Below are 56,057 nucleotides of genomic sequence, written 5' to 3' on the forward strand. Positions count from 1 at the left end.
TGCTGGAGCAGTTTGAAAGCGCCGAGCAGCATGTCCATCGCCAACTCACCGAGCTGAGCAATCTGGCCACTACCGACGAGCTGACCCAGCTGCTCAATCGCTACGCCTTTCGCCGCGATATGACCGAGTTGCTGCAGCGGGATCAGGATACCCAGACCGCGACGCTGGTGCTGGTGCGCGCCACCGAGCTTGGCAAGATCAACGCCCAGCGGGGTTTTCAATCGGGAGATGCCTACATCAAGGACATGGCTGCGCTCATCAAGCGGGTGGTCAGCCGGTTTCCCGGCAATCAGGTTTATCGCATCTCGGGGGCAGACTTCGCGGTGCTGGTGCAACCGGCTGCCAATATTCCCCCTCACCTGTTGGGGCAGGATCTGAAAGTCGCCTTCGATCACTATCAGGAGCAACACGAGCTGGAGAGCACCGGTTACTCCGGGCTGACCAAACTCAGCAGCGGCCAGAAAATCGAGGCCGTGCTGGCCCGGGCCGATCTGGCACTGGCCCGCGCCCAGACCGAAACCATCAATGGCTGGGCCATTCAGCAGGATGACAATGTCTCCGACATGCAGGGCCAGCAACACTGGCGCGACGTGTTGACCGAGGTGCTGGCGCAGGAGCGGCTCGGCTTTACCTATCAGCCGATCCAGCCGCTGCATCGCAGCATGCTGGCCTACAACGAGATCTATACCCGCTTTGCCGGCAGCGATGGCACAGCGCTGCCCACCGATACTCTCTTTGCCATGGCACAGCGGCTGGATCTGGTGATGCGACTGGAGCAACTGGTCATCACCCACATCATGCGCCAGTACCGGGCGTTTGGCTCCAACCAGAGTCGCTGGGGGATCAATCTCTCATCCAACCTGCTGCAAAACAGCGCTTTTCTGATCTGGCTGGATAGACAGCTGCTCAAGGATCCCAACACCAGTGCCAATCTGGTGTTTGAACTCGACGAGGAGCATCTGGAGCGCAACTTGACCGGCGCCAAGCGGGTGTTTGAACTGCTCAGGCGCAATGGCAGCCGCTCGGCCATCGCCAACTTCGGCAAGGGGATCGGCTCATTCACCCTGTTTCGCGAACTGAAACCTGACTACATCAAGCTCGACCCCGCGCTCATCACCGGACTGGAGCAGGATCAGACCAACCAGCAATTTGTGCGGATGATTGTCGATGTATCGCACCGGATGGGGTGCCAGGTGATTGCCGAGGGGGTTGAGCAGCTGGGCCAGAAGCAGCTGCTGCAGGGAATGTATGTCGATGGACTGCAAGGCTACCTGATTGCCCGGCCGCAACCTTTGCGACCGGATATCAGCCAGCTTGGTCTCTTTACTGAGGATGTTTCAACTTCAACAGAGTCAGAATGATCTCGTTGAGCTGGCGGTAACGCTCCAGCTCTTTCTGATCGTAACGGGTAGCCAGGGTGGTGGGGTTGTGGCGGTTCTTGAGGTAACGATTGATCTGCAGGCGATTGAACCCCGCCACCTGATAAACCTGTGCCAGCAGGGTATTCAACTCCTCATTATCCAGACCGGCTCTTGCCAGATAGTGGCTGTCGGCCGGGCTTTCGGTCTGGAAACTCCACTTGCCGATACGGCCACTCTCTTGCAGATAGGCAAGCCACTGCTCGACATAGAGCGGTTTGCAGCCAGCCAGCAGATTGAAGAAGCCGACCGAATCGCAGCGACAGCCGCTCAGCAGCATGACCGCCAGTGCATCATCGTCACACTGGAAAATGACCGGCCCGGATTGTGCCCAGTCCAGCGCCTGAATGCGGATGCTGGCCCGTCCTCCCGTCGCACCTGCGACATCGAATAGAAACATGGCGCCCCCCATGGCAAAAGGTTGATGATGGACCATCCCCCGGCGAGGTGCAAAGGCAAATTGGCATTTAACTCATCAATGCAGCCATTCGACCATAAAAAAAGACCGGTATTCTCACGAATACCGGTCTCTAGCTTGCTGCCCTGTACGCTCAGTGCATCAGTGGAGGCGCTTTCAGGCGTCCAGTTCAACCAGCGCTTTGGCCAGCTCAATCGGTTCGAGCTCCTGGCCTTCCAGATCGGCGTTCCAGTTCGGGCCGACCAGCACATCGTCTTCATCCAGATCGTTGATCCAGATATCGAGAAACTCTTCCAGATCGATCACTTCCGGCTCGTAATCGGCCCACTCGTCCACGCAGTGCAGACGGGCATCTTCTTCGGCAGACCAGAGCGGCATGACGTCGGCATCTTCAAACTCGGCAGAGCGGCAGACCACCCAGTCCTCACCATAGCGCAGGCCCCACACCTGACCCGACTCGCGGACTTGTTCGATAAAAAGTTGGAAATTGGCGTCAAGGTTCTCGGTAAGCATGCTCATGGGGCTCTCTCATTTTCTCAGGTGCGGCAGCATTGCCGGCCGGCAATGCGGTGGCCAAATGGTGTCGCAAAAGCGACATGGACTCAAGCATATTGGGGTTATTGATGGAAAAAAGGGGCCTGAAGGCCCCTTTTCACGTCAAAACGTCTGCCAATGGCGGTGTTTTGCAACAATTCGGGATCAACGCTCCCAGTAAACCTCTTCCAGACTGTCCTCTTTCTCCGGCAGACCGCGAGAGAGACGCGGGCTGCTCTGGGCCAGCACCTCATAACTCACCCGGTTGGCGTACTTGCACACCTGAGAGAGTGAAGAGTAGGTGAGGAACTCGGAGATGTGCTTGGCAGAGTTGGGCACATTCATCCGGTGATAGGAGTTGGCCACCATGTCGTGCAGCACGGCGGAAAGTGCACCATCCCCTGCCCCGTTGGTGTTCTTGATCTTCTCCGGCCCGCCCATGTAGGGAGAGATATGGGAGTAGATCCGCACCGGCTTGCGGCACTTGGCGCGTGCCATGGGGCGGCTGAACTCGTACATGTTGAACTCGGGAATAACCCCGGGCAGCAGCGGCAAGGTGGTCTCGCGCTTGAAGTCATCTTCGGTGTAGGCAGCCATATAGAGCCCCACCGGACCGGCGGTACAGAGCACCATGTCAGCCCAGTCGAGCGCCTTGTCGGCTGCGGCCAGCGGATCGGAGAAACCGGTCAGGGCCTCGCCCTCCTCCTCGTTCATGGCGAGCACGGTGACGTTTTCGCTGATGAAGTCACGCCACCACTGGGGGTCTGACTCGATGACGAAACGGGTACCCAGAGTCAGCACCACCGGCACACCGGCCTCGCGGGCATAACGCACAGCGGCCATGGCGGCATCTTTCATCGGGGTGCCATCTTCACCGCGCACCAGATAGGCTGTGATGACCAGAGCGGAGGACTCCTTGATGATCTCTTCAGGGATGTGCTCGACATCCAGATGATCCATCTTGCCGGCGTTGATGCCAAAGCTGCGCTCGCCCCCTTCGGTGATGAAGGTAAAGCAGCGACCGACCGGCCCATCTACCGGCTGCAGATAGTCAAGGTTGACGCGAGAGGAGGTATTGCAGAGGTAACGATAGGCGTAGCTGCCGATGCGGATATCCTGGCTCATGACGCCAAGCAGGATGGAGTGGGAATCAGCCAGCACCGAGTAGTTGTGCATGGTGTTGCCAATGGTGCCACCGGCAAATTCGCTCACTACCATGTTGTTGCTCTTGAGCTCGTCGTAGATCTGCTCGGCTACTTCATCGGAGATGAGCATGGAGTGGCCACGGCTCAGGCTATAACGCTCGAGAAACGCCAGATCGACATGGGCTTCGATGTCGACCAGCGTCTGGTCAATCCCGACCACATAGGCCTTGCCCCGCTCCGAAAGCACCGCACTCTGGGAGATGAGGGGATCACGACGATCCACAGGAAAGTAGTGTTTGGACTTGCGCTGACCGGGAAATTTCATGGCAATGTTCTTGTGCTCTGGGGGAAAGAGGGGCGGGATTTTAACACAATCTGCCGCACCGAAAAGTCGCTCTGTTTAAATAATGGAGTCAGTATAGACAAGGGTTGCGAGGAAAAACGTTTGCCCTTTAACCACAAAAAAACCACCCGAAAGTGGGTGGTTTTTGACTCTCGACTCAGAGGGATAATTCACCCGTTGATCAAGCCGTGAAAAAGGGTCAACCCGGAGAATAGCCCGAGGGATAGCCAGAACAGCAAGGTGCCAACGAAGCGGGGCACATTGGGTGCTCGCGGGATCTGGATGCCAATGGCATGCAGTACGCGACCTGCCAGCAGCATGATGCCGCCGGCATGCAGCAAGAGTGCGCTGGCACCGGCCATTTCACTCAGTGCCATCAGCAACAGAGTCAGCGGTACGTACTCGGCAAAATTGCCGTGGGCCCGGATCGCCGCCAGCAACTCAGGGGCCTCCCCCTGCCCTATCATCACCCCGAACTGGGCGCGGCGTCTGACCACCCAAGCGGAGAGCCCCAGAAACAGCAGCCCCAGCAAGCCTGCGTAGATCAGCGTGATATGTACCATGACTCGACTCCTTGTTTAACTGACTGTCGGTCACTCATGCCAATTCACGGCAAATGAGCGAAACCATCATCCTGATATGGGCCTGATCGCTATTGAGCGCCGGAATATAGCCAAACTCCTCGCCACCGGCAGCCAGGAAGATCTCCTTGTTCTGCACCTGGATCTCCTCCAGCGTTTCGAGGCAATCGGCGGCAAAGGCCGGGCAGATCACATCGAGCCGCTTGATGCCTCGGGCAGGCATGCCGCCCACCGTCTCATCTGTATAGGGCTTGAGCCACTCCTCCTTGCCAAAGCGCGACTGGAAACTGGCGGTCCACTGTCCCGCCTCCAGCCCGAGCGCATCGGCCAGCAGGGACGCGGTATGACGGCACTGATGACCGTAGGGATCGCCCTCCTGCTCGTAGCGCTCGGGGATACCGTGAAACGACATCAACAGATGTTCACCCCGGCCATGCTGCTCCCAGTGACGGCGCACGCTCATCGCCAGCGCCTGAATGTATTCGGGGTGGGCATGGTAATCGCGAATGAGCCGCACCACAGGCAGATTGCGCTCATGCTTCATCGCCCGACCCCAGGCATCGAACACGGATGCCGTGGTACTGACCGAATATTGCGGATAGAGCGGCAACAGGATCACCCGGTTGACCCCCTTGGCCTTGAGTGCCTGCCACCCCTCCTCCAGCGAAGGAGAACCATAGGTCATGGCAAGCTCGACCGGTACATCGACCCCTTCACGCTTGAGCTCCTGCTCCAGCGCAGCCCGCTGCTGTTTGCTGATCACCATCAGTGGCGAACCCTGCTCGGTCCACACCTGCTGATAGAGCTTGGCCACCTTGGGAGAGCGGGTTGGCAGAATGATGAAGTGGAGCAACGGGCACCAGAGGTAGCGTGGCAGATCGACGACCCGGGGATCGTGCAGAAACTGGCTGAGAAACGCTTTGACGGCGGCGGTAGTGGGGGCGGCTGGGGTACCCAGATTGACCAGCAAGATTCCGGTTTTCGTGGTCACATTGGCTTCCTGTCTATCTGTCATGATGCAAAAAAGGGCCCGCTGGGCCCTTTTTATCATTTGCCTGATGGCCCAGGGGACTGTGCCGGCAGTAACGCTTAGCCCAAAATGGTGGCAAGCTGCTTGCTGACCAGATCAACCGGCTGGGTGCCATCGATCTTGACGTAACGGGTATTGCCCGCTTCCGCCTCTTTGCCATAGAAGCCGATGAGCGGAGCAGTCTGCTGATGGTATACATCCAGACGCTTGCGCACTGTGGTCTCTTCGTCGTCGGCACGGATCACCAGATCTTCGCCAGTCACGTCATCTTTACCTTCCACTTTCGGCGGGTTGAACACCACGTGGTAGGTACGACCAGAGCCTGAGTGAACGCGACGGCCGCTCATGCGCTTGACGATCTCTTCGTCTGGCACATCGAACTCCAGCACGAAATCAACCTTGACGCCGGCATCCTTCATGGCTTGCGCCTGGGGAATAGTGCGCGGGAAACCGTCCAACAGGAAGCCTTTGGCACAATCCGGCTGAGCGATGCGCTCCTTGACCAGACCGATGATGATGTCGTCAGAGACCAGCTGACCTGCGTCCATCACGGCTTTGGCCTTCAGACCGAGCTCGGTGCCCGCTTTGATCGCCGCACGCAGCATGTCGCCGGTGGAGATCTGGGGAATACCGTGTTTTTCCATGATGAACTGAGCCTGGGTACCTTTGCCGGCGCCCGGAGCCCCCAACAGAACAATGCGCATACACGCTCCTATTGATTGGTTATTCAAATCTTGCGAAGGCAAAAAAGTACACGGTTTCGCCCATTTCTACAAGCTCGCGCCGCCTGAATGGCCACTTTATCGCCATAAAAAACGGCGGCTCGACGCCATACAAATTGACGGGCTTACGGGAAAAGTGAGTGAAAATTCAACAGGTGTGCTGACAACAAGCTGACGGCAGGGATAAAAAAATCCCGGCTCAAGGCCGGGAATTGCGCTCAAAAGTAACTACTTGTCGCTCGTAGTAGGAACAGGGCAATAGTAGTTTGCCCCCTGTGCGTCAACAACTGTCAGATGTGACAGGGAGGCCGCTATGAAACCGGAACTGGGGGTCTGGCGAGGAGATAAGCTCGGCTTCCAGCTTGCCAAAGTAGGCAACCCGCTCGCAGATGTCCTCCCCCGCATACTGCTCGGCCAGCGCGAGATAATCCTGATAGTGGCGCGCCTCGGAGCGCAGCAGGGAGACGTAGAAGCGCCCCAGCTCCTCATCCAGATGGGGAGCCAGCTTGGCAAAACGCTCGCAGGAGCGCGCCTCGATATAGGCACCGATGATCATCTTGTCGACAATGGTGGCAGGCTCATGGGTGCGCACATGCTGCATCAGTTGCCGGGCATAGCGAGAAGCGGTAACCGGGCCATATTCGATGCCGCGGGCCTGCATGATCTCCAGCACCTGCTCGAAGTGGTGCAACTCCTCCTGAATGAGCCGCACCATGGGAAACAGCAGCGGATTGCGCTCCAGCTCGGCAAAGACCGAGCGATCAGACTCGCCCATGGTGCGCTTGCCCAGGATCTCGGCCTTCTCCGGAATAGCGTCCAGCTCGCGATAAAACTCCAGTTTGGGCAGCAGATGACGCCTGCCCTTGGGCAGGCAGTAGCGGCGCACCAGACTGTGTGCGGTGAGTGCAGCCTTGGTTTCACAGTTGGCGTGATCAATAAGCAGGGTTGGCAAACGGGCCGGATCCCGCGCCATCTCCACCCACTCGTCAGGGGTTTCGCACTGCAAGAACTGGCGCACGGGGGCTAGCAGATCATCCATCTGAACTCTCGTTAAAGGCGTATGAGAAAAGTGACCCTATGCTAGCGGATCAGCCGTTGCATGCCCATATCTGGCAAAATAAGCGCTGTTTTTTCAAACAGATGCCATCTCTCCCCTTTCGCCATCTCCCAGCAAAAACAACAATGGGAGCCAGGGCTCCCATTGCGTTATGCAAACCAGTCCGAAGGAAAACGTTTAACTGCCTTCGTTAAAAATTTCCAGATTGCTGGTCCCTTCCTGCCACTCGCGCACAGCCTTGCTGTCATCGCTGCGCAGGGCATTGAGGTGATCAAGGTAGGATTGATCCACATCGGAGGTGACATAGTGGCCGTTGAATACCGAGGTCTCGAAGTGGCGCAGCTCGGGGTTGATCTCCCGCACCGCCGCTTCCAGATCTTCCAGATCCTGGAAGATGAGGCCATCAGCGCCAATAAGCTTGCACACCTCTTCCACTTCGCGACCGTGGGCGATCAGCTCGTTGGCGGTGGGCATGTCGATACCGTAGACGTTGGGGAAGCGAATTTCCGGCGCTGCCGAGGCAAAGTAAACCTTGGCGGCCCCCGCTTCACGGGCCATCTGGATAATCTGCTCCGAGGTGGTACCGCGCACGATGGAATCGTCCACCAGCAACACCTTCTTGCCCTTGAACTCGGAGCTGATGGCGTTGAGCTTGCGGCGAACCGACTTCTTGCGCTGGGTCTGGCCCGGCATGATGAAGGTGCGGCCGATATAGCGGTTTTTCACGAAGCCCTGACGGTACGGCAGGTCGAGGGTATGGGCGATCTCCAGCGCCACGTCGCAAGAGGTCTCGGGGATGGGGATGACCACGTCCACATCGAGATCTTCCCACTCGCGGGCAATCTTCTGACCCAGCTTGCGACCCATATTGAGACGGGCGGCGTAGACCGACACCTTGTCGATGCACGAATCGGGACGGGCAAAATAGACATATTCGAAGATGCAGGAGCTCATCTGCGGGTTATCCGCGCACTGCTCGGAGAAGAGCTGGCCCTGCTCGGTGATGTAGATGGCCTCGCCCGGCGCGATGTCACGCACCGTCTCGAAACCGATGGCATCGAGCGCCACGCTCTCGGAGGCGAGCATGTACTCCACCTGCCCCTGCTCATCCTGACGACGGCCGAGGACCAGCGGGCGAATGCCGTTGGGATCACGGAACCCGATGAGGCCGTGGCCAATGACCAGCGCCACCACGGCATAGGCACCGCGGATCTGCTGATGGGTCTTGCGCACCGCAGCGAAGATGTCCGCAGGCGCCAGCGCCATCTTGTCACAGCGGTCCAGCTCGTGAGCCAGCACGTTCAGCAGCACTTCGGAATCCGAAGTGGTGTTGATGTGACGGCGCGCGACACGGAACTGCTGCTCCTTGAGCTCCTTGGCGTTGGTCAGGTTGCCGTTGTGGGCAAGCACGATCCCGTAAGGAGAGTTGACATAAAAAGGTTGGGCTTCTGCGGCACTGGAGCTGCCTGCGGTGGGATATCTGACATGACCGATGCCGATGTTCCCTTGCAGGCGCTGCATGTGGCGCACTTCAAACACGTCCTTGACCAGGCCATTGGCCTTGCGTTGCCGGAAGTTCCCACTGTCAATGGTCACAATCCCGGCGGCATCCTGTCCCCTGTGCTGCAACACCGTCAAGGCGTCGTAGAGGGCCTGATTGACGGGAGTGGTGCCTACTATACCGACAATACCACACATGTATTTGCTACCTCGAAGTCGCTATACCTGTTTAAGAAAACTCGAAGAGTTCAGCATGAACCCGAAAAACCACTGGATCACCGGCTTGAACTCCGGCACCAGCTTGGATGCCGCCCACCAGTCACTCTGGGAGAGGCTGGTGAAGGTATCCATGAAAAAAAGCAGGGCACTGACGATCAGTACCCCGCGAATTGCGCCGAAGCAGACCCCGAGCACCCGATCGGTACCGGAGAGCCCCGTCTTGTCCACCAGCAGACCCACCACGTAGTTCACCACGCTGCCCAGGATCAGGGTTGCCACGAACAGGGCCGCTATGGCCAGACCGTTGCGCACCAGCGCATCGGAGAAAGAGGTAAAATAGGCGGCGAGATCAGGATAGAAATGGCTGGCAATAAAGAAGGCAACGAACCAGGTGACGAGAGACATGGCCTCTTTGACGAAGCCGCGCACCAGGCTGATGAGTGCAGAAAAACCGACGATGCCGATGATGGCGTAATCAATCCAGACCATAGAAAAAGATGTCCTGCGAAATTGCGGCGCAGTCTAACAAAAACGATTGCGCAATGCTTGATAAAATTGTGTTACATGTTCAAAGAGGCGCCGGAAACGCAGATTTATTCACGATAAAAACGGTTGAGCGGCGCCAGAATGCACAACGCCATGGCATGGCCATGGCGTTGTCGTCTGCAACGAGCGCTTACCCGATGTGGGTCAGGCCGCCCATGTAGGATTGCAGCGCAGCCGGGATGGCGATACGGCCATCTGCCTGCTGGTAGTTCTCGATCACGGCGACCAGAGTGCGGCCAACAGCCAGACCGGAGCCATTCAGGGTGTGAATAAGCTGCGGCTTGCCATCGACACGCACGCGAGCCTGCATGCGGCGCGCCTGGAAGTCGGTGCAGTTGGAGACAGAGGAGATCTCGCGGTAGGTGTTCTGGGCCGGCAGCCACACTTCCAGATCGTAGGTCTTGGCTGCGCAGAAGCCCATGTCACCGGTAGAGAGCGCCATCACGCGATACGGCAGCTCCAGCAGTTGCAGCACCTTCTCGGCGTGACCCACCATCTCTTCCAGCGCTTCCCAGGATTTCTCCGGGTGAACCAGCTGTACCATTTCGACCTTGTCGAACTGGTGCATACGGATGAGGCCACGGGTATCACGACCGTAAGAGCCCGCTTCGGAACGGAAGCACGGGCTGTGAGCGGTCATCTTGATCGGCAGTTCCTGCTCTTCAAAGATCTCGTCGCGCGCCATGTTGGTGAGCGGCACTTCGGAAGTCGGGATCAGGGAGAACTTGCGCACCTTGCCCTCTTCTTCCCCTTCACCGTCAATACCGGTATTGAACAGATCCTGGGAGAACTTCGGCAGCTGGCCGGTACCGTACAGGCTGTCCGGGTTGACCAGATAAGGCACATAGCACTCGGTGTAACCGTGCTGCAGGGTGTGCAGATCCAGCATGAACTGGGCCAGGGCGCGGTGCAGACGGGCAATCTGGCCCTTCATCACAACAAAACGGGAACCGGAGAGCTTGACGCCGTTTTTGAAATCTACGCCCTTGGCCGCTTCACCCAGATCGATGTGATCGCGTACCGGGAAGTCGAAGTGACGCGGGGTACCCCAGCGACGCACTTCCACGTTGTCGTTTTCGTCACGACCAACCGGGGTGGTTTCGCTCGGCAGGTTGGGGATGGCGTCGGCAATGGTTTTCAGCTCGGCCAGCAAAGCATCCAGCTCAACCTTGCTGGTCTCCAGCTCGTCGTTGATCTTGGTCACTTCAGCCTTGAGCGGAGCAACATCTTCACCGCGACGGGCAGCCTCACCGATGGACTTGGAGCGGGCGTTGCGCTCGGCCTGCAGCTCCTGAGTACGGGACTGCAGATCCTTGCGCTTCTCTTCCAGAGCATTGACAGCCGCTACGTCAAGAGCGTAGCCACGTGTCGCCAGACGAGCGGCAGCTTCGTCGATGTCGCTGCGCAGATATTTGGGATCCAGCATGGGTTACCTACTTTTTGTAAAAGGGATCTGGGCCTGAGTCATCATGACGGGCGGGAAAACAGATCCGGAAGTTAACATCGGTTGGCGCCCCCGTCGTTTTGAGAGTCAGGCCTTCGAAATCAAGAAGATGGTATCAGGCCGAAACCAACGGGGTCAGAAGGGCAGTGTAGCAGACCGCCCCCCTGCCCGAACAGGGACTATTTGGGTCGTTTTTGCCAACTTGTGGGGTCAAACACCCCAATTATTCCGGTGTCTGACCAATTTTCATTCTGCTGGCCAAAATGGGTGGCTATCGGCCCCGTTTTTGCGGGCTCTGTCGATCGAGCTCATGCAGATAATCGAGCTTCTGGCCGATCTGCTTTTCAAGGCCACGATCGGTCGGCTGATAGTACTGCTTGCCGGCAAGCTCGGGCGGGAAATACTCCTCGCCTGCGGCATAAGCGCCCGGTTCGTCGTGGGCGTAACGGTACTCGGCGCCATAGCCCAGATCGCTCATCAGCCGGGTCGGTGCGTTGCGCAGGTGCACCGGCACCTCGAAGTCAGGCAGGTTTTTGGCATCGTTGAGCGCAGCCTTCCAGGCGGTGTAGACCGCATTGCTCTTGGGCGCACAGGCAAGGTAGACGATCGCCTGGGCGATGGCCCGCTCCCCTTCCGCCGGTCCGATGCGGTGGAAACAATCCCAGGCAGATAGCGCCACCTGCATGGCACGAGGATCGGCATTGCCCACATCTTCCGAGGCGATAGCCAGCAAGCGGCGGGCAATATAGAGCGGATCGCAGCCGGCACTCACCATACGGGCATACCAGTAAAGCGCCGCATCCGGCGCAGAGCCGCGAATGGATTTGTGTACTGCCGAGATGAGGTCGTAGAAGTGATCCCCCCCCTTGTCGAAGCGGGCCACATGTTCCCCCGCCACGGCGGCGAGCAGTGCGCTGTCGATAAGCTTGTGGCCGCTGCCATCGAGCTCGGCCATGTCAGCCAGCAGCTCCAGATAGTTGAGGGATTTGCGCCCGTCACCATCTACCGCCTTGGCCAGTGCCTCTTTGACGCCAGGGGCAAAGGCAAGGGCCGGATCATTGAGACCGCGGGGATCCTGCATCGCCTGATCGATCATGGCGAGGATGTCCTCCTCCTCCAGTCGCTTGAGCAGATAGACCCGGGCCCGGGAGAGCAGCGCGTTGTTAAGTTCGAACGAAGGGTTCTCGGTGGTAGCACCGATGAAGGTGATGGTGCCATCTTCGATGTGGGGCAGAAACACATCCTGCTGGCTCTTGTTGAAGCGGTGCACCTCGTCCACGAAGAGGATGGTGCGCACTCCGCGCCAGCTGTTCTCTTTGGCCTTGTCGATGGCGGCGCGGATCTCCTTGATGCCGGAGGTGACCGCCGAGAGTCGCTCCACTTCCGCCTGACAGTAGTGAGCCATCAGCTCAGCCAGAGTGGTCTTGCCGGTACCGGGTGGCCCCCACAGTATCATCGAGTGGCAGTGACCGGCCAGGATCGCTTTGCGCAGGGGCTTGTCAGGCCCCAGGATATGCTGCTGACCTATGTACTGGTCGAGATTTTGCGGCCGCATCCGGGCCGCCAGCGGACGAAAGTCCGACGAGAAATCCAGCGAGAGATTGCTCATCAGCGCTGATCATCCAGCTCGACCCCCTTCGGGATCTTGAAGACAAATTCGTTACCCTTGAGCACCGGCTTGCGGTTGAAGTTATTGAGGGTAAATTCGGTCCACTGCCCCTGTGCCTCTTTCACATCGAAGCGGCTGATGTTGTTGTCGCGATCGAAGGTGACGCGGAAGGAGGCGATAAGCTCGCTCGGATCACGGCTGGTGACTGTGTAGACATCACCCTGCTGGGTCACGTCATAGTTCTTCCACAGCTTGTCGTCATTGCCGGTGATGAGCACGAAGGGAGTGTTGAGCACCGCATCCTTCAATTTAAGGGCGGTCACCTGCTCGACGAAGGGGTCATATACCCAGACATCCTTGCCATCGGCCACGATCAGGCTCTCGTCAGGCGCCGTGGTATGCCAGTTGAAATGGTTGGGACGCTGTACCACCAGATCGCCGCTGGCGCGCTGCAGCTCCTTGCCCTTGCTGTCGTAGACAGTCTGGGAGAACTTGGCGGAGAAGAGGCTGACACTGGCCAGCTTCTGCTTGAGATCGCTGGCCGCGTCAGCCCACACCTGGTTGCTGGCAACCAGCAGCATGGATCCGATCAACAGCTGTTTTTTCATCATGCTTTTCATAACGACCATCTCGATAAAAGGCCACGCCCGTGAGGGGCATGGCCAGGATAACAGTAAAAGGGTAGGCCTTAGTCCCGCACCGGCGGCGGAGCCAGCACATCGCGCTGACCGTTGCCACCCGGGGCGCTCACAATGCCCTGATTTTCCATCTGCTCGATGAGACGAGCCGCCCGGTTGTAACCAATCTTGAACTTGCGCTGCACACTGGAGGTCGAGCCACGGCGCGACTCCACCACGAAGGCGACTGCTTCGTCAAACAGGGGGTCGAGCTCTTCATCGTCACTACCGCCATATTCGCCGCTGCCACCTTCACCGCCAGATTCACCGGAGAGGATCTCGTCGATGTAGTTCGGCTCACCGCGCAGTTTCCAGTCTGCAACCACCTTGTGCACTTCGTGGTCATCGACAAAGGCGCCGTGCACCCGGGTCGGGTTGGAAGTACCGGCCGGCATGTAGAGCATGTCGCCCATGCCGAGCAGAGATTCGGCGCCGCCCTGATCGATGATGGTACGGGAGTCGATCTTGCTCGACACCTGGAACGAGATACGGGTCGGGATGTTGGCTTTGATAAGACCGGTGATGACATCCACCGACGGACGCTGGGTCGCAAGGATAAGGTGAATACCGGCCGCCCGCGCTTTCTGGGCGATACGGGCAATCAGCTCTTCCACCTTCTTGCCGACGATCATCATCATGTCGGCAAACTCGTCCACCACCACCACGATATGGGGCAGCTTCTCCAGCTCCGGCGGCGTCTGATCCATGGAGTCGCCCGGACGCCACAGCGGATCCAGCAGGGGATCCCCCTCCTCGATGGCCGCCAGCACTTTGTCGTTGTAGCCCTTGAGGTTGCGCACTCCGACCGCCGACATCAGTTTGTAGCGACGCTCCATCTCGCCCACACACCAGCGCAGGGCGTTGGCGGCATCCTTCATGTCGGTCACTACCTCGGTCAGGAGGTGCGGGATCCCTTCGTAGACCGACAATTCCAGCATCTTGGGGTCGATCATGATGAAGCGCAGATCGTCCGGCGAAGATTTGTAGAGCATGGAGATGATCATGGTGTTCACCCCCACCGACTTACCTGAACCCGTGGTACCGGCCACCAGCAGGTGCGGCATCTTGGCGAGGTTAACGACTACCGGCTCGCCGGCGATGTCCTGACCCAGGCCCATGGTGAGCGGGTTGCGGCTATCGCGGAACGCATCGCAGTCGAGGGTCTCGCGCAGGTAGACGGTCTGGCGCACCCGGTTGGGCAACTCGATCCCGACATAAGTTTTACCCGGGATCACCTCGACCACCCGCACGCTGCTGGCCGACAGAGAGCGGGCCAGATCGCGGGACAGGTTGGTGATCTTGCTCGCCTTCATGCCTGGCGCCAGATCCAGTTCAAAACGGGTGATAACCGGGCCCGGATAGACACCGACCACCTTGGCCTGCACGTTGTAATCGGCGAGCTTGGCCTCCACCAGACGGCCCATCCGATCCAGCTCGTCCTTGCTCATCATCTGGGTCTTGGCAGGCGGACGATCCAGCAGCTCAAGGCTCGGCAGCGGCGGCAGGTTGGCCTGAACGCGGCGCTTGGGCTTGGTCGGCATGGCGACGACTGGGGCAACCGCTGCATCCTCGCCCTCAGCCCACGGCAGGTCGAGATCTTCATCGTCCTCGTCATCGGCGACGGCAAGGGCGCTCTGGCGACGAGAGCTGGCAGGGGCTGGCCGTTTAGCCTTGACCACCGGCGCGGGTTCGTCGTCCTCATCATCAAACTGCGGGTCAAACTCGAAGGTGTCGTCGTCCAGTTCAGGCAACCACTCCTCCTTGGAGCCTTTCTGGTTTTTGCCCTTGGCGCGGCGACCCCAGTTACTGTGGGGATCGTCTTCATCTTCGTCATCAAGCTCGATGGCGCCCACGCCCCCCTCAAGCAGGGGATCCGGTCCCTCAACGCGAGGCTGACGCCAGCCGCCGGTCAACCAGCGACCCAGAGTGCCCGGGAAGTGGTAGATGGCACTGACGGAGCCGGTGCAGGCGGCACCGATGCGCTCGACGATGGTGAGCCAGGACCAGCCGGTAAACAGGGTAATGCCGGTTGCCACGAAGCAAAGCAGCATCAGGTTGGCACCCACACCGCCAAACAGCGGTACCACGGCGGAGGCGATGACATCCCCCACTAGGCCACCGGCGGAGAAGTTCTGCAGATCGTTAAAGTTCATGCTGGCGATGGCCGACATGCCGAGCACGGTCAGGATAAAGCCGATGATCCGCACCCCGAGGGTGAGGTAATCCACATCGAGCAGACGGCTTGGCCGCCAGAAGAGACTCCAGCCCAACAGCACCACCAGCGGCGGAACCAGATAGGAGAAGGCACCAAAGGTAAACATGGTGATATCGGCAAGCCAGGCGCCTGCGCTGCCGGCGAGGTTCTTGACCTCCCCTTCCCACGAGGTCTGGGACCAACCGGGATCGGCGGGATGATAGGACAACAGGGCAAGCAGAAGATAAGCGGCCATCAGGGTGATGGCGATCAAGACGGCTTCGAAGATCCGTTGTGTACCTGATAAAGGAGTAAACAGCTTTTTATCGGCCAAACTCCGGCTCCTTTCTGAAAACATGTAATGCAGGAAATAAGGGGGCCTAGTATCCCCGAAAAGCCCATCGATTGTCAGCCTGTGCCTGATGGGACGGGGCCATATTTGCAATCATCTTTACAAGAAGAAACGAGCGGACCGGCCGCTCGTTTCTGACTGTCGCAGTGTCTCATATGGAAAAGATACCACGGCATAATCTGCTTTATCGGGTGCTGATCACCAGACGGCTGCTCTGCTTGACCTCCTCCATCACCACATAGGTGCGGGTGTCATTGACCCCCGGCAAGCGCAGCAGGGTCTCACCCAGCAGGCGGCGATAAGCCGACATGTCGCTTACCCGGGTCTTGAGCAGGTAGTCGAAATCACCCGAGACCAGATGGCACTCCTGGATCTCCTCGAGCACCTGAACAGCCTTGTTGAACTGTTCAAACACATCTGGGGCACCGCGGTTGAGGGTAATTTCCACAAAGACCAGCAGAGACGCATCCAGATAATGAGGGTTCAGAATCGCGGCATACCCTTCGATATAGCCTTGTCGCTCGAGGCGACGAACCCGTTCCAGACACGGTGTAGGACTCAGGCCAACTCGTTTGGACAACTCAACATTCGAGATCCTGCCATCCTTTTGCAGTTCATTGAGAATGTTGCGGTCAATCCTGTCCAAATCCTTTAGCCGACTCTTAGCTTCCATCATTTTATTCCATCCTTTGGCTATTTTTTGGTAAGAATCACCATTCATTTTATAATTATGGTCACAAATCCTGTCAATACCTGAATATACTAGGCGCAAATGTTGGTTAACATTTTGGCAACATGAAACACCAATCGATAGACGAGGGATAGCATGATTATCGGTGTACCTAAAGAGATAAAAAACCATGAATATCGCGTAGGCATGGTTCCGGCCAGTGTACGTGAACTGACAGCACGAAACCATACTGTTTTCGTCCAAAGCGGTGCCGGAAACGGGATTGGCTTTAGCGATGCAGATTATACGGCTGCTGGTGCCGAAATTTTGGCCTCTGCCGCCGAGGTTTTCGCCAAGGCGGAGATGATCGTCAAGGTCAAGGAGCCCCAGCCTGTCGAGTGTGCCATGTTGCGACCGGGTCAAACCCTGTTTACCTACCTCCATCTGGCACCGGATCTGCCACAAACCGAGGCCTTGCTGAAAAGTGGTGCCATCTGTATAGCCTACGAGACCGTCACCGACGGCCGTGGCGGTCTGCCCCTGCTGGCGCCCATGTCGGAAGTCGCGGGTCGCATGTCTATTCAGGCAGGTGCCCAGGCGCTGGAGAAATCACGCGGCGGTAGCGGCATGCTGCTCGGCGGGGTGCCCGGTGTCGAACCGGCCAAGGTAGTGATCATCGGTGGTGGCGTGGTTGGCTCCAACGCAGCCCGCATGGCCATCGGCATGCGCGCCGACGTGACCATCCTCGACAACAACGTCGATACCCTGCGCCGTCTCGACAACGAGTTTCAGGGTGCAGCCAAAGTGGTCTACTCCAACAGCGAAAGTCTGGAACGCCATCTGCTGGCGGCCGATCTGGTCATCGGCGGCGTGCTGGTACCGGGCGCCACTGCGCCAAAACTTGTCAGCCGTGACCACATTGCGCGCATGAAGCCGGGCTCGGCTATCGTCGATGTGGCGATCGATCAGGGTGGCTGCGTGGCAACCTCGCACCCCACTACCCACGAAGATCCCACCTTCATCGTCGATGACGTGGTGCACTACTGCGTGGCCAACATGCCGGGGGCAGTGGCACGAACCTCGACCGTGGCACTCAATAACGCCACCCTCCCCTTCATCATCAAGCTGGCCCAGCAAGGGTATCGTCAGGCACTGCTGAGCGATCCCAACCTGCTGCACGGCCTCAACGTGATGGAGGGCAAACTCACCTGCAAGGAGGTTGCCGTGGCTCATGGCCTTGCCTACACGGATCCCCTGACCCTGCTGAACTGATCTGCGCTGGCCTGCGCCAGTTGGAGATGAGTGAAAATCCGCCCGCGATGGGCGGTTTTTTTATCCCTTTATTTTGCATGTCACCCCTTGTGAACACGATTAGTGCAATCGACTCACCAGCCTTTGACCCCGGATCACGAATTACCTACAATCGCGCAAACTCATCACATCCCGGAAATGACATCATGAGCCAAGTCACTCACAGCAAATTGCTGATCTTAGGGTCCGGCCCGGCCGGTTACACCGCTGCCGTCTACGCCGCCCGCGCCAACCTCAATCCCCTGCTCATTACCGGCATGCAGCAAGGTGGCCAGCTGACCACCACCACTGAGGTAGAGAACTGGCCCGGCGATCCGGAAGGCCTCACCGGCCCGGCCCTGATGGAACGCATGAAAACTCATGCAGAGAAGTTCGATACGCGCATTCTGTTTGATCACATCAACAGCGTCGAACTGACCCAACGCCCGTTCCGCCTCAAGGGCGACAACGGCGAATACACCTGCGATGCCCTGATCATCGCGACCGGCGCCTCCGCCAAATATCTCGGCCTGCCTTCTGAAGAAGCCTTCAAGGGGCGCGGCGTCTCAGCCTGCGCCACCTGCGACGGTTTCTTCTACCGCAATCAGGAAGTAGCCGTGATCGGCGGCGGCAACACTGCCGTGGAAGAGGCGCTCTATCTGGCCAACATCGCCAAGAAGGTACACCTGATTCACCGTCGCGACGAGTTCCGCGCCGAGAAGATCCTGATCAAGCGTCTGCACGACAAGGTCGAGAGCGGCAACATCGTGCTGCACACTCACCAGACCCTGGACGAAGTGCTGGGCGATCAGATGGGGGTCACCGGTGTGCGCCTGCGCAACACCCAGGACAGCAGCACCAGCGAGCTGCCGCTGATGGGCGTCTTCATTGCCATCGGCCATCAGCCCAACACCCAGATCTTCGATGGCCAGCTGGAGATGCAAAACGGCTATCTGAAAGTTCGTGGCGGCCTCGACGGTTTTGCCACCCAGACCAGCATTGAAGGTGTCTTCGCGGCCGGCGATGTGGCTGACCACAACTACCGCCAGGCCATCACCTCTGCCGGTACCGGCTGCATGGCTGCCCTCGATGCAGAACGCTATCTTGATGCGCAATAAATAAGCGCATATGTGATATAAGGCATACCAGTCGGTATGCCTTTTTTATTTGAAGGAGTCTAATGAAACAGAAGATATTGATTGTCGAAGATAGCCTGACGATCCGCCGTATGCTGACCCAGGCGATAGCCCAGCAGACCGGTCTGGAGATCGACGCCTTTGATACCCTCGAAGGCGCCCGTCACTGTCGGGGAGATGAGTATGTGGTCGCCCTGGTGGATCTGACCTTGCCGGATGCACCTCGCGGAGAAGCGGTCAGCGTGTTGCTGGAGCGCGGCTTGCCAGTGGTGATCCTCACCGCCGATATCAGCGAGGATAAACGTGCGGCCTGGCTGGAAACCGGCGTACTGGACTATGTGATGAAGGATTCGCGCCACTCGCTGCAATATGCGGTCAGCCTGGTGCACCGCCTTTATCTCAACCAGTCCATCGAAGTGCTGGTCGTCGATGATTCACGCACCTCCCGCCACCGCACCATGGCCCAGTTGCGCAAGCAATTGCTGAAGGTGCACGAGGCGAGTCACGCACGCGAAGCTATGGCGATGCTGGAGCAATACCCCGGCATCCGGCTGGCACTGGTCGACTACTATATGCCGGAGATCGATGGCATCAGTCTGGTGCGCATGCTGAGAGAGCGTTACAGCAAACAGCAGCTGGCAATTATCGGGATCTCGGTCTCGGACAAGCGCGGTCTCTCCGCTCGCTACCTGAAACAGGGGGCCAACGACTTTCTCAACCAACCGTTTGAACCGGAAGAGTTGCAGTGCCGGGTCAGCCACAATCTGGAGGCGCTCGAGCAGTTCAACAGCATTCAGGAGTCGGCCAATCGCGACTACCTGACCGGTCTTTACAACCGTCGCTACTGGTTCAACGAAGGGCAGAAATGGTTCGAGGAACATCAGCGGCTGCAGAGTACGCTTTCACTCTGCGTGCTCGATGTGGATCACTTCAAGCAGGTCAACGATCACTGGGGTCATGCCATTGGCGATCAGCTACTCTGCCATCTGACCCGCCAGCTGACCCAGTTCTTTCCAGATGCCATGATCGCCCGCTTTGGTGGCGAGGAGTTTGCCCTGATGGTGCCCCACTGCACCGTCCCCGTGCTGCTCAAACGGCTGGAAGGGCTGCGCCAGCAGCTGCGCCAGCACCCCTTGTCACCGGATGTTCCGCTCTTTGTTCGCGCCAGCTATGGTGTGGTCAGTGTCGGGCGGGTATCCATGGACGAGGCGCTGAGCGAAGCGGATCGGCTCCTGTATCAGGCCAAGAACACCGGCCGTGACAAGATAGTCTCGCAAGAGAACGCCATCTAGTTTCCTGCGCAGTCCCGTGTATTACCGCCCGCAAGACTTTCTGCCAATCGGAAAGTCTGCGGGTTATCTCCCCTCTCTGTATCTCTTCCATAATCCGGCTTAAAACGTCTTGTCGACTCGCACGCCGTCATCAAAATAGAGAATGCGTACTTTATCGCCGCTACTGAATACCATGGCGGGATCATAATCCTGGATCACATTGACCAGCCCGTTCTGCTCATTGCGAATAAGCAGCTCGACCAGTTTGTTCTCCACTACCGTGTCGCCCGATTGATACTGCTGCGCTGCTGCGGCCCCGGCAAGCGCCCCGACGGCGGTGGCAATTTCACGGCCATGGCCGCCACCAAACTGGTTACCAAGCAAGCCGCCCAGTACTGCCCCGCCCAGGGTTTTCCAGCCGGAACGCTCCGACTCCAGGATCTGGCGCTGGGTAATATTGCGCACCGTTTCGACCTGGCCAAACACCACCTGATTGACCGGGCGGGCCGTGTTGCGCTGGTACACCTCGGCCCCGGCGGGCGCAGTGACAAAGCAGAGCAAGCTGGATACTATCAGGATAATGGCCTTCATCTACGAACCTCGTTGCCTTATGTCTCGCTATCTCACTCAACTGGATGATGAGCTCTGCTGGTTTCCCGACCCCTCGCATGCCCTGGAAGAGCCCAACGGTCTGCTGGCGATCGGCGGGGATCTCTCCCCTGCCAGATTGCTGGCAGCTTACCACAAGGGGATCTTCCCGTGGAACGAACCCCACCAGCCGACCCTGTGGTGGTCACCGGATCCGCGTGGTGTGATCCGCCCTGATGAGCTGCATGTTGGGCGCACCTTGCAGAAGATTATCCGCCGCACCCCATTCGATATTTCCGTCAATCGCGCCTTTAATGAGGTAATCAATGCCTGCGCCGCGCCTCGTCGCACAGCCGATGGTACCTGGATCAGTCAACCCATGATCGAAGCCTACCAACGGCTGCACCGTCTGGGCCACGCTCATTCGGTCGAGATCTGGCAAGAGGGAAAACTGCAAGCGGGCCTTTACGGCCTGTCGATTGGCCGGTTGTTCTGTGGCGAGTCCATGTTCAGCCATATCGATAACGGCGCCAAGCTGGCCATGGTGGCACTTTGTCGCCACTTTGCCCGGCACGGAGGCGCCCTTGTCGACTGCCAGATGCAGAATCCGTTTCTGGCCACGCTGGGCATTGAGGAGTGGCCAAGAGCGCGCTTTCTGGCTGAACTGGCGCAACTGAGCCGCCAATCGCTATTGGATTCATGCTGGCAAGAGGGAGAGATCCGCTTATGACCGAAGAAGTGATCCTCAAGGTTGGGCTAACCCCCAAGCATCCCTGCAGTTATCTGGATCATGAGCAGGAGCAGTTGCTGGTTCTGATGGATCATAACTTGCTCAACGCCCACAGTTACGAACGCCTGCTGACCGCCGGATTTCGCCGCAGTGGCAACGACATCTATCGTCCTCACTGCCCCGCCTGTCATGCCTGTCAATCCCTGCGTATTCACAGCGAGCACTTCAGGCCAAGCCGGGGACAAAAGCGCATCCACCAGCTCAACAGGGATATCGATATCGTCCTGAGCTACGATGACAAGCCCGAGTATTACCAGCTTTATGAACGCTACATCAGCGAACGCCATCAGGATGGCAGCATGTATCCCCCCAACCGCAAACAGTACCGCGGTTTTCTCCATTGCGACTGGATGCCACCCCTCTATCTGGAAATGAGAAAGGAGGGTCGCCTTATTGGCGTAGCCACTACAGATTTGCTGCCCCACTCACTCAGCGCCATGTATACCTTCTTCGACCCCGATTATGCCGACCGCTCGCTCGGCACCTTTGCTATTCTGAGTCAGCTTGATCTGGCTAGGCGTACCGGACGAAGCTGGCTCTATCTCGGCTATCTGGTTGAGGCGTGCCGCAAGATGAATTACAAGCGCAATTACCTCCCTCACGAGGTGCTCATTCATGGAGAATGGAAAAAAATCGACGGCAAGCCCGAGTAAACTTTACACATAGCCTTAAATCCGGCATGATCCAGCGGTTTTTTGTTGTGGCTTATCAAGAGGATTCAATGGCTAAAGAAGACAGTATTGAGATGCAGGGCACTATTCTCGAAACCCTGCCCAATACCATGTTCCGTGTGGAACTGGAGAATGGTCACGTGGTTATCGCTCATATTTCCGGCAAGATGCGCAAAAACTACATTCGTATCCTGACTGGAGACAAAGTAACGGTAGCACTGACTCCCTACGATCTCTCCAAGGGACGTATTGTTTTCCGCTCTCGCTAAGCCAGGAATTCAGCAAAAAACCCCAACCTGTCGGTTGGGGTTTTTTGTCGTTTTCTAATTACGGTTACTTAGTGGGAAACAGCTTCAACATTGACCTGAAAATCAAAGCTGAGGCTGTCATTTACCAGCTCAACCTTCACTATTCCCCCATCAACCAGTGAGCCGAACAGGATCTCGTTAGCCAACGGTTTCTTGAGGTGCTCCTGAATGACCCGACCCATAGGTCTGGCCCCCATGGCTCTGTCATACCCCTTCTCGGCCAACCAGTGACGGGCACGCTCGGATACTTCCAGAGATACCCCTTTCGCATCCAGCTGCACCTGCAACTCAACGATGAACTTGTCGACCACCTGGTGGATCACTGTCATGTCGAGATGGTTGAACCAGATGGTGTGATCAAGCCGGTTACGGAACTCCGGACTGAAGGTCTTGTTGATCACCGCCATGGCATCGTGGCTCAGATCCTGCTGCTGGAAGCCAATCGACTTGCGCTGGGTCTCCTGCACACCGGCGTTGGTAGTCATCACCAGAATGACATTGCGAAAATCCGCCTTGCGCCCGTTATTGTCAGTCAAGGTACCGTTGTCCATCACCTGCAACAACAGGTTGAATACGTCCGGGTGCGCTTTCTCAATCTCGTCGAGCAGCACAACGGAATGAGGGTGCTTGATCACCGCATCGGTCAGTAAACCACCCTGCTCAAAACCGACATATCCGGGAGGCGCACCAATCAGACGGGAGACGGTGTGACGCTCCATATACTCCGACATGTCAAAGCGCAGCATCTCCACCCCCAGCGCCTTGCCAAGCTGTTGGGTAACTTCGGTCTTGCCCACCCCGGTCGGGCCGGCGAAGAGGAAACACCCCACCGGGCGACGCTCGTTACCCAAACCTGAGCGCGATAGGCGGATGGCATCGGTCAGCACCTCGATGGCTTTGTCCTGACCAAAGACCACCATCTTCAGATTGCGCTCCAGGTTCTTCAGTACCTCTTTATCTGAAGAGGAGACTGATTTTTCCGGAATGCGGGCGATCTTGGCGACGATTGCTTCAATCTCCTGCACGTTGATCACTTTCTTGCGCTTGCTCGCCGGCAGCAACCGCTGACCAGCCCCCGCCTCATCGATCACGTCGATTGCCTTGTCCGGCAAGTGACGATCGTTGATGTACTTGGCGGACAGCTCTGCCGCTGCGCGAATCGCCTTGGCGGTATAACGCACTCCATGGTGAGCCTCGTAGCGGCTCTTGAGGCCCATCAAGATACGGGTAGTGTCATCCACGGTCGGCTCGGTGATATCGATCTTCTGGAAACGACGAGCCAAGGCGCGGTCTTTTTCAAAGATCTGGGCATATTCCTGATAGGTAGTGGAGCCGACACAACGGAGCAAACCATTGGAGAGCAGCGGTTTGATAAGATTTGCGGCATCCAGCTGACCACCTGACGCAGCACCTGCACCGATGATAGTGTGGATCTCGTCGATAAAGAGAATGGCCCCTTCCTGACGCTCAATCTGCTTGAGCAGTACCTTGAGGCGTTTCTCGAAATCACCGCGGTATTTGGTTCCAGCCAGCAGAGAGCCCATATCCAGCGAGTAGATGGTGCTACCAGCAATCACCTCGGGCACATCGCCCTTGACGATACGGTAAGCCAGACCTTCCGCAATGGCCGTCTTGCCCACCCCCGCCTCGCCCACCAGCAAAGGGTTATTCTTACGACGGCGGCAGAGCACTTGAATTGTACGATTAAGCTCCTGGTCACGACCAATAAGCGGGTCAATACGCCCTTCCAACACCAGCTGGTTCAGGTTGGTGGCAAAGCTCTCGATCTGAGCAGCGGAGACATCGTCATCAGATTCCGGATTGTTATTGCTGACATCCGGTTTGCTGTCCTTGCGCACCCCGTGGGAGAGGAAGTTCACCACATCGAGGCGACTGATCTCGGCTTTTTTCAGGAAATAAGCAGCCTGAGACTCCTGCTCGCTGAAGATGGCGACCAGTACGTTGGCACCACTGACTTCGGTATTGCCGGAGGATTGCACATGGAAGACGGCACGTTGCAGTACGCGCTGGAAGCCCAAGGTCGGCTGGGTTTCCCGATCTTCGTCATCGCGTGGAATAAGCGGGGTTGTTTGAGTGATGAATGCGCGGATCTCCTTGCGCATCTGCTCGACATCGGCACCACAGGAGCTCAGCGCCTCATGGGCTGAGCTGTTATCCAGAAGGGCTAACAACAGGTGCTCGACAGTCATGAATTCGTGACGCTCGTCACGAGCCAGTTTGAAAGCCTCGTTCAGCGTCTTTTCCAGATCTTTATTCAACATAGGCACCTCCCCTAGTACAGCTACAATGTGGTGTCACACTCGCCATCAAGTCATCAGATTCAAGCCTTTTCCATAGTGCATAGCAGTGGATGTTCGTTGTTACGTGCATAGGTGTTGACTTGGACAACCTTGGTTTCGGCGATCTCTGCGGTAAACATGCCGCAGACACCCTTACCACTATAATGCACACTCAGCATGACCTGAGTCGCCTTGTCCAAATCCATACCAAAGAACTTTTGCAGCACCTCCACCACGAACTCCATCGGGGTGTAGTCATCGTTGTTCAACACAACTTTATACATGGGTGGCGGCTGCAGCTTTGTTTTCTCTGCTTCTGCAATCTCTTCATTAGCAAAGAGTTCTTTCTGCTTGCTCATAATCGCGCTTTGGTACCTCTAGATTACTACCGTCTCACACAAGCTTGTCAATAGACTTGTTAACCAGATCACATCAGTTGTTAACAACTCCTTGACTCGCTCAAAAGTTAGACTAGATTGGTTACTTGCTAATCTGTGCCCGTCTGCTATGGGCTCATGTCCCTAGTTATAATGGGCTGGCGCAGGTTACTCAACGACTTCTGGGTAATCAATAAAAGGATGTAGAAGTATGGCAACCGGCACAGTTAAGTGGTTTAACAACGCAAAAGGATTTGGGTTTATCTGTCCGGAAGGGGGTGGTGAAGATATCTTTGCTCACTACTCCACCATTCAAATGGAGGGCTACAAGACCCTGAAAGCGGGTCAGGCTGTCCACTTTGAACTGCAACAGGGGCCGAAAGGAAATCACGCCTCCGTCATTGTGCCGAACGAAGCACAAAATATATAAACGAAAACCCGTTGGATAAATAAAAAACCGGTTCCTCTCTGAGCAACCGGTTTTTTATTTTCATTTATGTGACTCGCCTGGCATTAGCTACGAACACACCACAGTCACGCTTTAGTCATGGTACTCGTTGCAGGCTATCAGGGTATTTTCCATCAGACTGGCCACCGTCATAGGGCCAACACCACCGGGAACCGGGGTGATGAAAGAGGCATGACTGCGCGCCGTTTCAAACTCCACGTCCCCAACCAGCGAACCATCCGCAAGACGGTTGATACCCACATCGATAACCAGCGCCCCCGGCTTGATCCACTCTCCGGGAATAAAATTGGGTTTGCCGACCGCCACTACCAACAAATCTGCGCGGCGAACCTGATCCTCAAGATCTCGGGTAAAACGGTGACAAGTCGTTGTAGTGCAGCCCGCCAGCAGCAATTCGAGGGTCATGGGACGCCCGACGATATTGGAAGCACCGACCACAACGGCATGCAAACCATGGGTTTTAACACCGGTGGTTTCAATCAGCGTCATGATCCCTTTCGGGGTGCAGGGACGCAGCGCCGGAATACGCTGTGCAAGACGGCCAACGTTGTACGGATGAAAACCGTCTACGTCCTTGTCAGGGAGGATCCGCTCCAGCACCAGAGTGGTATCGAAGTGATCCGGCAGCGGCAATTGAACGAGGATCCCGTCGAGGGTCGGGTCATCATTCAGCTGATCGATCAGCGCCAACAACTCATCCTGACTTGCCGTTGCACTCAGGTCATATGAGCGAGAGTGAAAACCGACCTCTTCACAAGCCCGACGCTTGCTGCCGACATAAACCTGAGAGGCAGGATCCGCACCCACCAGAATGACTGCCAGCCCTGGAGCCCGTTTCCCTGCTGCCAACCGCTGTTGGACCTGTGCCGCGACCTGGCTGCGAATCGTTTGCGCAACCTGTTTTCCATCTATGATTTTGGCAGACATCGTTCTCCACTCACCATGTGTTCAACTGCCGCGCATTGTCGCATTTTTTTAGCCGGGATGTTAGCGTCCAAGAGAGGTCTGGCCTGCAACGGGCAATAAGTAGGCACTTGAATTTACTGGGGGAAAAATACGTTGACGCTGGCTCTTTTGCTTGGTTATGATGCCGCCCCGTTGCCCAGTACGGCTCATGTCGTTATGCTGGCACGTTGAAAGCAACAATTTCGGTGATTAGCGCAGTCCGGTAGCGCATCTGGTTTGGGACCAGAGGGTCAAAGGTTCGAATCCTTTATCACCGACCAAGTTTATCGATTTGCCACTCAGGCGAGTCGAGAAAAGCGCCCTTAGCTCAGTCGGATAGAGCAACGGCCTTCTAAGCCGTGGGTCGCAGGTTCGAATCCTGCAGGGCGCGCCATTGATTCTCAATTTGTTGACGGATCAATGCAGTTTTCAGTGGTGGCTGTAGCTCAGTTGGTAGAGTCCCGGATTGTGATTCCGGTTGTCGTGGGTTCGAGCCCCATCAGCCACCCCATTATTCCGTCGTTTGGCACAACGCTGCCAATACGGCAAGATACAAGCCTTCTGGCTTGTCAAAAAACCGGCCTAGGCCGGTTTTTTTTGTTTCTACACCGCCATTTTCTGCGTTTATATCCCCGCATGTCTCATCGCACTGCGCCCTGAGTGGCTGAAATGCCAATGGCCCTGTGCCTCATGATTGCTCTGCCACCCGGCTATCGCCCTTATCCTCGCGCTCCCCATATAACCCTCCCTCGTTCTTTTTCTGTATTTCCCAAGCGGCATTGATATGCTGACAGCTCCTCTTTTCTCCTGCTTCCGGTTGGAGCTTTTCTATGCAACGCATTCTTTTTGTTGAAGATGATCCCGAGATTGGCCAGCTCATCAGCAGCTGGCTTGGCCGCCACGATATGGAAGTGATCCTCGAACCTAGAGGCGATATGGCACTGGCCCGGGTCGAGGCCGAACAACCGGACCTGGTACTGCTCGATATCATGCTGCCGGGACAGGATGGCATGTCCCTCTGTCGGGATCTGCGGCCACGCTTTGATGGCCCCATCGTGATGCTCACTTCGCTCGACAGCGACATGAATCAGATCCTGAGCCTGGAGCTGGGGGCCAACGACTACATCCTTAAAACCACCCCTCCCCCCGTGCTGCTGGCAAGATTGCGGGTGCAATTCCGCCAGCATCAGCAAACCGCCGCGCAACCGATCGCCGCCGCCAGCAGTGTGCCGCAGCAGTTGCAATTTGGCCGCCTGCTGGTCGATGGGCCGGGGCGGGATGTGCGTCTCGATGGCGAGAGCATTGCCCTCTCGACTGCCGACTTTGATCTGTTGTGGGAGCTTGCCAGCCACGCCGGCCAGATCCTGGGGCGGGAAGCCCTGTTCCGCAGCCTACGCGGCCGAGAGTATGACGGTCAGGATCGCAGCATGGATGTGGCCATCTCCCGCCTGCGCCGCAAACTGGGCGATAACCCTGACAACCCGACCCGGATCAAAACGGTGCGCCAGAAGGGCTACCTCTTCGTCCCCCACGCCTGGGAATAGCCTTAATCAGGGAGCACTACCATGCGCCGTCTCTTTATCCAGTTCTATCTGTTGCTGATCGGCTGTTTCACCCTGGCCATCCTGTTGGTTGGCGTAGTCTATCAGGTCACCGCCGAGCGAGCCGGCGACCGCTATCTCGAGCGGATGATGCAGGGCTCTCTTGGCCTGCTGACCGACGAGCTGGCCAGAATTCCTCCCGAGCGCTGGCCAGATCGGCTGGCCGAGCAGAGCAGCCAGTTCACCCTCCCCCTCAAGGTTGGCGAGCTGGCCCATCAGCCCCTTGCCAGCGAGGATCAGGCATTTCTTGCCGCCGGCAATATCGTCATCGTCGAGGAGGATGACACCTTCTTGCAACGGATCCCCGATACCGATCAGGTGCTTATCGTTGGCCCTGTGCCCTATCTCTCCTACCTGCACGAACTGCACTGGGTCGATGTGGGACTGCTGCTGATCATTGGCCTCTCCCTCGGGCTGCCCATCCTGCTCTGGCTGCGTCCGCACTGGCGCGGCTTGCTGCAACTGGAGCAGACGGCGCGCCGGGTAGGCGATGGCGATCTCTCCTGCCGAACCAACCTGCCACCGGGCAGCAGTCTGGCCCGGGTGGGACGTACCTTCGACCAGATGACAGCCCAGCTGCAAGCCATGCTCACCAGTCGCAAGCAGCTGACCGATGCCATCGCCCATGAGCTGCGTACCCCGCTGGTTAGGTTGCGTTATCGGCTTGCCATGCTCGATCCTGCCCCTGCCGCAGAAGAGCAGCAGGCGCTGGAGCGGGATCTGGGGGCACTGGACTCCCTTATCGAAGAGATGCTGACCTACGCCAAGCTGGATCGACCCGAGCTGCCGCTGCAGCGGGACGAACTGGAGCTCGGCAGCTGGGCAGAGCATCACCTCGGCGACTGGCAAGCGTTGCGGCCGGAGAAACATCTGACCCTCGCTCTGCCACCCATCAAGATGCCTTGGTGCGGCGATCATCGTCTGCTGACACGCGCCGTCGAGAACCTCATCGGCAACGCCCTGCGCTATGCCGAAAGCGAGGTTACCCTCTCCATCTCGCGGCTGCAGGAGAACTATCTGCTGGAAGTCAGTGACGACGGGCCGGGTATCGACCCCGCACTGGCGCACCAGATCTTCGAGCCGTTCGTGCGTCTTGATCAGAGTCGGGATCGCCGCACCGGCGGCACCGGGCTGGGGCTTGCCATTGTGCGCAGCATAGCGCTCCACCACGGCGGTGATGTGGCATTGCTTCCCGCCAGCAAGGGAGCCCGCTTCTGCCTCACCCTCCCTGTACATTTGGATACAAACCGTCACCAAGTGCTCACTGAAGTACCGCGCTCAGCGTCATAGGATGAAGCCATGGAGAAATGCTCCATACCACCAATCCGAATAAGGAAATTGACCATGAAAAAAATCATTCCCCTGACTCTGGCCGCCGTTTTCGCCCTGACTTCCGGTTTCACCATGGCTGCGACCCCGACCAAAACTGCCGCCCCGCAAGCGACCCAGACCAAGGTTGTGAAAAAGCACCATAAAACTGCGCACAAAGCGCCGTCCGTCAAAGTCGCGCCGAAAACCAAGTAATCGCCTCTGACCCTTGAGTGACGACCAGACCGTCAATCTGTACATAACAGAGCAAGAGTAGAGCGGAGAGATAAAAGGGAGGCAGGTTGCCTCCCTTTTCATCTGGTCATGATGAAAACTGCCTCTGCCAAGCAGGTTCCACATGACAAGATCATTGCTGTTCCATCATGCCAACTATCGTAATAACCTCATGACACTGCCGCACATTATTCAGGCTATCGCGCATCATCCAACCCATTACCGTAACCTCATCAACGCTCATCGTTTGAACTGACAATAGGAACATGGAATGTGGCGTCATCTCATTAAATGGCTAGGCCCGCTCTGCAGCTTGTTGCTGCTGGGCGCCGCCCTGACCGTACTCTATCACCTGACCCATTCATGGCACTGGCACGATATTCGTATCGCCATCTGGTCACAACCGCTGCCCACTCTGGCTGGCGCCCTGCTGCTGACCCTGCTCAGTTATGGCCTGCTCTGTGGCTATGACATGCTGGCATTGCATGCGCTGGGCAAGCGGCTCCCCTGGCAACAGGTGGGAGTCACCTCCTTTATCGCCTACACCTTCTCCAACACGCTGGGCTTCGCCCTGCTGACGGGCGCCTCGGTGCGCTACCGGATCTACTCGGCCCTCGGGCTGGCGACCGGCGAGGTGGCACGGGTGGTACTCTTCTGCTCCATCACCTTCTTCCTCGGGCTGCTCGGCTGGGGCGGCAGTGCCTTGCTATTCGGCAGCACGGCGGCCCAGCTGCTACCCGACTGGCCAAGCTGGATCTACAGCCTGCTCCATCTGGCGGGTGCCGGCGCCCTGCTCTTGGTGCTGTGCTATCTGCTCTGGCCCCGTCCCAGCTTCTCCTGGCGCGAACACAGCCTGATCCTGCCCGGGATAAAGGTACGCCTGTTGCAGCTGCTGGTCGCACTGGCGGACTGGATGGCCGCCGCCGCCGTGCTGTTTGTGCTGTTACCCGCCGATAGCGCCCCCTACCCCGTGCTGCTCAGTGCCTTCGTGCTGGCCAGCTTCCTCGGGGTGCTGGCCCACGTGCCGGGCGGGATCGGGGTGTTCGAAGCGAGCATGAGCCTGCTGCTGGCCCACTACCTGCCGGCCGACAAGCTGCTCGCCTCGCTGCTGCTCTACCGGTGTATCTATTACGTGCTGCCTTTCCTCTGCGCCCTGCTGCTCTTTACCAGTCAGGAGATGTTGCAGCAGAAGGCTCGCTGGCAGCGGTTGCAGGGGATCATGAGCGCCATTCAGGAGTTTCTGCCCGCCCTTATCAGCGTCGGTACCTTCGCCGCCGGTAGCCTGCTGCTCTGCTCGGGCATGATCCCGACCATGCGCAGCCACATCGAGGTGTGGCTGCAAGTGCTGCCGCTCCACCTGCTCGAGCTCTCCCACGTGCTCGGCAGTGTGAGCGGTATCCTCCTGATCCTGCTGGCGCGCAGCCTCTATCGCCGTCACGACGCCGCGTTTCGCATCACCCAGCTGCTGCTGGCACTGGGGATCGCCTTCTCCCTGCTCAAGGGGGGGGACTGGGAGTCAGCCCTGCTGCTCGGCAGCTTCCTGCTCATCATGACTCCCTGCCGCTCCCTCTTCTATCGCAAGGGGTCGCTGCTCTATCCCCAGTACACCCCGGGCTGGCTCATTTCAGTCGGCGCCGTGCTGCTGGGGGCGCTGTGGCTGCTGCTCTTCTCCTACCGTCAGGTGGAGTATGACCACGCCCTCTGGTTCCACTTCTCGCCCCACGGCGGGGCTGCCCGCGGCCTGCGCGCCATGGGGAGCGTGGTGGCCGTGCTGGCCGTGGCCGGGGTTGCACAGCTGCTTGCGCCGCTGCGCGTGGTCGGTGAAAAGCCGGACAAGGAGACGCTGGCGCGCGCTCAGGAGCTGGTGGTGCGCGAGGGGGGGATCCACGGCTATCTGGCCCAGTTGCAGGACAAGTCCCTGCTGTTCCACCCCGCCGGCGACGCCTTCCTGATGTATGGCATCGAGGGCAACAGCTGGATTGTGATGGGGGATCCCGTCGGTCGCCCCGAGCAGATCGAAGAGCTGCTCTGGCAATTTCGCGAGCGGTGCGACGAGCACGACGCCAATCCGGTTTTCTATCAGGTCTCGGCCCGCTATCTGCCGCTCTATCTGGAGTTGGGGCTGATCCCCTTCAAGCTTGGTGAAGAGGCGATGGTCGATCTGGCTACCTTCGATCTGGCTGGCAGCCGGCTGCGCAACCTGCGCCAGAGCCACGCCAAGGGCAAACGGGAAGGGTTGACCTTCGAGGTGGTCGAGGCAAGCGCCGTGGCCCCCCTGCTGCCCAGATTGCAGACCGTCTCCGATACCTGGCTGCAGAGCAAGATGGGCAAGGAGAAGGGCTTCTCGGTCGGCCGTTTCGAGCCTGACTACCTGACCTTGAGCCCGGCTGCACTGGTGTGGCACGAGGGGCAAATCGTCGGCTTTGCCAACCTCTGGGTGAGCGATAACAAGGAGATGCTCTCCATCGATTTGATGCGCTACAGCCTGGATACCGGCACCGCCCCCATCATGGATTTTCTCTTTGTCGAGCTGCTGCTGTGGGGCAAGGTGCAAGGGTACGCCAGCTTCAATCTGGGGATGGCCCCCATGTCCGGCTTCAACGATCACCCGCTCAACAGCTACTGGGCCCGCCTTGGCAATACCCTGTTTGTGCGTGGCAGCCGCTTTTACAACTTTCAGGGGCTCAGACGCTACAAGGAGAAATTTTCGCCCCGCTGGGAACCCCGCTACCTGCTCTGCAGCAGCAAGCTGGTACTGCCCAGAACCCTGACTCACCTGATCACCCTGATTAGCCGCGGCCCGCTGGGGCTGATCAAGAAATAGGAGCATGGCCAATGAGAGCCTTGATATTGCTGTTACTCAGTCTCGTACTGCCCGTTTCATCTTTTGCGGCGCATGCCGCCCCGGTCAAGGATGACCTGAGCCTGATTGAGCTGCCGGTCAAGCAGCCATCCGACGCCCCCATGGTGGTGTTTCTCAGCGGCGATGGCGGCTGGGCGGCCCTCGACAAGGGGTTGAGCGCCCAATTTCAGCTGCACGGCATGCCGGTCGTGGGCTGGAGCTCCCTCACCTATTACTGGAAGAAGAAAACCCCGGAGCAGGTGACCGCCGATCTGGAGCGGATCCTCGATGATTACCAGACTCGCTGGCAGCGCCCCCGCTGGCTGCTGGTCGGCTTCTCGTTTGGTGCCGAGATTGTCCCCTTCGTCATCAACCGGTTGCCGGAGCACTATCGTCAGGGACTGGTCGGGGCCGTGATGCTCTCCCCCTCCACCAGCTCGGACTTCGAGATCCACGTCAGCGACATGCTGACCCACAAGGCCCGCAGCTATCCGACCGAACCGCAGGTGAAAACCATCCGGGATCTGCCGATGGTCTGCCTGCAAGGTGCCGATGACGATGACGACGACCGCCTCTGCCCCCGTATCAACCAGCCCAACGTCACCACCGTCACCCTGCCGGGCGGCCACCACTTTGAGGATGATTACCCGGTGCTCTATCAGGCCATCACCAAGCACATGACCCTCACCACCCCCTGAGCGGCGATGAAAACAGAGAGGGCGACCACAGGGTCGCCCTCTCTTTTTGTATTCGGGATCTCGCCAACTACGGCTGATCACCACCAGCCCAGCAGATTGCGACCGGTCAGCGCCCCCCACACCAGCACATTGAGCGCCAGCGCAATAAAGACGGCGGCAGAGCCCATGTCCTTGGCCCGACCGGAGAGCTCGTGATGTTCGGAGCCAATTCTGTCCACCACCGCCTCGACGGCAGAGTTGAGGATCTCCACGATCACCACCAGCCAGCTGATGACCATCAGCAGCAGGATCTGGGTCAGCCCATCCCCCACCAGAAAGGCCAGCGGCATCAGCAATATGATCAGCAGCAGCTCCTGACGAAAGGCAGCCTCATGCAGCCAGGCGGACGAAAGCCCCTTCATGCTGTAACGGGTGGCATGGATAATCCGGGTGATCCCTGTAGCGCCAGGTTTGGCCATTTTTGCTTCCTCTTTTGATGGCAACCCGCTCCATTTCGTACATAGCATCTAAACAAATGGAGCAAGTCATATATGAAAACTGAACAATTTTTGGGATAAAAAAGGGGCGCAGTGGCGCCCCGAGTCGGCCCTCACCTTACTGCACGGTGCGGCACTGGCTGAAAATATCGAGCTGCTTGTCGTACACCGCCGTGCTGACATCCCAGATCCCGAGCACAGAGGAGAAGAGGTTGTCATGGGAGTAGCGATTGTCTGCCGCTTTTTGCTGCAGGCAGTTCAGATCCATCCCCTTCTCTTTGGCAAAGCCCGGCGACATCCAGACCTGCATCGGCACCCGGGTCTGGTCGTCAGGGGCAAACTTGTAGGGCGTACCGTGCAGGTAGAGCCCCATCGCCCCCAGCGACTCGCCGTGATCAGAGAGGTAGATCAACGCCGTGTTGTACTTATCTTCATACTTTTTCAGCTTGGTAATCATCTCTGCAATGACAAAATCGGTGTAGCGGATGGTGTTGTCATAGGTGTTGACCAGCTCTTCATCGCTGCAGTTCTCGATGTCGCTGCGCGGGCAGTCCGGCACGAACTGGCGATGGTTATCCGGATAGCGCTTGTAGTAAGTCGGGCCGTGGCTGCCGATAAGATGGAAACCGACCAGCTTGTCGCCCTTCATCTGCGCCACCTCGTCGTCGAGGTTCTGCAGCACAACCTCGTCATAGCAGGTGTTCTTGTCGCAGAACTGCGGGTGATCTTTTGGCTTGATCTCGATGTTGGGCACCCGATCGCACACCCCTTTGCAGCCGCCGTCGTTCTCCTTCCAGAAGATGGAGACCCCGCTTCTTTGCAGTACATCGAGCAGGCCTTCGCTGTTGCGGGCCCGGTTGTCATCAAACTCCTTGCGCCCCATGTTGGAGAACATGCAGGGCACCGACACCGCTGTGGCCGTGCCGCAAGAGCGCACATCCTTGAAGGAGATCACGCCCCCGGCCTCACTGGTAAAGGGGTTGGTCTCTTTCTCGTAGCCGTTCATCGAGAAGTTCTTGCCGCGGGCTGTCTCCCCCACCACCAGGAACATCAGGGTCGGTTTATCCTCTTTCGCGACTCGCTTGGCATCATCACCCAGGGTGGTGAACGGAATAGGCTCGGCGACGTAACGTTTGTAGAGATACTTGGTGGTGCTGTAGACATAGTTGGCCGGCACTATCTCGCGATTGAGAGTCTGGTTGTTGCGCCCGACCGAAACGTAATCCTGATAGTAAAACGCCGCTATGATGCCCACGACAGCCAGGGATGCAACCATGGAGATGGCGCGCTGGAACAGCCCCAGATACCATTTTTTCGGGTACTCGATTTTGACAAAGAAGAGCAACACGGCAGGCAATACACCGGCCAACGCCACCCAGACCACGATGGGCAGACTGACATAGGAGTAGGCCTCGCTCTGGTTGGTCTCGAAGATGTTCTGGATCATCTCCTGATCGAACATGACCCGATACTTCAGCATGGTGTAACTGACGATGGCGCCGGTCACAAAGAGAAAGGCAAAGAAGGGTTTCAGGAAGTAGCGCTGGGAAAAGGGCATGAAGACGAAGTTAAGTGCCGCTACCAGCAGCACCGGGATCGAGATGGCAAATCCGATCTTGAAGTGCTCCAGATTGCTGAGGATATCGTAGAAGTGAAGCAGCACGGGCCAGTTAAGCAGGAAGGCAAATATCAGTGCCAACAAGAAGATAAAGGGTACAACTCTGATTTTTACCACCGAAACACCACCTTTTGAACCAAATGCCGGAAAATTGAATGCAGCCTGAACCAAGGCTGCATCGGGATACTAACAGCGCCAGTTGATAGCCCTCTCAATTAATCAGTAACACCTTGTTACAATGTGAGCTTTATCAACTAATGAATTGCTGGCGGACAATAAAACTTGAACCTTAAGGAATAATTAAGATCCCGCTGATACCCGCAAAGTTTGCATCTGGTCAAAAATGATCTTTTCTTGCCATCCCCTCTGTGACCTTAAGCCTCTCTTAACAGATCCCCGACATGCTCATTGCTGACGGCTCTTCGTCAAACCACAGGATGGTGCATTATGCATAACAGCGTCGCTCACTCAGTCAGCAAGGTGCCGGAGATCACTCTGGCATTCTGGTTCACCAAAATATTGGCAACGACCCTGGGAGAAACCGGAGGGGATGCGGTATCCATGTCGATGGATCTCGGCTATCTGGTCAGTACCGGCATCTTTGCCGTGATCTTCTTTATTGCCGTCGGCGCCCAGATTTCTGCCAAGCGCTATAACCCGGCGCTCTACTGGACAACCATTATCGCCACCACCACAGTGGGCACCACGTTGGCAGACTTTGCTGATCGTTCAATGGGGATGGGCTATGCAGGCGGGTCAACCCTGCTGTTCCTGCTACTGATGGGATCTTTTCTGGTGTGGTACAAATTTCAGGGCAACATAGCGACCAGTGATATCAGCTCATCCAGAACCGAGATGTTCTACTGGATCACCATCATGTTCTCCCAGACGCTGGGTACCGCGCTGGGTGACTGGGTGGCCGATGATGGCGGCTTTGGCTATACCGGCAGCATGGTGCTCTTTGGCGGTATCTTGCTGGCCATTGTCGCCACCTACCTGCTGACCCGGGTCTCACGCACCCTGCTCTTCTGGGCGGCTTTCATCATCACTCGTCCGCTAGGGGCTGTGGTGGGAGATTTCCTCGACAAGCCGCTTGGCAAAGGCGGGCTGGAGCTCAGCAGATACTCCGCCTCGGCAGCCTTATTGGCCGCCATTGCCCTGCTGGTCTATCTCTCCACCCTGAAAAAGCGCGAGGTGATCCCGCAGGAGCTGGATCCTGAGTAAGGCGGCAGAGTTATAGCCAGAGGCCAACCGGTGAAAAAGCAGAAAAGCAAAAAGCCCTGATGTTTCCATCAGGGCTTTGCAATGTGGCGGTGAGGGAGGGATTCGAACCCTCGATACGTTGCCGTATACACACTTTCCAGGCGTGCTCCTTCAGCCACTCGGACACCTCACCAAATTTTGTTCTGTTGTTTAACGTGTTCAGCCAACACTGTGTTCGCTGCGCCGTTGCGCTGGAACGGGGCGTAATTTAGGGGAAAGCCCCGCCCGCGTCAACGGCTTTTTTGGCAAAACAGATCGTTCGCGGAATTAATGTACAGATTCCGGCGCAACCTGCATTTCAGGCAGGTTGAGGAAGCCCAAACGTTCGCATTCGGAAACCACTTCATGGGTCGCGGCAATGGTGCTCTGCACAAACAGCAGGAACTGCTCGACACTCAGGCCAGCCTTGGTAAACACGGTGTGGCCAATGACCAGACGCGGCAGGTTGTCGTCGATGATATCGAGGAACACCTTGAGCGAGGGGTACTGCATATTGAAGCGACCGAGTTCAGCCACCAGCGGCAACAGGGCCGAAGGACGCACTTCCAGCTCGGATGAGAACAGCAGACCTTCCTCTTCCACGAAGATCCGGCTCTCCTGAATGCCATCGACCGACTGCAAGGAGACAATGTGGATACCATGGCACTGATCGCAAACATAGTGCTCGATACGAGCCTGTTGCAACCAACGCATGATCATTTCGGAGCTGGGGATATTCATTATTTCCACGACAAGATTGGGATCGAGGGGCGCAGTCTAAACCAATTTTCCGGCAACCAAAAGCACGCCAGCCCAATAACCGCGCAGCTTGCTTCTTTTTGGCAAGCGCTATGCATATACTCAGCCCAATCCACGGCTACGCTTGCCCCACAGGGGGCCCCATGACCATCCAAGAAAAGTATCGCCTCCATCTGAAATCCCTCTCGGATGAGCTGCTCGCCCTGCAAAAACCGATTCGCATTCTGGATGCCATCAAGTGGCCACGACAGACCCAGGAGCGCTTTCTGGCCGATGGTGGGCGTACCCTGCCTGCAATCGACCGCCGCTTCTACGAAGCCCTCCCCCTGGGTTTTGAGCCGCGCAACAAATACCTCGAACTCAAGGAACTGCGAGACAGGATCCGCAGAAAGCTGGGACCACAAGATGATCTGGGGCTCATCCTGCAAGAGACGGTCGATCAATACATGGTGGTGATCGAGATGCTGCGCCAGCGCGGCCAGTCCGATTTTCAGCGCTACAGCCAGCTACTCTACGGCTCGGCCAGCGATCATCTGCGCGGCGATCGCAAGACTCTCAAGGAGCTGGGTGCTCGCCTGTGCGATATCTTCTCCCTGCCCGGCGCCCGCCATCTGGTACGCCCCTACCCCAAAGAGTTCGAGGGGGACACGGCGGTGGCCAAATTGCAGGGCAAGCTGTCGAGCTATTTCAGTGACGGCACAGTCCAGGTCAAGCTGAGCGATGGCATCGTCTCCGACGCAGCGGCCGGCGGCGACTACATCAAGCTCAACTCCCACGCCCGCTTCTCCGAGCTCGATCTGCAAGTGCTGGAAGTGCATGAGGGGTGGGTACATGTGGGCACCACCCTAAACGGCCGTCAGCAGCCCTATGCTACCTGGCTTAGCGCAGGTTCGCCGCGTATTACCGCCTGTCAGGAGGGGTTGGCCGTCCTGATAGAGACCCTCACCTTTAGCTCCTTCCCGGATCGGGCCAAGCGCATCTCCGATCGGGTGATGGCCATCGACATGGCCGAGCGTGGTGCCGACTTTATCGAGGTGTTTCAGCACTTTGTGGGACAGGGCACCAGCGAGCACGATGCCTACAAGATCACCCAACGGGTATTTCGTGGCGGCATGGTCGAAGGGGGCGCCTGCTTTACCAAGGATCTCTCCTATGTGCGGGGTTATGTAGAGACGGTCAACTTCATCCGTAGCGCCGTGCTGGAAGGAGTGCCCGAGATCCTGCCGATGCTGTTTGTCGGCAAGGTGACGCTGGACGATATTCCGGTGATCTATCAGCACTATCTGGAGGGATTGATCGCCGCGCCCCGCTACCTGCCGCCGATGTTTCGCGATCTCACCGGCCTCTATGTTTGGTTTGGCTTTGCCTCCGGCATGTCGCTGGTCGATATCGGCCGGGTACAGCAACACTTTCGCCAGCTGTTTCACCGCCTGCCGGTGGCGGATCCCATCATTGCCCCCGTCGATATCGAGATCGACTGAACTGCCAATAGAGAAAAAGGGCGCCAGATTGGCGCCCCTTTTTATTCATACCTTGTCCAAACGCGGGTTATTTGAACGCCCGCCCCTCCAGATAGTGTTTGCGGCAGAGCGACACATAGCGATCGTTACCACCGATCTCTACCTGCTCGCCATCGCGCATCACCTGCCCGGCTTCATTGACCCGGGAGTTCATATGCGCCTTGTTGCCACACCAGCAGATGCTCTTCAGCTCTTCGAACTTGTCGGCCAGACAGAGCAGATGGTAGGAGCCGGGAAACAGCTCACCACGAAAATCGGTCTTGAGGCCGTAGGCGATCACCGGAATATCCTGCTCGTCAACGATACGGGCCAGCTGATAGACCTGCTCCTTGGTCAGGAACTGAGCCTCATCCACGATAAAAACATCAATGTGCTTGTTGGCATGGCGCTCTTTGACCATCTCGAACAGATCGCAGGTATCGCTGAACACTTCCACTCTCAGCTCGAGACCCACCCGGGCACTGATCACGCCGACACCGAAACGATCATCGATGGCAGGGGTCATGGCCAGCGGGTGCATCCCCCGCTCCAGATAGTTGAAGTGTGCCTGAATGAGCTGGGTCGATTTGCCTGAATTCATGGTGGCAAACTTGTAGTGCAGTGAAGCCATGATACTGTTCCGAAACTGAATTTATGGGGCGCATGCTAACCAAAGCCCCCGCCAAAACCAAGGGGCCCGTGGGCCCCTTGCTCTATTAATGTTATGCCGTCGCGAGCGCTGGCTGCGCTTTGGCCTTTTTCAGGTGGTAACTGGTAAAGAGCACAAACCAGAGGGCGCTGACACTGAAACCGGCAAACCCGGAGTGCATCAACCCCATCACCAGATAACCGAGAGCCGCACCGAAGGCGATGGCCAGCGCATAGGGAAGCTGGGTCATCACGTGATCGATGTGATGGCAACCTGCCCCCGTCGCAGAGAGGATGCTGGTACTGGAGATGGGAGAGCTGTGATCCCCGAACACCGAGCCCGCCAAAACAGCAGCCAGCATCGGCAGCATCAGACTGATATCGCTGGCCGCAGCCATGTCACCGGCCAGCGGCAGCATGATGCCGAAGGTGCCCCAGCTGGTGCCAGTGGCAAACGCCATGGCACAGGAGAGGATGAAGACCACAGCCGGCAGCACCTCGATTGGCAGATTGCCGTTGGCCAGAGATGCCAGGTACTTGCCGGTCTCCACATCGCGCACTACGGCACCGATGGTCCATGCAAACAGCAGGATATTGATGGCCGGCAACATGGCCATGACGCCTTGCGGGGCGGCCTTGATCCAGTTCTTGGCGCCGAGCTTCAGACGCATCGCCAGACCGATGGAGACCACCAGACTGCAGATTGCACCGTAAACCAGTGAAGAGCCCACATTGGTGTTTTCAAACGAACCGAGCACGCTGAATGGCAGCCCTTTCTCGCTCAGGGCAGCGGCACCCGAGTCAATCATGAAATAGACGGTGGCGGCGGTCAGAGTCAGGATCGGCAGCACCATGTCGATCATGCCGCCATTGCTCTCCTCCGGGCTCTCCATATCCAGACCGATGGGACGCCCCTTGGATTCATCCCACAACTTGCCTTCCAGCGCCCACTGTTCGTGTTGACGCATCGGGCCGATATCAAGCTGAAACGCAATAACGACCAGCACCATGACCAGAGTGAAGACAGCGTAGAGGTTCATCGGGATCATCTCGACAAACGCAGAGATGGGGCTCTGATCGGTCAGACCGTGGGCCGCCATGATGCCGCCAACCAGCGCGATGATATAAGCGCCCCAGGAAGAGATCGGCATCAATACGCAGACTGGCGCAGCGGTGGAGTCCAGCAAATAAGCCAGCTTGGCACGGGAGATCTGGAAGCGGTCGGTCACCGGACGGCAGATAGCACCCACCGACAAGCTATGGAAGAAGTCATCGATAAAGAAGGCAAACACCATCATGCCGGTGAGGGTCTTGGCCCCTTTGCGGGTCTTGGCGCGCTTGGCGGCCCACTCGGCAAAGGCACGGGTTGCACCGGATACGCTCATCAGACTGATGAGGCCGCCAAGCAGCAGCATAAAGAGCAGCATGTTGATGTTATCGCGGTTGAGTGCGCCATCAACCCAGAAAATCTTCAGCACGGTACCCAGCAGATATTGCAGGGAGTCGAGGGGGGAAAACTGATTGAGCAACAAACTGCCGGTTAAAATACCGACGCCAAGCGACAGCAGCACGCGGCGGGTCAGGATCGCCAGGGCGACAGCCAATAAGGGGGGCAGTACGGACCAACCGGAGTCGGCAAAATGACTAATGTCCATGATCTCTTTTCACCTAAAGAAAACAGGTGGAGATCTACCGAGAGGATCTAAAGAAACAAAACCTATGGGGAGGTTATACTCCTCAGCCCCTTCAGGTAGCGCTCCATAGTGGATGACTATGGCAGTCCTGCACCTATTAGATGCAGAACCAGCAGCCCGGTATGATGGCCTGGCCACTTCGGCGCTGACTCCTTTCCTTGTGCATCATCGGCATCACCCTCCGCACAAGTAGTCATAGGCAGCGCGCCTCTACTTAAAGGTATTCGAGAGACATTTTATCCAGCTGGCAGCTTATAGCAAGTTTTTTGATTAAATAATCATGATGTATGACGTTAGTACCCAAAAAGGTAGTCAATTGATGCAGCTTCGCTTCTTTTTTCGACACATCTAACCAATCAAAGCCTCATAAGCATCCATTAATATGATTGAATGTCGAATATAATCTCTCGTGATGACGATTTATCTTCTACTTATTATTTTTGCCCTTCTTGACTTATTTAAAGTGACACGTAAAAATCAGGATGAACATAATATTTCCTTCTGACTTGACGTGGACAATCCTATGAATGAATTTTTGAAAGTGCTGCTTAATATCCGCAGTCTGCGTGCCACCTGCCGTGAACTCTCTCTGGAGCAGCTGGAAGAAGCGCTGGAAAAACTCTCAGCAATCGTTGCCGAACGTCAGCAGGATGAAGCCGCTGAGCGTCAGGCTCGTGAAGAGCATCTGCGCAAAATCAATGAATATACCGAAATGCTGAAAGCTGCCGGTATTGATCCTGCAGAGCTGGTCAGCGCTGTTGCAGCTACTCCAGCCAAGGCAGAAAAAGCCAAGCGCGCCCCTCGCCCTGCCAAATATCGTTATGATGATAACGGCGTAGAGAAGACCTGGACCGGTCAGGGTCGTATGCCTTCTGCTATTGCCAAAGCAGTTGAAGCAGGTAAATCACTGGAAGATTTCGCTATCTGATTTCAGTGATAGATACCAATAAAAAACCTCGCTATTGCGAGGTTTTTTATTGGCTACGTTCTGAATGTTTATCTGCGATCAGTGGCTTTAACCCAGAATACTTCTTGTCCCTCTGACCGGCAGACAAGATAGCGGGCAATGGTAAAGAACCAGTCGCTCATCCGGTTGAGATAGGCCAGCGCATCGGGATTCACGCACTCTTCGCGACTCAGGGTCAACAGCAGGCGCTCGCAGTGACGAACTAGCGTCCGCACCACGTGGGCCTGCGCCGCCGCACGGGAGCCGCCAGGCAGAATAAACTGGCGCAACGGCGGCAAATGTTCGCTGTAGCTGTCGATCTGTTGTTCCAGTCTGACAATCCAGCTCTCATTGACTTGCCAGATTGACTCATTTTGGGCTGCGCTGGAAAATGCCAATTCACCGCCCAGGTCAAATAGCTCTTGCTGCAACAACTGCAGATCCGCCAATAAACCGGCTTCTTGCTGGGGGATCTCGCAAATCAGCAGACCTATATGAGAGTTGAGCTCGTCAATATAGCCATAGGTTTCTACCCGTAAATGATCCTTGGCCAAACGGGTACCATCGGCCAACCGGGTCATCCCCTTGTCACCCTGCCGGGTATATATTCTCATTCTGACATCCTGTTAATAATGGGAATAATCATGGACTCCAACCCGTTGAGCTTGATCTCGTATGCAAGAGCCAATGTCTGGCCCAGTTTACCCGCCGGAAAACCACTGCGGGCCATCCACACCAGATAAGGCTCCGGAATATCGATGATGCGCCGCCCCTGATATTTGCCGTAAGGCATTTTATGGCTCAGGGTAAGCAGCACCTGCTCATCGGATAGCCACTCCATATTAATCGATATCCAGATATTTATGGGTCTGAATAGAGAGTCGCCAATTACGCACAATACAGGTTGCCATCGCGAGCTGGGTGGCTCGTGGTTTCTGACTGATAGGCTGCAATGCGATAACAACATCCGGACGCAGGTTTGCGGTAATCAGCAGAGCGTCAAGCTCTTCGATATGATGTTCTGTTGCCACCGGATGCTTGATCTCATTGGCCCGCTCAAGTGCAGAGACCAGCACCGGTAACCCGCCTTTCATGCCGATCTTGGGTGATACCGTGACCCAGGTCTGCTCATGAGTCTTGATTTCGCTGGTACCACTGGTTTCAATCTGAACCTGATAACCCGCGACCAACAGCGCTGACGAGAGCTCGGTCAGATCGTAGAGACAGGGCTCGCCACCGGTGATCACCACATGACGCGCCTGATAGCCAAGCTCGACAAAGCTGGCGAGGATCTGCTCGGTAGTGAGCTGGCTCCAGCAATCCGACTCGTTGGAGCGATCCAGCACACGCTCTCTGCCCACTTCACGAGCAGGATCGACCACCCAGGTATGTCGGGTATCGCACCAAGGGCAGCCCACCGGGCACCCTTGCAGGCGAACGAAGATGGCAGGCAGGCCGGTAAAGACCCCCTCCCCCTGGATGGTCTGGAATATCTCGTTGATTGGGTAGTGCATCTTGGTCACAGCTTGTTGCAAAAGCCGCGGATTATACCCCAATCATCAGCCAGAGGCAGGCTCATGCTCCGCTTTTCTCACCCAGTCCGGTTTTCTCACGCATTTTGGCCATGATCCCCGCTTTGTCTGCCAGATAACCGTCCAGTCCTCGGCTACGCAGATTACATGCGGGACAGGTGCCACAACCATCGCCCGCGATGCCGTTGTAGCAGGTCAGCGTCTGCTGGCGCACCGTCTCGAGATGGCCATAGTGATCCGCCAGCGCCCAGGTTTCGGCCTTGTCAAGCCACATCAGTGGAGTTTCAAAACGGATACCGCGATCCAGCCCCAGGGAGACCGCCTGATTGAGCGCCTTCACGAACTCGTCGCGGCAGTCGGGATAACCGGAAAAATCGGTCTCGCATACCCCGGTGATCACCGCTTCGGCACCGACCTGATAGGCATAGATAGAGGCCAGCGTGAGGAACAGGATATTGCGGCCCGGCACGAAGGTATTGGGCAGGCCATTATCCTGCAGATCACAGCTCACCGGGATATCGTCACGAGTCAGTGCCGAGATCGCCAGCTCGTTGAGCAAGGTCACATCCATCACCTTGTGAGCCGTGACACCCAGCAGTTGCGCCAGATGACGGGCGGTATCGATCTCTTCCCGATGACGCTGGCCATAGTCGAATGTGATCGCATGAACTTCGTCATAATTGGCCAGCGCCTGCACCAGACAGGTAGTGCTGTCCTGACCGCCACTAAATACCACAACTGCTTTTTTCATACGGAGAACTCCTTGCAATGTCATGTCCGGCGCCCCTCGGCAAAGGCTTGCCACTGGGCATTGAGCCGTTCGAAAAGGGTAAGCAGGGGGGCATAGCGTTCGGGCTCGCCCTCCCATTGAGATAACAGATGGTAGCCCGCCTCTATGGTCGAGAGGGCGTCAGGAAACGGCTTTTTACGAATGGCATATTGCCCTGCGATGGCGCCAAGCCCGATCCGCGGCAAACGGGCCAGTGCCGGGTTGCTCTGCAACATCCGAAAGGCTTTGCGCCAGGTGCCATCGAGCAGAATAAACGCTACGGCTGTCGCACCTGATGAAGCGCTCGCCATCTGCTCTCTGAGATCAGCAGGTGAAATGGCCTCTTCATCCGGCCAGAGCAGATAACAGCGCAAAGAGGGGTCGGCAAGCAGGTCGTTGAGCCACCTATCGCCGGAAAAATCCTCCCCGACCCGGATCTCTGCCTGTTGCAGCGAGGCAGCCAGCAGTACTGCGGTGCCCTTTGGGTGGGCCACTTCATAGGGATGCTGAAGAATGTAGAGAGGCGTACGGTTTTCAAGTGGCACGATATATTCGCACAGGCACGCTTTGAGGGCTCGGGTACAGCGTGTACAGTATCGACTGTTTTTGTCGTTGGGCTGTTTCATGTCGTCAGAAAAATCTGGATTGCTCTGGGTTATCACGCTCTCTCTCACCAGCTTGCTGCTTTTTTTTACCGTGCCGGATCTCCAGCTCTCCTTCGATCGGGCAGAGATTGCTCACGGTGAAGGGTGGCGGATCATAACAGGCAATCTGGCTCATACCAATCTGTGGCATCTGCTGCTCAATCTGGCAGGTTTAATTATCCTCTACAGCCTGTTTCGCGACTACCTGGGCAATAACCGGCTGCCACTCCTGATGCTGCTGCTCTGGAGTGCCGTGGGGCTCGGGATCTGGTTCTGGTGCCCGCACACCCAGTGGTATATGGGGCTGTCGGGCTCACTGCACGGACTGTTTGTCTGGGGAGCCATCCAGGATATCCGTCATGGTCGCCGGACATCGGGCTGGCTGTTGCTGGCTGGCGTGGGGCTCAAGCTGGCAATGGATTTCTACAATGCGGGCGCAAGTCCCGTATCGACCCTGATCGGTGCCAGAGTCCACATAGAATCTCATCTGATTGGTGCAGGTGCAGGCCTGCTACTCGGCCTGCACCCGGTCTCGGTGACGGCCGGGATTACGCCACCGCCAGCTCGCGATTGATGGCTGCCAGCATGGCTGCAGGATCTGCAGCCTGAGTGATGGGACGGCCAACTACCAGATAGTCGGCCCCCGCATCCACAGCGGCTTTTGGCGTCATCACGCGGCGCTGATCACCTGCTTCGGAGCCGCTTGGCCGGATCCCCGGGGTCACCAGCTTGAAATCAGCGCCCAGCAACGCCTTCAGCTCGCGCGCTTCGTTGGCCGAGCAAACCACACCGTCAAGCCCGGACTCTTTGGTCAGCCTGGCCAACCTGATCACCTGCTCGGCAGGGGTCACATCAAGGCCCAGTGGCGCCATGTCGGATTGCTCCATGCTGGTCAGCACGGTCACCCCAATCAGCAGCGGCGCCTTGTCACCGTAAGGCTGCAGCGCATCGACGGCTGCCCGCATCATTCGCTCGCCACCACTGGCATGCACGTTGACCATCCAGACGCCGAGCTCGGCACTGGCGGCTACCGCCTTGGCGACGGTATTGGGAATATCGTGAAATTTCAGATCCAGAAAGACATCAAATCCCTTGTCAACCAGCTGGCGTACAAACTGCGGGCCAAACAGGGTAAACATCTCCTTGCCAACCTTGAGACGGCACTCGGCCGGAGAAATACGTTCAATGAACGCCAAGGCATCAGCTTCGTTCTGATAATCCAGCGCTACCAGTACTTTTGGATCGAGCATCTCACTTCCTATTGATGGTTATTCACCGTCCAGACCACGGATCGGCTTGATGGAACCCCACTGCCGGCAGGATGGACACTGCCAGAACAACGAGTGAGTGGCAAAGCCGCACTGCCGACACTTGTGGGTTGATTTGATTTTGATCTGTTCGCCAACCAGTTGCTGCAACAGCTCGAGACTCTCCTTGGCCGGCCCCTCCTCCGCACTGGCCAGCTGAAAGCCGACCAGTTGGTAAAACCCTTTCATGGAGGGGTGACGACGCAACTGGCGCAGCACCAGAGAGCGAGCCTGACTCAAGCCATCGCGCTCCTCGACCAGCTGGGCCAGAGCCAGCGTAACCGTCACACCGGCGTGCTCTTCAACCGCTTTCTCGAGCAGCGGGATGAGGGTGTGAGTACGCCCCAATTGCTGATAACACTCAAGCAGCTTGGGCATCGCTTCCGAGGCAAAATCGATATCCTGCTCAAATACCCGCAGCAGCTCCTTGCTTGCCTGTTCATACTCCCCCTCCTCCATTGCCAGCTCAGCCAGACGAAGACTGGCACGGGCACAGCCTGAATTGACGCTGAGCGCTCGCTTGAACTTGGCAAGCGCGGTGGACTTGTCGCCATCACGCAGCGCACTTTCAGCCTGCTCGCAATAAAAGTGGGAGATAGGTTCGGCCAGCTTCTTGCCTTGATACTTTTGCAGGCGAACCGCCACCGAGATGGCATTGTCCCAGTCACGCAGTTGCTGATGGATGATCAACAGCTGTGCCAGCGCCGTCTCTTCGAAGTCACTGTCTTCGCACAGCTCGTTCCAAAGCGCTTCGGCCCGGTCCAGCAAGCCAGCGGCAAGAAAGTCGCGGGCCAACTCCTGCAGCGCAAGCTGGCGCTGCTCGCGAGTCAACTGGCGGGTGACCAGGTTCTGGTGAATCCTAATGGCTCTGTCTACCTCGCCACGCTGGCGAAACAGGTTGCCGAGAGAAAGATGGGTTTCGATGGTTTCACTGTCCACTTCCAGCAGCTGGATAAAGAGATCCACCGCCTTGTCGGATTCATCGGACAGCAAATAGTTGAGGCCCGCCACATATTGGCGGGAAAACTGGTTACTCTGTTTCTGGGTGTCCTGGCGAACACTCCTGCGCCCCATGTACCAGCCATAACCGGCGGCAATGGGCAACAGCAGGAAAAGCAGTTCAAGCATTGAGGAACATTATTCCTTACCCGCTGAACGGGCCAGCTCCAACTCGCGGGTTTGACGACGCATGGTGCGGTTGAGGGTGCGGTTTTGCAGCTTCAAACGCAGGAAAAGCAGGCCGAAGACCAGCCAGCCCAGCATGAAACCACCGGCAAAAAAGAATCCCAACAGCATGGCGAGGGAGAATTCGCCCTGAGCAATCAGGTAATTGAACTGAACCAGTTGGCCATTTTGTGAGCCTAACGCCAGGGTGAGGACAAACACCAGCACCAGCGGAATGAGGGCCAAAACACGCTTCATAAGAGCTCCCTGTCAGTATCTAATGAGAGGCTGATTATCCTTAAAATCACAGGCAGACTCTAGAGTGAATGGGAAAAGAGTTTGATAAACAAGATGGTTGGCACGATTTGTGTGCCAAAAACAAAAAAGGCATACCCGAGGTATGCCCATTTTCGCATTATTCGATGATGTTGACGCGCTCGCGCAACTCTTTGCCAGGCTTGAAGTGCGGGACATATTTCCCGGTCAGTTCAACCTTGTCCCCGGTCTTGGGGTTGCGGCCCACACGGGGCGCACGATAGTGCAGTGAAAAACTGCCGAATCCACGGATTTCAATCCGGTCGCCGTTTTGCAAGGTCGACGCCATCTGCTCAAGGATCTCCTTGATGGCGGCTTCGACATCCTTGGCCGGCATATGCATGCGGCTGGCTGCCAGTTGTTCGATGAGATCTGATTTGGTCATAACGTTAAATCTCCTTCCCCGATCACATGCAATAATCATTTTGCCAGGATAAAAAAGGGCGGCGCAATGCCGCCCTTTTCTTGCATCAAGGATTACTCACCCTTGGCGGCTTTGAACGCTTCAGCCATAGCATTGCTGAACACAACTTCTTCTTGCTGGTTCAGGTTATCGATAGCAACGCGCTCGTCAGCTTCGTCCTTAGCACGGACAGACAGGCTTACGGTGCGGTTCTTACGATCAACGCCCATGAATTTAGCTTCAACTTCGTCACCAACAGACAGCACCAGAGTGGCGTCTTCTACGCGGTCACGAGCAGCGTCGGAGGCACGCAGGTAGCCTTCTACGCCGTCAGCCAGTTCGATAACGGCACCTTTGGCATCAACCTCGGTAACCTTACCCTTCACAATAGCACCTTTCTTGTTGTCAGACAGGTACTTATTGAACGGGTCTTCTTCGATCTGCTTGACGCCCAGGGAGATGCGCTCACGCTCCGGGTCAACTTGCAGAACAACGGCTTCGATCTCGTCGCCTTTCTTGAATTCACGAACTGCTTCTTCGCCCTGGTTGTTCCAGGAGATGTCAGACAGGTGAACCAGACCGTCGATGCCGCCGTCCAGACCGATGAAGATACCGAAGTCAGTGATAGACTTGATCTTGCCGGAAACACGATCGCCTTTGGCGTGAGTTTCGGCAAACAGCTGCCACGGGTTGGATTTGCACTGCTTCAGACCCAGGGAGATACGACGACGCTCTTCGTCGATGTCCAGAACCATCACGTCAACCACGTCGCCAACGTTAACAACTTTGGACGGGTGGATGTTCTTGTTGGTCCAATCCATCTCGGATACGTGTACCAGGCCTTCAACGCCTTCTTCGATTTCAACGAAGCAGCCGTAGTCGGTCAGGTTGGTCACGCGGCCAGACAGACGGGTGGTCTCCGGGTAACGCTTGGCGATAGCAACCCACGGATCTTCGCCCAGTTGCTTCAGACCCAGAGATACACGGGTACGCTCGCGGTCGAACTTCAGAACCTTGACAGCGATCTCGTCGCCAACGTTGACGATTTCGGAAGGATGCTTAACGCGCTTCCACGCCATGTCGGTGATGTGCAGCAGGCCGTCAACACCGCCCAGATCTACGAATGCACCGTAGTCGGTCAGGTTCTTGACGATACCCTTAACTTCTTGACCTTCTTGCAGGTTAGCCAGCAGGCTTTCACGCTCGGAGGTGTTCTCGGTTTCGATCACTGCGCGACGGGAAACAACAACGTTGTTGCGCTTCTGGTCCAGCTTGATGACTTTGAACTCGAGTTCTTTGTTTTCCAGGTGAGCGGTGTCACGGATCGGACGCACGTCAACCAGAGAACCCGGCAGGAAGGCACGGATGCCGTTCAGTTCAACGGTGAAACCACCCTTGACCTTGCCGTTGATGATACCGATAACGGTAGCTTGCTCTTCGTAAGCTTTTTCAAGCTGCAGCCAAGCTTCGTGGCGCTTGGCTTTTTCGCGGGACAGCTTGGTTTCGCCGAAACCATCTTCGATAGAGTCCAGAGCCACGTCAACGGAGTCACCTACGTTGATTTCCAGCTCGCCCATGGCGTTCTTGAATTCTTCAGCCGGGATAGCGGACTCGGATTTCAGACCGGCGTCAACCAGTACGAAACCGTTCTCGATAGCAACGACAGTACCCTTGACGATGGAACCTTGACGGGTTTCAACGGCGTTCAGGGACTCTTCAAAGAGTTGAGCAAAAGATTCGATCATTAGTTTATGTCACAAATGAAACATCCACTTGTCATCCAGCACAAGCGGGGTTGTTTTTAATAATCTGCGCCATCCATGGTGCAGACGACCGGATGTCAGCTTGCGCTGGCATCTCCGAGTTGTTGCTCTGCATAGGCGAGCACTGTTGCCAGTACCTCTTCTATGGTCATGGTGGTTGAATCCACCACAAGAGCATCTTCTGCCGGTTTCAGAGGGGCAACGGCGCGATTTCTATCGCGATCGTCACGCTCACGGATCTCGGTTAAAAGACACTCAAAGTTAACATCAAAGCCCTTATCTTGCAACTGCTTATAGCGGCGCTGAGCCCGTTCTTCGGCACTTGCGTCGAGGAAAATCTTCACTTCGGCTTCAGGAAAAACCACTGTGCCCATATCACGGCCATCGGCAATCAAACCAGGCGCCTGACGAAATGCCCGCTGACGGCGCAGCAGCGCTTCACGCACGCGCGGGAATGCCGCGATTTTACTGGCGGCGTTGCCGACCTGCTCGGTCCGGATGGTACGGGAAACATCCTCCCCCTCCAGGATCACCTTGACCAGATCACCTTCCACCTGAAACTGCACATCCAGATTGGCGGCCAGCGGCACCAGCGCGGCTTCGGAATCGAGCTCGACATCATGATGCAGGGCAGCCAGTGACAACACCCGATAGATGGCGCCAGAGTCGAGCAGGTGCCAACCCAGCTTTTCTGCCAGCAACTGGCACAATGTGCCCTTGCCCGCACCACTTGGGCCATCAATTGTCATTACGGGGGCCATCTGAGGCATAACTTCTCTCCTGCACAATGTTGCTCCCGCTCATTGGAGCGAGTTAATGGGCGCCGATTATACCCGAATGTGCCGGCGCTGGCAGTTATCTGTCACCAGATTTGCGCAAAAGGGGAAAATAGGGATACCAACGACGCCATCTGTTGATTTGCTTCACTATTTCATTAATCAATGCAGGGACTTGTTCTTATGGTCGTCATCTAGAAGGCGCGCTAAACTGAGCCCCTTTTTCTGAGCAGTTGTAGTAAGGAGCAACCTATGAGCAGCGTTACCCTAGTGGCCAAATCCAAGTTGCCAACCCCTTGGGGCACCTTCACGCTGGTAGGTTTTCAGGAAACCGGCACAGGCAAGGATCACGCAGCCCTGGTGATGGGCGATATCACTGGCGCCGAACCCGTTCTCGGGCGTATTCACTCCGAATGTCTGACCGGTGATGCTCTGTTCAGCTTGCGCTGTGATTGCGGTTTCCAGCTGCAGGCCGCATTGGAGAACATCGCCAAGGCAGGCCGTGGCGTGCTGTTGTATGTCCGTCAGGAGGGTCGCGGTATCGGCCTTTTGAACAAGATCCGCGCCTATCACCTGCAAGATCAAGGCGCCGATACCGTTGAGGCCAACGTAGCGCTCGGCTTTGCCGCCGACATGCGCGACTACACCATTTGTGCCGACATGCTCAAACAGCTGGAGGTGCAATCCCTCAAGCTGATGACCAACAACCCGCGCAAGATGAAGGCGATGGAATCCTTTGGCATTCCGGTGGCCGAGCGAGTTCCCCTGCAGGAGGGGCGCAATCCCCACAACGAATTCTACCTCTCGACCAAGGCCAGCAAACTGGATCACATGTTGAAAAAGTGATGTTGGCTGACAGTGATGCTGACCGGCAATGAAAAACGCCTCCCTGCGGAGGCGTTTTTTTTATTTGTAGTACAGGCTTCTCAGCGCTCAGGCAAGGTGGCCAGCAGCGCCTGCCACTCCCGCTGATTAGGTGCGGCAAGATACTCATCAAGCCGCTCATGGCTGAGCGTCGGTACAAGCCGCGCAATAAAATCATAAAGATAAGCCGGTACAAATGCCCCTCTGCGCAGGCCAATTGCCGCCATACCGGCCGGCAGATCGAGCAGCGCCTTCATCACCAGATCATCATCGCGACCCGTTTCTCGGGCCAGCATGGCCATGATGCCAAACCCCATCCCCTGCCTGACATAGGTTTTGAGCACGTCGCTGTCACTGGCCAGACAGGCTATGCGATGCTCTTCATGGGCTGACGTTGGTGCCAATGATCGTCCGTCACTGATCAGCGCCACATTACCCAAGTCAGCCAGGGAACTCGGCGAGCGTGCCGCCACAGGATGGCTCGCCGGCACCACCAGCCCCCGCTGCCAGCGAAAGCTCGGCAGGATCAGCAACCCCTCGTCGCAATGATCTTCGATATCATCAAGCAACATCAGGTGAGCGCTACCGCTTTGCAGGGCACTGCAACATGTTGCTGCATCTCCCTGCATCAGGGTGAGCGTCACCTTAGGAAAACGGGCGACAAACCCCTTGATTAAGTCGGGCAGGATATAGCGGGCTTGCAGATGGGTCGCTGCGACGGTGAGCTGTCCCTGTTCCGGGTGGATATGAGCCCTCGCCATCGTCTTGATGGTTGCCACCTTCTCCAGCACGTCGGTCGCGACCTTGATCACCTCCTGACCGATCGGGGTGATCCGGGTCAGATGCTTGCCGCTTCGCTCGAAGATCTGGATGCCAAGCTCATCTTCCAGCATCCGTACCTGCTTGCTGATCCCGGGCTGGGAGGTATAGAGGCTCTCGGCTGTCGCCGACAGATTAAGGCCGTGATTCGCCACTTCGACGATATAACGCAGTTGCTGCAGCTTCATGGCGCAATCCTCTGGCTGAGACACCACTAATAGTAATCAACTTTTGCCAGCCCACGGTCGACACGGCCCGGCCCCATCAGGCAGGGCGATCTTTGAGCAAGAAATCGCGCAGGGCACGGTTGGCCATGGAGAGCGGATCACCCCGTCGCCACGCTACGCAGAGATCGAGAAAAATCGGAGGTTCGAAAGGCACGCCGCACAAGTCCGGCTCTTCCTCCAGCACCATCCGCAAAAAGGTGGTCACGGCAAAACCCTGACGCACCACCGCCTTGAGCAGGGGGATCAGGTTGCTCTCGAAGGCGATGTCGGGCTCAACCCCCAGCTTCTGCGCCAGCGCCTCCATGTGCTCCCGGTGGTAAAAGCCACGCCGGAACAGTGCCAGCTCCTGAGTAAAGAACTGGGCAAGCGTGACGGATGCTGCACCGCGCAGCGGATGATCCTCCCCCACCACCATCAGCATCTCTTCGCTCAGCAGATGGGCCCCTTCAATGGCCGGGGGCAGATCACTGGTGATCAGGATGGCGAGATCCAGAGTGCCATCCACCATCCGGCTCAGCAGCTCCCGGGTGCCCGCCTCCTCCACCCGGATCTTGAGTCCGGGATAGTGGTGTTTGAAAGCCATCAGGCGCGAAGGAAAGTAGTAAGAGCCCATCATGTAGGGGATCCCGATACGCACCTCCCCCCGCTCCAGCCCCTTGAGCTCAGCCATCTCGGACTCAGCCTGGTGCATCTGCAACAACAGGCGCTCGGCGTGGCGACAGAGCACCTCCCCCTCCGGCGTCAGCCGTACCGCCCTGTCCTGACGGTCAAACAGGCGCAGCTCGAGCTGCTGCTCCAGCTTGGCAATAGCCATGCTGATGGCGGGTTGGGCAACATGCAGGCTGTGGGCCGCCCGGGTAAAAGAACCGGCATCCCTGACCGCCAGCAGATAGGTGAGTTGTTTCAGGTCCATGTATCAATTCATCTTATGAGATGGATAACTTAAATATATTATATTTATATCTAGGCGTACCTTACCCTGATGAAAAATGGTCAGGACGATATGCAATGATCGAAGCCGGTAGTCGTGAATGGATACGCGCCACCCTGGCGCTCAGCCTGGGATCCTTTCTGGTCTTTCTCAATCTCTATCAAACTCATCCCCTGCTCCCGCTGCTGGCTCAGGTCTTCTCGGTCAACTCGCTCGCCGCCAGCTGGACGCTGGCCGGTTGTACCGCCGGGCTCGCTGCCTCCCTGCTGCTCTGTGCCCGACTGGCGGATCGCCACGGCCGTCGCCAGATCATGCTGGGAACCCTCACCCTGGCCATCATGCTCTCCCTGCTGATCCCGCTAGTAGAGCAGTTTCGCATCCTGCTCATACTGCGCGTGCTGCAAGGTGCGCTACTGGCGGGCCTGCCGGCAACAGCTATCGCCTATATGGGCGAGGAGTTCAGCAAGCGGGCACTGCTCTCGGCGGTCGGGGTCTATATCGCCGCCAACTCCCTTGGCGGGATCGCAGGACGCGTGGTGGGCGGGCTGCTGGCCGGCTGGTTTGGCGACTGGCAACACACCTTCCTCGGGGTCGGCGTGATCAGCCTGTCGCTCTTGCCGCTGGTCTTCTGGCTACTGCCAAAACAGGCTCGTTTTGTTCCCGTCAATCCGGCTCCGGGCCAGTTTGCCCGCGCCCTGCGTGGTCATCTGACCAACCCGCTACTGGTGGGTGCCTATCTGATTGGCGGACTCAACTTCATGGTCTTCTTGAACCAGTTCAGCTATCTCACCTTTTTGCTGGCCAAGCCCCCCTTCTCCCTGCCGACCCAGTGGCTCGGCATGCTCTTTCTCACCTATCTCTCGGGTACGGTCGCCTCTTCTCTCAGCGGTCGCTGCGCCAATCGCTGGGGAGCACAGCGCATGTTGCTTGGCGGCATTGCTCTCATGGCGCTCGGTAGCCTCTGCTTGCTGCAAGGCACTCTGCCCGCCATTTTGAGCGGCCTGCTCATCTCGAGCTTCGGTTTTTTCATGGCGCACGCCTGTGCGAGTGCCTGGGTCGGCCACCATGTCGAACACAACCGGGCGCTCGCCTCCTCCCTCTATCTGGTGGCCTACTATCTGGGCGCCAGTCTGGGCGGGCTCTACCTCCACCCCTTCTGGGAGAAGGGAGGGCTGTGTGGTCTGGTGCTGGGGATCGAGCTGGTGCTGCTCCTGACCGCAGGCCTTGGGATCTGGCTCGGCCGCCTGAAACAACGCGGCGAGCATGGGCTGACGCCTCACCACTTCGCATAAGCAAAGAAAAAGAGAGGGGCACCCGGGTGCCCCTCTCTTCATCTGATATCAATCTTCCAAGCCCTTAGTGGGTCTCGAAATAGTCGTCAGGTACCGCCACCACGGCACCAGTGACCACTTCTTCGGCGATCACCTCCGCCAGCGGGCGCAGGTGAAACTTGATCTGTCCGGAGGGTAGCATCAGCGCCACATCGGGATTGCGACTATCCAGCATGTTGCCGGTTTTGAAGGGAAGCTCGGGATGGCGCTCCACCAGCGCCTGAAGGGAAGGCACCACCAGCTCGATATGCTCAAGCCCGGCGTGATGATTGCGGCCCGGTTTGGGCGCGGCCAACTCGATACAGGGAACGCGTACCGCTCCGACCTGTACTGGCTGATGCAGCTGATAAGTAGCGATGGGGCGGCCACCAATCATCCCCTCCACCAGCAACTCCCCTGCCCCCGTCAGCAGCTCGTCGAGACGCTGATATTCGGGCAAGGTGGCGGCACGATAGCAGAGGTGATCGATGTGAGGTTCAGTGAAAGAGAGGCCACATTCGGCCAATTCTGCCAACAACTGGGAAACAAAAGGGGCCATCGGCCCCAGAGTAGAATCGAGTGGGTGAGACATGCTTACCATTTCTTCTTGGGTTGAAACAGGACATCGAGCTCGTCGGCTTCCTTGTCCTTGATATTTTGCAGATCCTGCGCGCTGTTTTGCTGCTGCAGCTCTTCGAGCTCCTTGAGCCCCTGCCGCATATCCTCTTCACGAGCCAGCAGATAGGGATCCTTGTCCACTACGCTGGCCATGGCGGAGAGCCCTTTGGTGTAGAGCTGGCGGCAAGTGCCGTACTGGCCCTGAATGCGGGCATCCATCGCCCGCTTGACCAGATTCGAGATGTTGATCTTGAGCTGCATCAGCTCGAGGCGGCGATCTTCCTGGGCAAACCCTTGCGGATCAATCTTGCCCTTGTTGTGCTCGACCCGCAGCACGGCCCGCATCTTCTTGACCAGCTGCAGCATCTGGATGGCCTGGCGATCGGACTCGGGCGTCTTGAAGTGCCCCTCATCCTGCGCGCTGTAGTTCTCCTGCACATTCTTGA

The 56,057-nt window shown here is 57.2% G+C and carries 57 protein-coding genes, 4 tRNA genes and 1 riboswitch (2 of these 62 running past the window's edge); of the genes, 22 read left to right on the forward strand and 39 right to left on the reverse strand.

Going from position 1 to position 56,057, the window contains the following annotated elements; translation table 11 throughout:
• On the forward strand, positions 1–1,361 hold the 3' portion of the coding sequence (locus tag BS300_RS02340; protein WP_071910531.1) for a GGDEF domain-containing protein. 280 nt of this gene lie to the left of the window's left edge; the window shows 1,361 of its 1,641 coding nt (coding positions 281–1,641); its start codon lies off the left edge, out of view; it ends in the stop codon at positions 1,359–1,361.
• Here the strand turns inward: BS300_RS02340 and BS300_RS02345 are convergent.
• From BS300_RS02345 to lrp, 14 genes are all read right to left on the reverse strand, one after another.
• Positions 1,324–1,818: a hypothetical protein gene (locus BS300_RS02345; RefSeq protein WP_071910533.1), complete on the reverse strand. Its 495-nt coding sequence runs from the start codon at positions 1,816–1,818 to the stop codon at positions 1,324–1,326. The genes BS300_RS02340 and BS300_RS02345 overlap by 38 nt on opposite strands.
• A 174-nt stretch (positions 1,819–1,992) precedes the next feature.
• Complete coding sequence (locus tag BS300_RS02350) at positions 1,993–2,355, reverse strand: DUF2750 domain-containing protein (protein WP_033115181.1); 363 nt, start codon at positions 2,353–2,355, stop codon at positions 1,993–1,995.
• 180 nt (positions 2,356–2,535) lie between these two features.
• A complete protein-coding gene (locus BS300_RS02355; protein WP_071910535.1) occupies positions 2,536–3,840 on the reverse strand; it encodes an inosine/guanosine kinase in 1,305 nt (434 codons plus the stop codon).
• Between the two features lie 188 nt (positions 3,841–4,028).
• A complete protein-coding gene (locus BS300_RS02360) occupies positions 4,029–4,421 on the reverse strand; it encodes an MAPEG family protein (RefSeq protein ID WP_071910537.1) in 393 nt (130 codons plus the stop codon).
• A 34-nt stretch (positions 4,422–4,455) separates the two neighbouring features.
• Positions 4,456–5,430: a ferrochelatase gene (gene hemH / locus BS300_RS02365; protein WP_143241684.1), complete on the reverse strand. Its 975-nt coding sequence runs from the start codon at positions 5,428–5,430 to the stop codon at positions 4,456–4,458.
• Between the two features lie 98 nt (positions 5,431–5,528).
• Positions 5,529–6,173: an adenylate kinase gene (gene adk, locus BS300_RS02370; RefSeq protein WP_043851073.1), complete on the reverse strand. Its 645-nt coding sequence runs from the start codon at positions 6,171–6,173 to the stop codon at positions 5,529–5,531.
• A 298-nt stretch (positions 6,174–6,471) separates the two neighbouring features.
• Positions 6,472–7,230: a tRNA isopentenyl-2-thiomethyl-A-37 hydroxylase MiaE gene (miaE, locus tag BS300_RS02375; protein ID WP_071910542.1), complete on the reverse strand. Its 759-nt coding sequence runs from the start codon at positions 7,228–7,230 to the stop codon at positions 6,472–6,474.
• Positions 7,231–7,425: 195 nt separating this feature from the next.
• The gene (purF, locus tag BS300_RS02380; RefSeq protein ID WP_071910544.1) at positions 7,426–8,946 is read right to left on the reverse strand and encodes an amidophosphoribosyltransferase; all 1,521 of its coding nucleotides are present in this window, start codon (positions 8,944–8,946) and stop codon (positions 7,426–7,428) included.
• A gap of 21 nt (positions 8,947–8,967) precedes the next feature.
• On the reverse strand, positions 8,968–9,456 hold the full coding sequence (locus BS300_RS02385) for a CvpA family protein (protein ID WP_033115174.1): 489 nt from the start codon (positions 9,454–9,456) through the stop codon (positions 8,968–8,970).
• A 187-nt stretch (positions 9,457–9,643) separates the two neighbouring features.
• Positions 9,644–10,939: a serine--tRNA ligase gene (gene serS / locus BS300_RS02390; RefSeq protein ID WP_017785405.1), complete on the reverse strand. Its 1,296-nt coding sequence runs from the start codon at positions 10,937–10,939 to the stop codon at positions 9,644–9,646.
• A gap of 289 nt (positions 10,940–11,228) precedes the next feature.
• On the reverse strand, positions 11,229–12,566 hold the full coding sequence (locus BS300_RS02395) for a replication-associated recombination protein A (protein WP_033115172.1): 1,338 nt from the start codon (positions 12,564–12,566) through the stop codon (positions 11,229–11,231).
• The gene (lolA, locus tag BS300_RS02400; protein ID WP_071910688.1) at positions 12,566–13,174 is read right to left on the reverse strand and encodes an outer membrane lipoprotein chaperone LolA; all 609 of its coding nucleotides are present in this window, start codon (positions 13,172–13,174) and stop codon (positions 12,566–12,568) included. The genes BS300_RS02395 and lolA overlap by 1 nt, the downstream gene beginning before the upstream one ends.
• An 80-nt stretch (positions 13,175–13,254) precedes the next feature.
• Positions 13,255–15,771: a DNA translocase FtsK 4TM domain-containing protein gene (locus BS300_RS02405; RefSeq protein WP_071910546.1), complete on the reverse strand. Its 2,517-nt coding sequence runs from the start codon at positions 15,769–15,771 to the stop codon at positions 13,255–13,257.
• A 202-nt stretch (positions 15,772–15,973) separates the two neighbouring features.
• Complete coding sequence (gene lrp, locus BS300_RS02410) at positions 15,974–16,465, reverse strand: leucine-responsive transcriptional regulator Lrp (RefSeq protein WP_005300047.1); 492 nt, start codon at positions 16,463–16,465, stop codon at positions 15,974–15,976.
• 150 nt (positions 16,466–16,615) lie between these two features.
• Here lrp and ald point away from each other — a divergent pair, with 150 nt between their 5' ends.
• The 3 genes from ald (at position 16,616) to BS300_RS02425 (ending at position 20,177) form a co-directional block, all read left to right on the forward strand.
• Positions 16,616–17,731 carry an alanine dehydrogenase gene (gene ald / locus BS300_RS02415; protein WP_041207483.1) on the forward strand — a complete coding sequence of 372 codons (1,116 nt, stop codon included), beginning with the start codon at positions 16,616–16,618 and terminating at the stop codon, positions 17,729–17,731.
• 185 nt (positions 17,732–17,916) lie between these two features.
• The gene (trxB, locus tag BS300_RS02420) at positions 17,917–18,867 is read left to right on the forward strand and encodes a thioredoxin-disulfide reductase (RefSeq protein WP_071910548.1); all 951 of its coding nucleotides are present in this window, start codon (positions 17,917–17,919) and stop codon (positions 18,865–18,867) included.
• A gap of 62 nt (positions 18,868–18,929) precedes the next feature.
• The gene (locus tag BS300_RS02425) at positions 18,930–20,177 is read left to right on the forward strand and encodes a diguanylate cyclase (RefSeq protein WP_071910551.1); all 1,248 of its coding nucleotides are present in this window, start codon (positions 18,930–18,932) and stop codon (positions 20,175–20,177) included.
• 99 nt (positions 20,178–20,276) lie between these two features.
• Here the strand turns inward: BS300_RS02425 and BS300_RS02430 are convergent, their stop codons facing one another.
• Positions 20,277–20,747: a glycine zipper 2TM domain-containing protein gene (locus BS300_RS02430; protein WP_043851079.1), complete on the reverse strand. Its 471-nt coding sequence runs from the start codon at positions 20,745–20,747 to the stop codon at positions 20,277–20,279.
• 19 nt (positions 20,748–20,766) lie between these two features.
• Between BS300_RS02430 and aat the strand changes: the two genes are divergently transcribed.
• The 3 genes from aat (at position 20,767) to infA (ending at position 22,474) form a co-directional block, all read left to right on the forward strand.
• On the forward strand, positions 20,767–21,474 hold the full coding sequence (gene aat / locus BS300_RS02435; protein WP_042032319.1) for a leucyl/phenylalanyl-tRNA--protein transferase: 708 nt from the start codon (positions 20,767–20,769) through the stop codon (positions 21,472–21,474).
• Positions 21,471–22,187, forward strand: coding sequence for an arginyltransferase (locus tag BS300_RS02440; RefSeq protein ID WP_071910553.1), 717 nt, complete (start codon positions 21,471–21,473; stop codon positions 22,185–22,187). The genes aat and BS300_RS02440 overlap by 4 nt, the downstream gene beginning before the upstream one ends.
• Before the next feature lie 68 nt (positions 22,188–22,255).
• Complete coding sequence (gene infA, locus BS300_RS02445; RefSeq protein ID WP_005300033.1) at positions 22,256–22,474, forward strand: translation initiation factor IF-1; 219 nt, start codon at positions 22,256–22,258, stop codon at positions 22,472–22,474.
• A gap of 68 nt (positions 22,475–22,542) precedes the next feature.
• On the opposite strand, the gene clpA is transcribed toward infA, so the two are convergent.
• Both clpA and clpS read right to left on the reverse strand, forming a co-directional pair.
• On the reverse strand, positions 22,543–24,795 hold the full coding sequence (gene clpA / locus BS300_RS02450) for an ATP-dependent Clp protease ATP-binding subunit ClpA (protein ID WP_033115165.1): 2,253 nt from the start codon (positions 24,793–24,795) through the stop codon (positions 22,543–22,545).
• A gap of 59 nt (positions 24,796–24,854) precedes the next feature.
• Complete coding sequence (gene clpS / locus BS300_RS02455) at positions 24,855–25,172, reverse strand: ATP-dependent Clp protease adapter ClpS (RefSeq protein ID WP_005337111.1); 318 nt, start codon at positions 25,170–25,172, stop codon at positions 24,855–24,857.
• A 229-nt stretch (positions 25,173–25,401) separates the two neighbouring features.
• Between clpS and cspD the strand changes: the two genes are divergently transcribed.
• On the forward strand, positions 25,402–25,620 hold the full coding sequence (gene cspD, locus BS300_RS02460) for a cold shock-like protein CspD (RefSeq protein ID WP_033115164.1): 219 nt from the start codon (positions 25,402–25,404) through the stop codon (positions 25,618–25,620).
• Positions 25,621–25,731: 111 nt separating this feature from the next.
• Here the strand turns inward: cspD and folD are convergent, their stop codons facing one another.
• On the reverse strand, positions 25,732–26,586 hold the full coding sequence (folD, locus tag BS300_RS02465; protein ID WP_071910556.1) for a bifunctional methylenetetrahydrofolate dehydrogenase/methenyltetrahydrofolate cyclohydrolase FolD: 855 nt from the start codon (positions 26,584–26,586) through the stop codon (positions 25,732–25,734).
• A 222-nt stretch (positions 26,587–26,808) separates the two neighbouring features.
• On the opposite strand from folD, the gene BS300_RS02470 reads away from it, so the two are divergent.
• The 8 genes from BS300_RS02470 (at position 26,809) to BS300_RS02505 (ending at position 33,287) form a co-directional block, all read left to right on the forward strand.
• Positions 26,809–26,885 (forward strand) — tRNA-Pro (locus BS300_RS02470).
• A gap of 36 nt (positions 26,886–26,921) precedes the next feature.
• A tRNA-Arg gene (locus BS300_RS02475) sits at positions 26,922–26,998 on the forward strand.
• Positions 26,999–27,039: 41 nt separating this feature from the next.
• A tRNA-His gene (locus BS300_RS02480) sits at positions 27,040–27,115 on the forward strand.
• A gap of 319 nt (positions 27,116–27,434) precedes the next feature.
• On the forward strand, positions 27,435–28,148 hold the full coding sequence (gene rstA / locus BS300_RS02485) for a two-component system response regulator RstA (protein ID WP_071910558.1): 714 nt from the start codon (positions 27,435–27,437) through the stop codon (positions 28,146–28,148).
• A gap of 21 nt (positions 28,149–28,169) precedes the next feature.
• Complete coding sequence (rstB, locus tag BS300_RS02490) at positions 28,170–29,495, forward strand: two-component system sensor histidine kinase RstB (protein WP_071910561.1); 1,326 nt, start codon at positions 28,170–28,172, stop codon at positions 29,493–29,495.
• Positions 29,496–29,549: 54 nt separating this feature from the next.
• Complete coding sequence (locus tag BS300_RS02495; protein ID WP_033115160.1) at positions 29,550–29,729, forward strand: hypothetical protein; 180 nt, start codon at positions 29,550–29,552, stop codon at positions 29,727–29,729.
• 289 nt (positions 29,730–30,018) lie between these two features.
• On the forward strand, positions 30,019–32,571 hold the full coding sequence (mprF, locus tag BS300_RS02500) for a bifunctional lysylphosphatidylglycerol flippase/synthetase MprF (RefSeq protein WP_071910564.1): 2,553 nt from the start codon (positions 30,019–30,021) through the stop codon (positions 32,569–32,571).
• A gap of 11 nt (positions 32,572–32,582) precedes the next feature.
• A complete protein-coding gene (locus BS300_RS02505) occupies positions 32,583–33,287 on the forward strand; it encodes an AcvB/VirJ family lysyl-phosphatidylglycerol hydrolase (RefSeq protein ID WP_071910567.1) in 705 nt (234 codons plus the stop codon).
• A gap of 77 nt (positions 33,288–33,364) precedes the next feature.
• Here BS300_RS02505 and BS300_RS02510 read toward each other — a convergent pair whose 3' ends face one another.
• On the reverse strand, positions 33,365–33,745 hold the full coding sequence (locus BS300_RS02510) for a diacylglycerol kinase (RefSeq protein WP_033115157.1): 381 nt from the start codon (positions 33,743–33,745) through the stop codon (positions 33,365–33,367).
• Between the two features lie 136 nt (positions 33,746–33,881).
• A complete protein-coding gene (locus BS300_RS02515; protein WP_071910569.1) occupies positions 33,882–35,498 on the reverse strand; it encodes an MCR-3-related phosphoethanolamine--lipid A transferase in 1,617 nt (538 codons plus the stop codon).
• A gap of 330 nt (positions 35,499–35,828) precedes the next feature.
• On the opposite strand from BS300_RS02515, the gene BS300_RS02520 reads away from it, so the two are divergent.
• Positions 35,829–36,605 (forward strand): hypothetical protein, encoded by a 777-nt coding sequence (locus BS300_RS02520; RefSeq protein ID WP_071910571.1) that lies wholly within the window; start codon positions 35,829–35,831, stop codon positions 36,603–36,605.
• A gap of 84 nt (positions 36,606–36,689) precedes the next feature.
• Here the strand turns inward: BS300_RS02520 and BS300_RS02525 are convergent.
• Both BS300_RS02525 and BS300_RS02530 read right to left on the reverse strand, forming a co-directional pair.
• Positions 36,690–36,777, reverse strand: a tRNA-Ser gene (locus BS300_RS02525).
• 134 nt (positions 36,778–36,911) lie between these two features.
• Positions 36,912–37,364, reverse strand: a complete 453-nt coding sequence (locus BS300_RS02530; RefSeq protein ID WP_081849277.1) for a YbjN domain-containing protein — start codon at positions 37,362–37,364, stop codon at positions 36,912–36,914.
• A gap of 161 nt (positions 37,365–37,525) precedes the next feature.
• Here BS300_RS02530 and BS300_RS02535 point away from each other — a divergent pair, with 161 nt between their 5' ends.
• Positions 37,526–38,863, forward strand: coding sequence for a flavohemoglobin expression-modulating QEGLA motif protein (locus BS300_RS02535; RefSeq protein ID WP_071910573.1), 1,338 nt, complete (start codon positions 37,526–37,528; stop codon positions 38,861–38,863).
• Between the two features lie 67 nt (positions 38,864–38,930).
• Here the strand turns inward: BS300_RS02535 and BS300_RS02540 are convergent, their stop codons facing one another.
• Positions 38,931–39,512: a thymidine kinase gene (locus BS300_RS02540; RefSeq protein WP_041207468.1), complete on the reverse strand. Its 582-nt coding sequence runs from the start codon at positions 39,510–39,512 to the stop codon at positions 38,931–38,933.
• Positions 39,513–39,603: 91 nt separating this feature from the next.
• Positions 39,604–41,184 (reverse strand): Na+/H+ antiporter NhaC family protein, encoded by a 1,581-nt coding sequence (locus BS300_RS02545; protein WP_071910575.1) that lies wholly within the window; start codon positions 41,182–41,184, stop codon positions 39,604–39,606.
• An 88-nt stretch (positions 41,185–41,272) separates the two neighbouring features.
• Positions 41,273–41,444, reverse strand: a riboswitch (Lysine riboswitch).
• Positions 41,445–41,746: 302 nt separating this feature from the next.
• On the opposite strand from BS300_RS02545, the gene BS300_RS02550 reads away from it, so the two are divergent.
• Complete coding sequence (locus tag BS300_RS02550) at positions 41,747–42,151, forward strand: H-NS family nucleoid-associated regulatory protein (protein ID WP_033114565.1); 405 nt, start codon at positions 41,747–41,749, stop codon at positions 42,149–42,151.
• A gap of 68 nt (positions 42,152–42,219) precedes the next feature.
• Here the strand turns inward: BS300_RS02550 and BS300_RS02555 are convergent, their stop codons facing one another.
• The 5 genes from BS300_RS02555 to BS300_RS02575 form a co-directional block, all read right to left on the reverse strand.
• Entirely contained in the window at positions 42,220–42,783 is a 564-nt protein-coding gene (locus BS300_RS02555) for a cob(I)yrinic acid a,c-diamide adenosyltransferase (protein WP_071910577.1), read from the reverse strand.
• A complete protein-coding gene (locus BS300_RS02560; RefSeq protein WP_033114563.1) occupies positions 42,780–43,010 on the reverse strand; it encodes a DUF3820 family protein in 231 nt (76 codons plus the stop codon). Before BS300_RS02560 ends, BS300_RS02555 begins: the two co-directional genes overlap by 4 nt.
• Before the next feature lies 1 nt (position 43,011).
• Complete coding sequence (gene queE / locus BS300_RS02565; RefSeq protein WP_071910690.1) at positions 43,012–43,683, reverse strand: 7-carboxy-7-deazaguanine synthase QueE; 672 nt, start codon at positions 43,681–43,683, stop codon at positions 43,012–43,014.
• A 61-nt stretch (positions 43,684–43,744) separates the two neighbouring features.
• Positions 43,745–44,452, reverse strand: a complete 708-nt coding sequence (gene queC / locus BS300_RS02570; RefSeq protein ID WP_071910579.1) for a 7-cyano-7-deazaguanine synthase QueC — start codon at positions 44,450–44,452, stop codon at positions 43,745–43,747.
• A 20-nt stretch (positions 44,453–44,472) separates the two neighbouring features.
• The gene (locus BS300_RS02575; RefSeq protein ID WP_071910582.1) at positions 44,473–45,096 is read right to left on the reverse strand and encodes a tRNA-uridine aminocarboxypropyltransferase; all 624 of its coding nucleotides are present in this window, start codon (positions 45,094–45,096) and stop codon (positions 44,473–44,475) included.
• On the opposite strand from BS300_RS02575, the gene rrtA reads away from it, so the two are divergent.
• Positions 45,095–45,688: a rhombosortase gene (gene rrtA, locus BS300_RS02580; RefSeq protein WP_083593339.1), complete on the forward strand. Its 594-nt coding sequence runs from the start codon at positions 45,095–45,097 to the stop codon at positions 45,686–45,688. The genes BS300_RS02575 and rrtA overlap by 2 nt on opposite strands.
• Here rrtA and pyrF read toward each other — a convergent pair.
• From pyrF to cmk, 6 genes are all read right to left on the reverse strand, one after another.
• Positions 45,663–46,364: an orotidine-5'-phosphate decarboxylase gene (gene pyrF, locus BS300_RS02585; RefSeq protein WP_071910584.1), complete on the reverse strand. Its 702-nt coding sequence runs from the start codon at positions 46,362–46,364 to the stop codon at positions 45,663–45,665. The two genes, rrtA and pyrF, sit on opposite strands and share 26 nt — an antisense overlap.
• An 18-nt stretch (positions 46,365–46,382) precedes the next feature.
• Positions 46,383–47,549 carry a lipopolysaccharide assembly protein LapB gene (gene lapB / locus BS300_RS02590; RefSeq protein WP_071910587.1) on the reverse strand — a complete coding sequence of 389 codons (1,167 nt, stop codon included), beginning with the start codon at positions 47,547–47,549 and terminating at the stop codon, positions 46,383–46,385.
• A 9-nt stretch (positions 47,550–47,558) separates the two neighbouring features.
• Positions 47,559–47,843: a lipopolysaccharide assembly protein LapA domain-containing protein gene (locus BS300_RS02595; RefSeq protein WP_033114557.1), complete on the reverse strand. Its 285-nt coding sequence runs from the start codon at positions 47,841–47,843 to the stop codon at positions 47,559–47,561.
• Between the two features lie 157 nt (positions 47,844–48,000).
• Complete coding sequence (gene ihfB, locus BS300_RS02600) at positions 48,001–48,285, reverse strand: integration host factor subunit beta (RefSeq protein WP_005299934.1); 285 nt, start codon at positions 48,283–48,285, stop codon at positions 48,001–48,003.
• Positions 48,286–48,377: 92 nt separating this feature from the next.
• Positions 48,378–50,048, reverse strand: coding sequence for a 30S ribosomal protein S1 (gene rpsA / locus BS300_RS02605; RefSeq protein WP_005299919.1), 1,671 nt, complete (start codon positions 50,046–50,048; stop codon positions 48,378–48,380).
• A gap of 95 nt (positions 50,049–50,143) precedes the next feature.
• Positions 50,144–50,836 carry a (d)CMP kinase gene (gene cmk, locus BS300_RS02610; protein ID WP_041207460.1) on the reverse strand — a complete coding sequence of 231 codons (693 nt, stop codon included), beginning with the start codon at positions 50,834–50,836 and terminating at the stop codon, positions 50,144–50,146.
• 258 nt (positions 50,837–51,094) lie between these two features.
• Here cmk and ribA point away from each other — a divergent pair, with 258 nt between their 5' ends.
• Entirely contained in the window at positions 51,095–51,688 is a 594-nt protein-coding gene (gene ribA / locus BS300_RS02615) for a GTP cyclohydrolase II (protein WP_033114555.1), read from the forward strand.
• Positions 51,689–51,768: 80 nt separating this feature from the next.
• Here ribA and BS300_RS02620 read toward each other — a convergent pair whose 3' ends face one another.
• Both BS300_RS02620 and BS300_RS02625 read right to left on the reverse strand, forming a co-directional pair.
• Positions 51,769–52,713 carry a LysR substrate-binding domain-containing protein gene (locus tag BS300_RS02620; protein ID WP_071910589.1) on the reverse strand — a complete coding sequence of 315 codons (945 nt, stop codon included), beginning with the start codon at positions 52,711–52,713 and terminating at the stop codon, positions 51,769–51,771.
• 76 nt (positions 52,714–52,789) lie between these two features.
• Positions 52,790–53,665 (reverse strand): LysR substrate-binding domain-containing protein, encoded by an 876-nt coding sequence (locus BS300_RS02625; RefSeq protein WP_071910590.1) that lies wholly within the window; start codon positions 53,663–53,665, stop codon positions 52,790–52,792.
• A 95-nt stretch (positions 53,666–53,760) separates the two neighbouring features.
• Here BS300_RS02625 and BS300_RS02630 point away from each other — a divergent pair, with 95 nt between their 5' ends.
• Entirely contained in the window at positions 53,761–54,975 is a 1,215-nt protein-coding gene (locus BS300_RS02630; RefSeq protein ID WP_071910592.1) for an MFS transporter, read from the forward strand.
• Positions 54,976–55,039: 64 nt separating this feature from the next.
• Here the strand turns inward: BS300_RS02630 and BS300_RS02635 are convergent, their stop codons facing one another.
• On the reverse strand, positions 55,040–55,594 hold the full coding sequence (locus BS300_RS02635) for a VOC family protein (RefSeq protein WP_071910594.1): 555 nt from the start codon (positions 55,592–55,594) through the stop codon (positions 55,040–55,042).
• A protein-coding gene (locus BS300_RS02640; protein WP_041207454.1) for a hypothetical protein crosses the window boundary here: on the reverse strand, positions 55,588–56,057 show its 3' portion. 295 nt of this gene lie beyond the right edge of the window; 470 of the gene's 765 nt are visible here — the last part of the coding sequence; the start codon falls outside the window, past its right edge — the gene reads right to left on this strand; its stop codon occupies positions 55,588–55,590. The genes BS300_RS02635 and BS300_RS02640 overlap by 7 nt, the downstream gene beginning before the upstream one ends.

This window comes from Aeromonas sp. SCS5, from assembly GCF_001887375.1.
GTDB classification, from domain to species: Bacteria; Pseudomonadota; Gammaproteobacteria; order Enterobacterales; family Aeromonadaceae; genus Aeromonas; species Aeromonas jandaei.

Bases quoted from the DNA above. Each gene is read 5' to 3' on its own strand.
- lapB (WP_071910587.1), bottom strand. From the start codon at position 47,549: ATGCTTGAACTGCTTTTCCTGCTGTTGCCCATTGCCGCCGGTTATGGC.
- queC (WP_071910579.1), bottom strand. From the start codon at position 44,452: ATGAAAAAAGCAGTTGTGGTATTTAGTGGCGGTCAGGACAGCACTACC.
- BS300_RS02575 (WP_071910582.1), bottom strand. From the start codon at position 45,096: ATGAAACAGCCCAACGACAAAAACAGTCGATACTGTACACGCTGTACC.
- BS300_RS02440 (WP_071910553.1), top strand. From the start codon at position 21,471: ATGACCGAAGAAGTGATCCTCAAGGTTGGGCTAACCCCCAAGCATCCC.
- BS300_RS02430 (WP_043851079.1), bottom strand. From the start codon at position 20,747: ATGAAGGCCATTATCCTGATAGTATCCAGCTTGCTCTGCTTTGTCACT.
- BS300_RS02395 (WP_033115172.1), bottom strand. From the start codon at position 12,566: ATGAGCAATCTCTCGCTGGATTTCTCGTCGGACTTTCGTCCGCTGGCG.
- mprF (WP_071910564.1), top strand. From the start codon at position 30,019: ATGTGGCGTCATCTCATTAAATGGCTAGGCCCGCTCTGCAGCTTGTTG.
- BS300_RS02385 (WP_033115174.1), bottom strand. From the start codon at position 9,456: ATGGTCTGGATTGATTACGCCATCATCGGCATCGTCGGTTTTTCTGCA.
- queE (WP_071910690.1), bottom strand. From the start codon at position 43,683: ATGCACTACCCAATCAACGAGATATTCCAGACCATCCAGGGGGAGGGG.
- BS300_RS02545 (WP_071910575.1), bottom strand. From the start codon at position 41,184: ATGGACATTAGTCATTTTGCCGACTCCGGTTGGTCCGTACTGCCCCCC.
- lolA (WP_071910688.1), bottom strand. From the start codon at position 13,174: ATGAAAAAACAGCTGTTGATCGGATCCATGCTGCTGGTTGCCAGCAAC.
- miaE (WP_071910542.1), bottom strand. From the start codon at position 7,230: ATGGATGATCTGCTAGCCCCCGTGCGCCAGTTCTTGCAGTGCGAAACC.
- BS300_RS02540 (WP_041207468.1), bottom strand. From the start codon at position 39,512: ATGGCTTCACTGCACTACAAGTTTGCCACCATGAATTCAGGCAAATCG.
- trxB (WP_071910548.1), top strand. From the start codon at position 17,917: ATGAGCCAAGTCACTCACAGCAAATTGCTGATCTTAGGGTCCGGCCCG.
- BS300_RS02425 (WP_071910551.1), top strand. From the start codon at position 18,930: ATGAAACAGAAGATATTGATTGTCGAAGATAGCCTGACGATCCGCCGT.
- BS300_RS02595 (WP_033114557.1), bottom strand. From the start codon at position 47,843: ATGAAGCGTGTTTTGGCCCTCATTCCGCTGGTGCTGGTGTTTGTCCTC.
- adk (WP_043851073.1), bottom strand. From the start codon at position 6,173: ATGCGCATTGTTCTGTTGGGGGCTCCGGGCGCCGGCAAAGGTACCCAG.
- BS300_RS02505 (WP_071910567.1), top strand. From the start codon at position 32,583: ATGAGAGCCTTGATATTGCTGTTACTCAGTCTCGTACTGCCCGTTTCA.
- rpsA (WP_005299919.1), bottom strand. From the start codon at position 50,048: ATGATCGAATCTTTTGCTCAACTCTTTGAAGAGTCCCTGAACGCCGTT.
- infA (WP_005300033.1), top strand. From the start codon at position 22,256: ATGGCTAAAGAAGACAGTATTGAGATGCAGGGCACTATTCTCGAAACC.
- BS300_RS02620 (WP_071910589.1), bottom strand. From the start codon at position 52,713: ATGAAGCTGCAGCAACTGCGTTATATCGTCGAAGTGGCGAATCACGGC.
- BS300_RS02550 (WP_033114565.1), top strand. From the start codon at position 41,747: ATGAATGAATTTTTGAAAGTGCTGCTTAATATCCGCAGTCTGCGTGCC.
- rrtA (WP_083593339.1), top strand. From the start codon at position 45,095: ATGTCGTCAGAAAAATCTGGATTGCTCTGGGTTATCACGCTCTCTCTC.
- serS (WP_017785405.1), bottom strand. From the start codon at position 10,939: ATGCTGGATCCCAAATATCTGCGCAGCGACATCGACGAAGCTGCCGCT.
- BS300_RS02630 (WP_071910592.1), top strand. From the start codon at position 53,761: ATGATCGAAGCCGGTAGTCGTGAATGGATACGCGCCACCCTGGCGCTC.
- ald (WP_041207483.1), top strand. From the start codon at position 16,616: ATGATTATCGGTGTACCTAAAGAGATAAAAAACCATGAATATCGCGTA.
- BS300_RS02625 (WP_071910590.1), bottom strand. From the start codon at position 53,665: ATGGACCTGAAACAACTCACCTATCTGCTGGCGGTCAGGGATGCCGGT.
- clpA (WP_033115165.1), bottom strand. From the start codon at position 24,795: ATGTTGAATAAAGATCTGGAAAAGACGCTGAACGAGGCTTTCAAACTG.
- cmk (WP_041207460.1), bottom strand. From the start codon at position 50,836: ATGCCTCAGATGGCCCCCGTAATGACAATTGATGGCCCAAGTGGTGCG.
- ribA (WP_033114555.1), top strand. From the start codon at position 51,095: ATGAGCAGCGTTACCCTAGTGGCCAAATCCAAGTTGCCAACCCCTTGG.
- lrp (WP_005300047.1), bottom strand. From the start codon at position 16,465: ATGATGGAAGCTAAGAGTCGGCTAAAGGATTTGGACAGGATTGACCGC.
- purF (WP_071910544.1), bottom strand. From the start codon at position 8,946: ATGTGTGGTATTGTCGGTATAGTAGGCACCACTCCCGTCAATCAGGCC.
- BS300_RS02345 (WP_071910533.1), bottom strand. From the start codon at position 1,818: ATGTTTCTATTCGATGTCGCAGGTGCGACGGGAGGACGGGCCAGCATC.
- BS300_RS02520 (WP_071910571.1), top strand. From the start codon at position 35,829: ATGCATAACAGCGTCGCTCACTCAGTCAGCAAGGTGCCGGAGATCACT.
- BS300_RS02355 (WP_071910535.1), bottom strand. From the start codon at position 3,840: ATGAAATTTCCCGGTCAGCGCAAGTCCAAACACTACTTTCCTGTGGAT.
- BS300_RS02495 (WP_033115160.1), top strand. From the start codon at position 29,550: ATGAAAAAAATCATTCCCCTGACTCTGGCCGCCGTTTTCGCCCTGACT.
- pyrF (WP_071910584.1), bottom strand. From the start codon at position 46,364: ATGCTCGATCCAAAAGTACTGGTAGCGCTGGATTATCAGAACGAAGCT.
- BS300_RS02360 (WP_071910537.1), bottom strand. From the start codon at position 4,421: ATGGTACATATCACGCTGATCTACGCAGGCTTGCTGGGGCTGCTGTTT.
- clpS (WP_005337111.1), bottom strand. From the start codon at position 25,172: ATGAGCAAGCAGAAAGAACTCTTTGCTAATGAAGAGATTGCAGAAGCA.
- ihfB (WP_005299934.1), bottom strand. From the start codon at position 48,285: ATGACCAAATCAGATCTCATCGAACAACTGGCAGCCAGCCGCATGCAT.
- BS300_RS02560 (WP_033114563.1), bottom strand. From the start codon at position 43,010: ATGGAGTGGCTATCCGATGAGCAGGTGCTGCTTACCCTGAGCCATAAA.
- BS300_RS02530 (WP_081849277.1), bottom strand. From the start codon at position 37,364: ATGAATATCCCCAGCTCCGAAATGATCATGCGTTGGTTGCAACAGGCT.
- folD (WP_071910556.1), bottom strand. From the start codon at position 26,586: ATGTCTGCCAAAATCATAGATGGAAAACAGGTTGCGCAAACGATTCGC.
- BS300_RS02555 (WP_071910577.1), bottom strand. From the start codon at position 42,783: ATGAGAATATATACCCGGCAGGGTGACAAGGGGATGACCCGGTTGGCC.
- aat (WP_042032319.1), top strand. From the start codon at position 20,767: ATGTCTCGCTATCTCACTCAACTGGATGATGAGCTCTGCTGGTTTCCC.
- BS300_RS02510 (WP_033115157.1), bottom strand. From the start codon at position 33,745: ATGGCCAAACCTGGCGCTACAGGGATCACCCGGATTATCCATGCCACC.
- BS300_RS02635 (WP_071910594.1), bottom strand. From the start codon at position 55,594: ATGGTAAGCATGTCTCACCCACTCGATTCTACTCTGGGGCCGATGGCC.
- rstA (WP_071910558.1), top strand. From the start codon at position 27,435: ATGCAACGCATTCTTTTTGTTGAAGATGATCCCGAGATTGGCCAGCTC.
- BS300_RS02350 (WP_033115181.1), bottom strand. From the start codon at position 2,355: ATGAGCATGCTTACCGAGAACCTTGACGCCAATTTCCAACTTTTTATC.
- cspD (WP_033115164.1), top strand. From the start codon at position 25,402: ATGGCAACCGGCACAGTTAAGTGGTTTAACAACGCAAAAGGATTTGGG.
- rstB (WP_071910561.1), top strand. From the start codon at position 28,170: ATGCGCCGTCTCTTTATCCAGTTCTATCTGTTGCTGATCGGCTGTTTC.
- BS300_RS02535 (WP_071910573.1), top strand. From the start codon at position 37,526: ATGACCATCCAAGAAAAGTATCGCCTCCATCTGAAATCCCTCTCGGAT.